Source organism: Frigidibacter sp. MR17.14 (assembly GCF_037095735.1).
Lineage (GTDB): Bacteria > Pseudomonadota > Alphaproteobacteria > Rhodobacterales > Rhodobacteraceae > Frigidibacter.
The window spans coordinates 1-57,436 of the sequence record NZ_JBAWKD010000010.1; the positions used below are offsets into that span (position 1 = coordinate 1).

The 57,436-nt window shown below is 68.1% G+C and carries 48 protein-coding genes (1 of these 48 cut by a window edge); 23 read left to right on the forward strand and 25 right to left on the reverse strand.

Going from position 1 to position 57,436, the window contains the following annotated elements:
* Window positions 1-14 precede the first annotated feature (14 nt).
* The 3 genes from V8J36_RS18570 to V8J36_RS18580 form a co-directional block, all read right to left on the reverse strand.
* Window positions 15-947 carry an IS5 family transposase gene (locus V8J36_RS18570; RefSeq protein WP_336468813.1) on the reverse strand — a complete coding sequence of 311 codons (933 nt, stop codon included), beginning with the start codon at window positions 945-947 and terminating at the stop codon, window positions 15-17.
* A gap of 381 nt (window positions 948-1,328) precedes the next feature.
* A complete protein-coding gene (locus V8J36_RS18575; RefSeq protein WP_336468814.1) occupies window positions 1,329-1,826 on the reverse strand; it encodes a glycosyltransferase in 498 nt (165 codons plus the stop codon).
* On the reverse strand, window positions 1,823-2,272 hold the full coding sequence (locus V8J36_RS18580) for a UDP-N-acetylglucosamine--LPS N-acetylglucosamine transferase (protein WP_336468815.1): 450 nt from the start codon (window positions 2,270-2,272) through the stop codon (window positions 1,823-1,825). Before V8J36_RS18580 ends, V8J36_RS18575 begins: the two co-directional genes overlap by 4 nt.
* A 64-nt stretch (window positions 2,273-2,336) precedes the next feature.
* Here V8J36_RS18580 and V8J36_RS18585 point away from each other — a divergent pair, with 64 nt between their 5' ends.
* The gene (locus V8J36_RS18585; protein ID WP_336468816.1) at window positions 2,337-3,575 is read left to right on the forward strand and encodes a glycosyltransferase family 2 protein; all 1,239 of its coding nucleotides are present in this window, start codon (window positions 2,337-2,339) and stop codon (window positions 3,573-3,575) included.
* A complete protein-coding gene (locus V8J36_RS18590; RefSeq protein WP_336468817.1) occupies window positions 3,572-4,141 on the forward strand; it encodes an acyltransferase in 570 nt (189 codons plus the stop codon). The genes V8J36_RS18585 and V8J36_RS18590 overlap by 4 nt, the downstream gene beginning before the upstream one ends.
* On the opposite strand, the gene V8J36_RS18595 is transcribed toward V8J36_RS18590, so the two are convergent.
* From V8J36_RS18595 to V8J36_RS18605, 3 genes are all read right to left on the reverse strand, one after another.
* Window positions 4,128-5,156: an endonuclease/exonuclease/phosphatase family protein gene (locus tag V8J36_RS18595; RefSeq protein WP_336468818.1), complete on the reverse strand. Its 1,029-nt coding sequence runs from the start codon at window positions 5,154-5,156 to the stop codon at window positions 4,128-4,130. The two genes, V8J36_RS18590 and V8J36_RS18595, sit on opposite strands and share 14 nt — an antisense overlap.
* A 5-nt stretch (window positions 5,157-5,161) precedes the next feature.
* The gene (locus tag V8J36_RS18600; protein ID WP_336468819.1) at window positions 5,162-6,247 is read right to left on the reverse strand and encodes an acyltransferase family protein; all 1,086 of its coding nucleotides are present in this window, start codon (window positions 6,245-6,247) and stop codon (window positions 5,162-5,164) included.
* A 163-nt stretch (window positions 6,248-6,410) separates the two neighbouring features.
* Window positions 6,411-7,607: a glycosyltransferase gene (locus V8J36_RS18605; RefSeq protein ID WP_336468820.1), complete on the reverse strand. Its 1,197-nt coding sequence runs from the start codon at window positions 7,605-7,607 to the stop codon at window positions 6,411-6,413.
* 183 nt (window positions 7,608-7,790) lie between these two features.
* Between V8J36_RS18605 and V8J36_RS18610 the strand changes: the two genes are divergently transcribed.
* Entirely contained in the window at window positions 7,791-8,816 is a 1,026-nt protein-coding gene (locus tag V8J36_RS18610; RefSeq protein ID WP_336468821.1) for a glycosyltransferase family 2 protein, read from the forward strand.
* A gap of 116 nt (window positions 8,817-8,932) precedes the next feature.
* Window positions 8,933-9,922: an acyltransferase family protein gene (locus tag V8J36_RS18615; RefSeq protein ID WP_336468822.1), complete on the forward strand. Its 990-nt coding sequence runs from the start codon at window positions 8,933-8,935 to the stop codon at window positions 9,920-9,922.
* A 35-nt stretch (window positions 9,923-9,957) separates the two neighbouring features.
* On the opposite strand, the gene V8J36_RS18620 is transcribed toward V8J36_RS18615, so the two are convergent.
* Window positions 9,958-10,581, reverse strand: a complete 624-nt coding sequence (locus V8J36_RS18620; RefSeq protein WP_336468823.1) for a c-type cytochrome — start codon at window positions 10,579-10,581, stop codon at window positions 9,958-9,960.
* Between the two features lie 47 nt (window positions 10,582-10,628).
* The gene (locus V8J36_RS18625) at window positions 10,629-12,191 is read right to left on the reverse strand and encodes a GMC family oxidoreductase (RefSeq protein WP_336468824.1); all 1,563 of its coding nucleotides are present in this window, start codon (window positions 12,189-12,191) and stop codon (window positions 10,629-10,631) included.
* Between the two features lie 570 nt (window positions 12,192-12,761).
* Between V8J36_RS18625 and V8J36_RS18630 the strand changes: the two genes are divergently transcribed.
* The 5 genes from V8J36_RS18630 (at window position 12,762) to V8J36_RS18650 (ending at window position 18,732) form a co-directional block, all read left to right on the forward strand.
* Window positions 12,762-14,234: an O-antigen ligase family protein gene (locus V8J36_RS18630; protein ID WP_336468825.1), complete on the forward strand. Its 1,473-nt coding sequence runs from the start codon at window positions 12,762-12,764 to the stop codon at window positions 14,232-14,234.
* A complete protein-coding gene (locus V8J36_RS18635; RefSeq protein ID WP_336468826.1) occupies window positions 14,234-15,154 on the forward strand; it encodes a glycosyltransferase family 2 protein in 921 nt (306 codons plus the stop codon). Before V8J36_RS18630 ends, V8J36_RS18635 begins: the two co-directional genes overlap by 1 nt.
* 24 nt (window positions 15,155-15,178) lie before the next feature.
* Window positions 15,179-16,453, forward strand: coding sequence for a right-handed parallel beta-helix repeat-containing protein (locus V8J36_RS18640; protein ID WP_336468827.1), 1,275 nt, complete (start codon window positions 15,179-15,181; stop codon window positions 16,451-16,453).
* Between the two features lie 139 nt (window positions 16,454-16,592).
* Window positions 16,593-16,853 (forward strand): spike base protein, RCAP_Rcc01079 family, encoded by a 261-nt coding sequence (locus V8J36_RS18645; RefSeq protein WP_336468828.1) that lies wholly within the window; start codon window positions 16,593-16,595, stop codon window positions 16,851-16,853.
* A 4-nt stretch (window positions 16,854-16,857) separates the two neighbouring features.
* Window positions 16,858-18,732: a hypothetical protein gene (locus V8J36_RS18650; RefSeq protein WP_336468829.1), complete on the forward strand. Its 1,875-nt coding sequence runs from the start codon at window positions 16,858-16,860 to the stop codon at window positions 18,730-18,732.
* An 81-nt stretch (window positions 18,733-18,813) separates the two neighbouring features.
* On the opposite strand, the gene V8J36_RS18655 is transcribed toward V8J36_RS18650, so the two are convergent.
* The gene (locus V8J36_RS18655) at window positions 18,814-19,473 is read right to left on the reverse strand and encodes a hypothetical protein (protein WP_336468830.1); all 660 of its coding nucleotides are present in this window, start codon (window positions 19,471-19,473) and stop codon (window positions 18,814-18,816) included.
* Between the two features lie 191 nt (window positions 19,474-19,664).
* On the opposite strand from V8J36_RS18655, the gene V8J36_RS18660 reads away from it, so the two are divergent.
* Window positions 19,665-20,903 carry a polysaccharide pyruvyl transferase family protein gene (locus V8J36_RS18660; protein WP_336468831.1) on the forward strand — a complete coding sequence of 413 codons (1,239 nt, stop codon included), beginning with the start codon at window positions 19,665-19,667 and terminating at the stop codon, window positions 20,901-20,903.
* A 291-nt stretch (window positions 20,904-21,194) separates the two neighbouring features.
* A complete protein-coding gene (locus V8J36_RS18665) occupies window positions 21,195-22,040 on the forward strand; it encodes a nitroreductase family protein (protein ID WP_336468832.1) in 846 nt (281 codons plus the stop codon).
* Window positions 22,041-22,094: 54 nt separating this feature from the next.
* Here V8J36_RS18665 and V8J36_RS18670 read toward each other — a convergent pair whose 3' ends face one another.
* Together V8J36_RS18670 and V8J36_RS18675 are read right to left on the reverse strand one after the other, a co-directional pair.
* Complete coding sequence (locus V8J36_RS18670; RefSeq protein WP_336468833.1) at window positions 22,095-23,573, reverse strand: lipopolysaccharide biosynthesis protein; 1,479 nt, start codon at window positions 23,571-23,573, stop codon at window positions 22,095-22,097.
* 22 nt (window positions 23,574-23,595) lie between these two features.
* Window positions 23,596-24,570, reverse strand: a complete 975-nt coding sequence (locus V8J36_RS18675) for a glycosyltransferase family 2 protein (RefSeq protein WP_336468834.1) — start codon at window positions 24,568-24,570, stop codon at window positions 23,596-23,598.
* Window positions 24,571-24,772: 202 nt separating this feature from the next.
* On the opposite strand from V8J36_RS18675, the gene V8J36_RS18680 reads away from it, so the two are divergent.
* Window positions 24,773-25,738 carry a glycosyltransferase family 2 protein gene (locus tag V8J36_RS18680; RefSeq protein ID WP_336468835.1) on the forward strand — a complete coding sequence of 322 codons (966 nt, stop codon included), beginning with the start codon at window positions 24,773-24,775 and terminating at the stop codon, window positions 25,736-25,738.
* Window positions 25,739-25,882: 144 nt separating this feature from the next.
* Here V8J36_RS18680 and V8J36_RS18685 read toward each other — a convergent pair whose 3' ends face one another.
* Genes V8J36_RS18685 through V8J36_RS18695 form a run of 3 tightly spaced genes read right to left on the reverse strand, consistent with a single transcriptional unit; the run spans window position 25,883 to window position 29,143 of the window.
* Window positions 25,883-26,725: a CpsD/CapB family tyrosine-protein kinase gene (locus V8J36_RS18685; protein WP_336468836.1), complete on the reverse strand. Its 843-nt coding sequence runs from the start codon at window positions 26,723-26,725 to the stop codon at window positions 25,883-25,885.
* A gap of 22 nt (window positions 26,726-26,747) precedes the next feature.
* Window positions 26,748-28,280: a GumC family protein gene (locus V8J36_RS18690; protein ID WP_336468837.1), complete on the reverse strand. Its 1,533-nt coding sequence runs from the start codon at window positions 28,278-28,280 to the stop codon at window positions 26,748-26,750.
* Window positions 28,277-29,143, reverse strand: a complete 867-nt coding sequence (locus tag V8J36_RS18695; protein ID WP_336468838.1) for an ExeA family protein — start codon at window positions 29,141-29,143, stop codon at window positions 28,277-28,279. The genes V8J36_RS18690 and V8J36_RS18695 overlap by 4 nt, the downstream gene beginning before the upstream one ends.
* Before the next feature lie 354 nt (window positions 29,144-29,497).
* On the opposite strand from V8J36_RS18695, the gene V8J36_RS18700 reads away from it, so the two are divergent.
* From V8J36_RS18700 to V8J36_RS18725, 6 genes are all read left to right on the forward strand, one after another.
* Window positions 29,498-32,044 (forward strand): tetratricopeptide repeat protein, encoded by a 2,547-nt coding sequence (locus V8J36_RS18700; protein WP_336468839.1) that lies wholly within the window; start codon window positions 29,498-29,500, stop codon window positions 32,042-32,044.
* A gap of 157 nt (window positions 32,045-32,201) precedes the next feature.
* A complete protein-coding gene (locus V8J36_RS18705) occupies window positions 32,202-32,801 on the forward strand; it encodes a polysaccharide biosynthesis/export family protein (protein WP_336468840.1) in 600 nt (199 codons plus the stop codon).
* An 83-nt stretch (window positions 32,802-32,884) separates the two neighbouring features.
* The gene (locus V8J36_RS18710; RefSeq protein WP_336468841.1) at window positions 32,885-34,252 is read left to right on the forward strand and encodes a hypothetical protein; all 1,368 of its coding nucleotides are present in this window, start codon (window positions 32,885-32,887) and stop codon (window positions 34,250-34,252) included.
* Between the two features lie 228 nt (window positions 34,253-34,480).
* The gene (xrtD, locus tag V8J36_RS18715; protein ID WP_336468842.1) at window positions 34,481-36,070 is read left to right on the forward strand and encodes a VPLPA-CTERM-specific exosortase XrtD; all 1,590 of its coding nucleotides are present in this window, start codon (window positions 34,481-34,483) and stop codon (window positions 36,068-36,070) included.
* 16 nt (window positions 36,071-36,086) lie between these two features.
* Window positions 36,087-36,764, forward strand: a complete 678-nt coding sequence (locus tag V8J36_RS18720) for a rhomboid family intramembrane serine protease (RefSeq protein ID WP_336468843.1) — start codon at window positions 36,087-36,089, stop codon at window positions 36,762-36,764.
* A gap of 313 nt (window positions 36,765-37,077) precedes the next feature.
* Complete coding sequence (locus V8J36_RS18725; RefSeq protein WP_336468844.1) at window positions 37,078-37,662, forward strand: VPLPA-CTERM sorting domain-containing protein; 585 nt, start codon at window positions 37,078-37,080, stop codon at window positions 37,660-37,662.
* 93 nt (window positions 37,663-37,755) lie between these two features.
* Here V8J36_RS18725 and V8J36_RS18730 read toward each other — a convergent pair whose 3' ends face one another.
* The 5 genes from V8J36_RS18730 to V8J36_RS18750 form a co-directional block, all read right to left on the reverse strand.
* Window positions 37,756-39,114, reverse strand: coding sequence for an efflux transporter outer membrane subunit (locus tag V8J36_RS18730; protein WP_336468845.1), 1,359 nt, complete (start codon window positions 39,112-39,114; stop codon window positions 37,756-37,758).
* 245 nt (window positions 39,115-39,359) lie between these two features.
* Window positions 39,360-40,736 carry an HlyD family type I secretion periplasmic adaptor subunit gene (locus tag V8J36_RS18735; protein ID WP_336468846.1) on the reverse strand — a complete coding sequence of 459 codons (1,377 nt, stop codon included), beginning with the start codon at window positions 40,734-40,736 and terminating at the stop codon, window positions 39,360-39,362.
* On the reverse strand, window positions 40,733-42,703 hold the full coding sequence (locus tag V8J36_RS18740) for a type I secretion system permease/ATPase (RefSeq protein WP_336468847.1): 1,971 nt from the start codon (window positions 42,701-42,703) through the stop codon (window positions 40,733-40,735). The genes V8J36_RS18735 and V8J36_RS18740 overlap by 4 nt, the downstream gene beginning before the upstream one ends.
* Window positions 42,704-43,115: 412 nt before the next feature.
* Window positions 43,116-43,796, reverse strand: coding sequence for a sugar transferase (locus V8J36_RS18745; protein WP_336468848.1), 681 nt, complete (start codon window positions 43,794-43,796; stop codon window positions 43,116-43,118).
* Window positions 43,797-44,245: 449 nt separating this feature from the next.
* Complete coding sequence (locus tag V8J36_RS18750) at window positions 44,246-44,836, reverse strand: VPLPA-CTERM sorting domain-containing protein (protein WP_336468849.1); 591 nt, start codon at window positions 44,834-44,836, stop codon at window positions 44,246-44,248.
* 720 nt (window positions 44,837-45,556) lie between these two features.
* Here V8J36_RS18750 and V8J36_RS18755 point away from each other — a divergent pair.
* Both V8J36_RS18755 and V8J36_RS18760 read left to right on the forward strand, forming a co-directional pair.
* Window positions 45,557-46,159, forward strand: coding sequence for a polysaccharide pyruvyl transferase family protein (locus tag V8J36_RS18755; protein WP_336468850.1), 603 nt, complete (start codon window positions 45,557-45,559; stop codon window positions 46,157-46,159).
* 64 nt (window positions 46,160-46,223) lie between these two features.
* The gene (locus tag V8J36_RS18760) at window positions 46,224-47,390 is read left to right on the forward strand and encodes a nucleotide sugar dehydrogenase (protein WP_336468851.1); all 1,167 of its coding nucleotides are present in this window, start codon (window positions 46,224-46,226) and stop codon (window positions 47,388-47,390) included.
* Between the two features lie 57 nt (window positions 47,391-47,447).
* On the opposite strand, the gene V8J36_RS18765 is transcribed toward V8J36_RS18760, so the two are convergent.
* The 6 genes from V8J36_RS18765 to V8J36_RS18790 all read right to left on the reverse strand — a co-directional run bounded on the left by V8J36_RS18765 (window position 47,448) and on the right by V8J36_RS18790 (window position 54,274).
* Entirely contained in the window at window positions 47,448-48,542 is a 1,095-nt protein-coding gene (locus V8J36_RS18765; protein ID WP_336468852.1) for an acyltransferase family protein, read from the reverse strand.
* A 123-nt stretch (window positions 48,543-48,665) separates the two neighbouring features.
* Complete coding sequence (locus V8J36_RS18770; protein ID WP_336468853.1) at window positions 48,666-49,733, reverse strand: NAD-dependent epimerase/dehydratase family protein; 1,068 nt, start codon at window positions 49,731-49,733, stop codon at window positions 48,666-48,668.
* Window positions 49,734-49,804: 71 nt separating this feature from the next.
* On the reverse strand, window positions 49,805-50,560 hold the full coding sequence (locus V8J36_RS18775) for a hypothetical protein (RefSeq protein ID WP_336468854.1): 756 nt from the start codon (window positions 50,558-50,560) through the stop codon (window positions 49,805-49,807).
* 98 nt (window positions 50,561-50,658) lie between these two features.
* Window positions 50,659-51,675, reverse strand: coding sequence for a UDP-glucose 4-epimerase GalE (galE, locus tag V8J36_RS18780; RefSeq protein ID WP_442902510.1), 1,017 nt, complete (start codon window positions 51,673-51,675; stop codon window positions 50,659-50,661).
* 23 nt (window positions 51,676-51,698) lie between these two features.
* Window positions 51,699-53,027 carry a glycosyltransferase family 2 protein gene (locus V8J36_RS18785; RefSeq protein ID WP_336468856.1) on the reverse strand — a complete coding sequence of 443 codons (1,329 nt, stop codon included), beginning with the start codon at window positions 53,025-53,027 and terminating at the stop codon, window positions 51,699-51,701.
* The gene (locus V8J36_RS18790; protein WP_336468857.1) at window positions 53,024-54,274 is read right to left on the reverse strand and encodes a glycosyltransferase family 2 protein; all 1,251 of its coding nucleotides are present in this window, start codon (window positions 54,272-54,274) and stop codon (window positions 53,024-53,026) included. The genes V8J36_RS18785 and V8J36_RS18790 overlap by 4 nt, the downstream gene beginning before the upstream one ends.
* A 320-nt stretch (window positions 54,275-54,594) precedes the next feature.
* On the opposite strand from V8J36_RS18790, the gene V8J36_RS18795 reads away from it, so the two are divergent.
* The 3 genes in view from V8J36_RS18795 to V8J36_RS18805 are tightly spaced (each overlapping or abutting the next) and all read left to right on the forward strand, a layout consistent with a single transcriptional unit that may run on beyond the window.
* Entirely contained in the window at window positions 54,595-55,374 is a 780-nt protein-coding gene (locus tag V8J36_RS18795) for an ABC transporter permease (protein WP_336468858.1), read from the forward strand.
* Window positions 55,371-56,729, forward strand: a complete 1,359-nt coding sequence (locus V8J36_RS18800) for an ABC transporter ATP-binding protein (RefSeq protein WP_336468859.1) — start codon at window positions 55,371-55,373, stop codon at window positions 56,727-56,729. The genes V8J36_RS18795 and V8J36_RS18800 overlap by 4 nt, the downstream gene beginning before the upstream one ends.
* Window positions 56,726-57,436, forward strand: the 5' portion of a protein-coding gene (locus V8J36_RS18805; RefSeq protein WP_336468860.1) for a glycosyltransferase family A protein. 351 nt of this gene lie beyond the right edge of the window; the window shows 711 of its 1,062 coding nt (coding positions 1-711); it begins with the start codon at window positions 56,726-56,728; its stop codon lies off the right edge, out of view. The genes V8J36_RS18800 and V8J36_RS18805 overlap by 4 nt, the downstream gene beginning before the upstream one ends.

Sequence of the window (57,436 nt, forward strand, 5' to 3'; positions counted from 1 at the left end):
TTCCCGCTCTGTCTTCAGCCCACGGCAATGATCTCGGCGGTGCCGAGGGTGTTGTATCTGTTCATGATGGCGATGCGGATCTGGATCTCTGCGGTCTGCCGGTCGGGGTCGCGCGAGGCGATGCGTTCGCCGAAGGCTTTCAGGCAATTCATACGTGCCTCGACCCGACTTCGGACGTGGTAGCCGACCGAACGTTTCCAGTTGGCTCGTCCCAGGCGTCGCGTCTCGTGCAGGATGTTGTTTCGGGCGCGGGCGGCCGGGCAATCCTCTTTCCAGGGACGGCCATTCCTGCGGATCGGTATGAGCGCTTTGGCTCCCCGTGCGACGATCGCCCCATGGCATCGCCTGGTGTCATAGGCGCCGTCAGCCGCGACCGAACAGATCTCTTCATGCTCGGGAAGTTGCGCCAGAAGATCTGGCAGCATCGGGCTGTCGCCCTGCCGACTGGACGTGAATTCGACGGCTCGGACATCGCCGGTCTGCGCGTCCATGCCGATATGGACCTTGCGCCATTGCCTGCGGCGCGACCTACCATGCTTGCGTGCCTGCCACTCGCCATCACCGCGGAACTTGATGCCAGTGCTGTCCACCAGCAAGGTCACGGGGCCGTGCGGGCGGCGATAGGGGATCTGCACCGCAATCCGTGCCTGACGTCGGCACAGCGTGGAATAATCCGGCCCGGGCCAGTCCAGCCCCGCCATCTCGATCAGGCTGGCGACCAGCCCAGCCGTCTGCCGTAGCGGCAGGCCGAGCAATACCTTCAGCGTGAGGCAAGTTTGGATCGCGGCCTCCGAGAAGGTCTCTGGGTGACCGCGCTTGCCCGTCTTGGCCGCGTGCCAAGTCATCGTCGGGTCGAACCAGATCGAGAGAGATCCGCGGCGTCGCAGCGCTGCATTGTAGTCGGACCAGTTCGTCGTGCGGTAGCGCGGGGAAGAAGGCTTCGGCATGGCCCGAGGCTAACACTCAGGACTTACGACCTGAATCCGCCTCACCGATAAGTGCAACAACGCCGGTCCCGGTCGAAACCTTTCGCGTGCGAAAGGTTTTTGGCGCAGTCCCGCGACCGCGGGCCCGTCAGCTTCATGGCCTGATCCGCATTCGGGCCCGATCCGCACCAGGGCAGATCGTCAAAAGACCCTGTTTCGGGCGAAAAGACTCTCTCGGGGCCCTGCCCGGGGCTCGAAAACCTTTCGCGCGCGAAAGGTTTCGGCGGTCCCTCTGCGCGGCAGCCGCCGGCCCAGCCCGCGCGCGCCCGGCTCTGGACACCCTCTTCGGATCCGGTCCCGCGACCTGTGTCGGGTTCGAAAACCTTTCGCGCGCGAAAGGTTTCAGCCGGCGATGAAGCTGCGCAGCCGGGCCACCAGCGCGGCATGCGAGGGGCCCATCTCGGTCGCCGGCGGCGGCGGCGCGAGGTCGGGGCGGGCCAGCAGCGGGCCCAGATCCGCCACCTCCCAAGCGACATGCACGCCTGGCAGCGCCTCGACCTGGCGGGCGGTGGCCAGCTGGTGGTCGTTGCGGTGCTCGCCCATCGCATGGCGGCGCGGCAGCACCACCAAGGGCTTGCCCCAGCGCCGCGCCGACAGGATCGTGCCGATCCCGGCATGGCCCACCACCACGCGGGCGGCGGTGAAATGCGTCTCGAACTCGGCGGGCGTCAGGGTCCGGTGCAGCGAAAGTCCGGGAGAGGGGCCGGCTCCGGTCCAGCCCGGCGCGGGCTCGGTCCCGGTCTGGATCACGATCTCTTCGCCAAGGGTCGGGACGAGGGCGACGAGCGCCTCGATCAGGCGGGGGAAGGGCAGCTGGGTGCCGACGGTGGCGAAGATCACAGCACCGCCCCCGCGTAATCCGCGCCGGCCTCGGCCGCGACATGCTCCCATTGCGACATCCACAGATGCGCGAAGCGCCGGGCGAGCCGGCCCGAGGAGGACATCTCCTCGGCATTGGCGACGCTGTCGACCCAGATGGTGCGCGCCCCCATGGCCCGGCCGATCGCCAGCGCGATCACCCCGGGCAGCGCCCCGGTAGAGAGGATCACCTGCGGGCGCAGCCGCAGGATCAGTCCGGCCAGCCGCAGCGTGCAGGCCAGCGCCGCCGCCTTCTCGTCGCGGTTGCAGTCGGGGATCAGGTGATAGGGCCGGGCGTCGAACTGCTCGGGCAGGCCGGGCAGGGTGGTGGCGAAGGTCACGTCATGGCCCTCGAAGGCCGGGCGCATCAGCATCAGCTGCTGCCAGTGTCCACCGCCCGAGGCGATCGCCAATATCCGTTTCGTCACCCTGTCCGCTCCGTCTCTCGTCTTCATGCTCTGATGGCGCCAGACTGCGGTGCAAAGCGGCCGCTTGCAACGCCGTCCCGGCGGCAAACGCCGCAGCGCGGCAAAAGGGGCCAGCGCCCCTGTTCGGGCAACGGATTGTCCCTGCCTTGTCCACGATGATCGCAAGAACGACATGCCGATGGCGATGCACGGAACCTATTCCGCGCCGCGGCGATTGCGCTCCGGGGCGGGGACATTCAGACTGGTACGACTAGTAGGAACAGGCGGCAAGATGACGACGACGGATCTGGAACCCGGGACTTGGACCGCAGCGAGCGGCGGGATGCCGCTTCCCGCAGCAACGACGGCCGCCGGACGCCCCTCGCCATCGCCCCGCGGCCCCGACCTCACGGTCATTGTCGTCAGCTACAACACCCGCGCGCTGACCCTGAAATGTCTCGAGACGCTTTATTCCAACACCGCAGTGCCCTTCCGCTGCGTGCTCTGGGACAACGATTCAGAGGATGGTTCGGCAACGGCGGTGGCGGCGGCATTCCCTCAGGTGGATGTTGTGGCGTCTCGGGACAATCTCGGTTTTGCGCGGGCCAACAATGTCGTCGCGGAAGGCGCCGATACCGAATGGCTGCTGCTTCTGAACCCGGACACCGAAGTGCATCCGGGGGCGATCGATGCGCTGATGGCCTTTTCGATGGCTCACCCCGAGGCAGGCATCACAGGCGGCCGCACGGTGTTTCCTGACGGCTCGCTGAACATCGCCTCCTGCTGGATGCGCATCACGCCCTGGTCGGCATTCTGCATGGCGACCGGTCTCACGACGGTCTTCCGCGGCTCGGCCCTGTTCAATCCCGAGGGAATGGGCAGCTGGCAGCGCGACACGGTGCGCGAGGTCGACATCGTGGTCGGCTGCTTCCTGATGATCCGCCGCAGCCTCTGGAACGAACTCGGCGGCTTCGATCTGCGCTACTTCATGTATGGCGAAGAGGCAGACCTCTGCCTGCGCGCCCGGGCGAAAGGCTACCGGCCGATGATCACCCCCGAGGCGCAGATCATGCATCTGGTGGGGGCTTCGTCGGGCAAGGTCGCCAACAAGGTGATGATGGTCGCCAAGAGCCGGGTGACGCTGATCCGCGATCACTGGCCCGCGGCTTTGGTGCCGCTCGGGGTCGGGCTGATGTGGCTCTGGGCCGGCACGCGGGTTGCCGCGGCGCTGGCCCTGGCGCTTGCCGGGCGCGGGGCGGCGCTGGAGAAGTGGCGCCTGATCTGGGCCGGACGCCGCGACTGGCTGGCGGGGTACCGTGCATGAGCGCGCAAGACCCTGCTCACAAGGCGCGTCCCTCGAAGGCGGCGCGGTTGCTGCGCTTGCTGAAGTCGACCTGCGACCCCCGGGCCTGGGCCCATGCGGTGAAGATCGTCAATTACTACAACTATTCCCACGTCCAGCCGCTGCGAAAGATCCGGCTCGGCCCCGGAGCGAACATCAGTCCGACGGCTCTCTTCGCGAATCCCGAAAGGATCGAGATCGGGGCGCGGGTGCGCATCGGGTCGGACTGCATGCTCTGGGCGGGGCCGGGCCGCGGCCGGCTGGTGATCGGGGAGGACGTGTTGTTCGGACCGGGAGTGATGATCACGGCTGCCAACTACCGCTTCGACGACGGACATCCGGTCACGGATCAGGCGATGGACGAAGCCGATGTGGTGATCGGCAACGATGTCTGGCTTGGAACCCGTGCGGTGATCCTGCCCGGGGCGCGGATCGGCGATGGTGCGATCATCGGGGCCCATGCGGTGGTGCGGGGCGAGATCCCGGCGATGGCGGTCGCGGTCGGCGCTCCGGCCCGGGTCGTCTCGCAGCGCATCATCGGCGGCTGATCCGCTCGGGCGCGGCATCCCAAACCACCCGGGCCCGCAGCCCGCGGTGGTTCGAGCCGAGATCCTCTCCCCAGGGACGCAGCCCTTCCAGCCGGGCGCCGCCCGCCACGAGCATGTGGTCGATCGGCACACCGAAACGCCCGGCCCAGGCCGGCCATGTTGCCACCGGCCAAGCCGGTGCAGCAAGCTTGGCCTCGGTCATGAGGGCGCGCATCGGGCGGCTCCAGTCGGCGCTGTTGAAATCGCCGGTCACCAGCACCGGGCCCGGCGCCTGCCGGGTGCGGTCGATCACGTACCAGCGATCGTCCTCGAGATAGCCGTAGAACCAGGGCTTGGCGATATGCGCGGCAATCACCGTCAAGGGCGGGCTGTGCTCTGGCGCGCCCTCGGGGCGCAGCGCGAAGCGCAGCAGCCGCCCGGGGCGTGAGCTGGGCAACCGCTGTACCGAGCCTGGCAAGAAGGCGTGCCGCGACAGGGCTACGACCTCGCAGATCCGGTGGTGGTCGCAGCCGATCCTTGCGGGATATCCCCGCGCGAGCCGGGCGAGTTCGGGGCGCAGCGGGCTGGCTTCTGCCAGGATCACGAGGTCGGCCCCGCTTTCCTCGATTGCCGCGGCGAGCTGCGAGGGGGGGGTGGGATTGTCCATGAAGAGGTTGAGCCAGATCACGTCGAGACCGGTGGAGAGACGGGTGGAGGCCGCTTCCGGACGGAGGGGGGGCGCGGCGTTCGCTGCCTGCAGCTGCTGACCGATCATCAGGCCTGCCGCGCCTCCGGACGCCGTGATCAGGGCTGCCAGCCCCAGTGCCAGAGTGCTGCGCCCGGGGCGTATGGCCAGCGCTGCGGCTGCCAGCAGGGCCGCCAGTCCGAGCATGTGCGGCGCAAGCGAGTCTAGCATCCGCCCGAAGGTTCCAAGCACCGCGCCGTCCGGCCAAAGCGGACTGGTCGCACCTGCCAGCGCGAGCGCCGCGGCGAGGCGTGTCAGTCGACGGGCCACGGCGCCGGACGGTCCGAGCATTCCGATCAGCCTCGGGGCCGACTGCCGATCGCTGGTCTGGCGCCGACACGCCCGAGCCGGGCAAGAATCCGGCTCTTGGCGTCGAGCGCAGGCCGTTCGAGGATGTGCCAGGACAGGATGGCGCAGAGCAGTGTCGGCGGCAGGGAGTAGAGGACATTCTCCAGCGGCGTTTGCGCCCCGAAAGCCCAGACGGCCCATCCCTGCAGCGGGAAGGCATAGAGATAGATGCCGTAGGAATAGTCTCCGACGCGGTTGTAGACGCGCAGCACGCCCCGCGGGACATACCCTGCCCAGAAGGTGGCGTAGCTGACCGCAAGGATGAGGGCGGGATAATAGACTGCGCTGTCTCGCGTGGCCCAGGCCAGGCCCGCGGTCAGCGCGACGCCGACGATCGACATCGGCAGCCGGTCCCGCCAGACGTGGAATCCCGCGCCCAGAGCGAAGGGAAGCGACAGTTGCAGGAATTCGGGCAGCGGTTGCGGCAGCCGGACAGCGTAGCTCAGCAGGACCCAAGCCACGCCATAAGCTGCCAGCAGCGCCGTTGCCCGCATCCGGCTGGCCCATAGGCCGAGGAGACCGGCGGCGAAGACGCCCATGTAGCAGGTCACCTCGTGGCGCAGCGTCCAGATCGAACCGACGATGCTATGGAACGGCTGGTGTTCGAAGACCCCTGGCAGCGTGAAGACCGGCTTGTAGAGCACGAGGTTGCGCAGGAAGAACAGATAGGTTTCGGGCAGGGTCAGATAGTCGCTGGCCCAGAGTTCGGTCACGACCGGCCCCAGCAGGAAGGCGACCAGCGCGAGGTTGACGATCAACCCGGGAAACAGGCGCAATGCGCGGGCAAGCAGGAAGCTGGCATGGCTCGACGAGCGCTCGAAGCTCGCGGTGATGAGAAAGCCCGAGACCGCGAAGAACACGACCACCGCGAGGAAGCCCAGCGGATGGCCGACACTTTGCTTCAGCGGTTCGGTCGATCCCGCACCGAGCGCGATGGGCCAGGCATGGGAGACCAGCACCGCAGTGGCTGCGATCGCCCTTATCAGATTGAGGTTGTTGTCGCGCCCGGTGGCGAGGGTGCCAAGAGAGGTCATGCGGCGGGCGGGGTCCTTCTGAAGGCCTTGAGAGCGGCGGGCATGTCGTTAACGGCGGCAAAGGCTTCGTGGGTCCGGTCGCGGACCCTCAAATTTCTCGCGCGTGCAGAACCATAACCCCGAAGGCGGCGGAAAGGCCAGAAGCGGGCAGCCCGATCGGTCGTCACGCTTGCGAGACAGGGCCGGTGCGTGCACTGTCAGCGAGTTCGCGCAGCATCGCTTCCAGCCGCGCGGCCATCGCCGCGCTGTCGAAGCGGGCGGCCAGCGCCCGCGCCCGCGCGCCCATCCGCGCCCGCGCCGCCGGGTCGCGCGCCAGCGCCAGCATCCGCGCCGCCTGCCCCGCCACATCGCCCTCGGCGAAGAGATGACCGTTCTCGCCCTCGACCATCTGGTCGACGAGCCCCCCCGAGGCCGACGCCAGCAGCGGAAGACCCGCCGCGCCCGCCTCGGTCAGGGTGACGCCGAAGCCCTCGACCCAGCCGCGGTGGCGGCGCGAATGCTGCAGGTAGACGTGGGCCTGCGCCAGCTCGGCCGCGATCGCCTTGGGCGCGAGCCGCCCGGTCAGACGCACCCGCCCCTGGAGCCCGCGCGCGCGGATTTCGGCCGAGAGAGGGTCGAAGAGCGGACCGAAACCGATCAGCACCAGCTCGGCTTCCGGGCAGTCGGGCAGGATCCGGGCGAAGGCCTCGAGGCTCTCGCGCATGCCCTTCTCCTCCGACAGTCGCCCGACGGAGACGAAGCGCACCGGGGTCGCGGCGGTCGCCGGCGGCTGGGCGGGCAGCGGCCCGGCGGCGAACAGCGCGAGCGGCGCGCCGCAGGGAATCACCTCGACCCGGGGCGGCAGGCCGAGCGGGGCCAGCCGCTCGAGCTGGTGGGCGCCGACCGCGACCAGACCCTGCGCCCGGGCCAGAGCCTGTTTCAGGGCGGCGCGATAGGCCGGCTCCGCCATCAGCGCCGAGGCGTCGCGACCATGGACATGGATCACCAGCGGCAGGTCCGGCGGCAGCGCCTGAGCCAGCGGGATCGCCGACCAGCCGAACTGCGCCAGCACGATGTCGGGACGCGCCCGGTCCAGGGCGCGGACGATCGCGGCACGCTCGGCGCCCGAGATCCGGTAGGCGCCGGCCCGGCCCGCCTTGCGCAGCCCACGCGCCAGCAGGCCGCGCGGGGCGGGGAAGGGCCCCTCGATCGCCGCCGTGGCAAGGCCCGGCGGCGGCGGCGCGGCCTCGGGGTGACGCTCCCAGCCCAGAAGCGTGGTCGCGAAGCCGTCCAGCGCCAGCGCCTGACGCTCCATCCAGACTTCGGACGGAATGCCGAGGCTACGGGTGACCACGGCGAGGCGGGGCGGCGATGTGGGCATGGGACGTCCTGTCGAGAGGGCCGGGGAGGCGGCAGCAGGGCGATCTTGGGGATTTGGCCGGGAAGGTCCAGCGCCTTGCCGTCCGGTCGGCGTCTGTCACCGTCACGGTTGACGGCGGACCGGCGCGGGCCATCATGCAGGCGGGGCCGGCTTCCGGGTCCCGCTGCGAAAGGATGCCACCGCTTGTCCCCTGCCGAGCCCCTCCTGTTCCCGACCCCGTCGACCGGGGCGTCCGGCCCCGTTCCGCGGATCTCGGTGATCCTGCCCGCCTGGAATGCGGCGGGCTTTCTCGAACGGGCCGTGGCCTCGGTGCGCGCGCAACAGGGGGTCGCACCCGGGGAGGTCGAGATCGTGATCGTCGACGACGGCTCGACCGATGCGACCGCGGCGGTGATCGCGCGTCTGGCGGCCGCCGATCCGGGCATCGTCGCGGTGCTGGGCGGGGCGAACCAGGGCCCGGCGGGGGCGCGCAACACCGCGCTGTCCCGGGCGCGGGGAAGCTGGATCGCGGTGCTCGATGCCGACGATGCCTATGCGCCGGGGCGGCTGGCCCGGCTGGTTGCGCAGGCCGAGGCCTCGGGGCTCGATGCCATCGCCGACCTGCCGTTGCTCTATGACCTCGCCGCCGGCTGTCCCGCGCCCGACAGCCTGCAGCATCCGGCCGCGGGGGGGCTGCGGCGGCTCGGGTTTCGCGACTTCCTCGGGCGGGATGCGGCGACCGGGCTCGACCTCGGGCTGCTGAAGCCGGTGTTCCATGCCCGGCTGAAGGCGCAGGGGCTTCTGGAATACCCCGCCGGGCTGCGCCATGGCGAGGATTGCGCGATGTATGTGGCGATGACCCGCGCGGGGGCCGCCTTCGGCCTGCTCGAAGAGGCGCATTACGTGTTCTCGACCCGGATCGGGGCGGTGTCGGGCGCGCGCTCGCCGGGCTCGGTCACGGATGTCGACTACCGGGCGGTGGCGGCCGAGGCCGAGCGGCTGCGCGCGGCGCTGGCGGCGCAGGGAGAGATGGACGCCGAGCTGTCGGCGCTGCTCGATGCGCGGGTGGCGGGGGCGCTGCAGGCCAACCGCCGCTATGGCTGGACGGTGCTGCGGCGGCGCGAATGGGGGCGGCTGCGTCTTTGGCTGGGCAAGGATCGGCGCAATTGGTCGGAGCTGGCGAGGGTTCTTGGCGCGAAGCTTGCGGGCCAGCGCGGGCTGCCGGGCTAGGGACCGCCGGTCTTAGGACTGTTCAGTTGCAGCATTTATTTTCTGCAGCTGCGAGATTTTCGTGGAGGCCGGGCTATAGTGCAGGCATGGTTCTGATTGTGCTTGGGCGGATGTAGATGCCGAGGGTGATTTTGCAGGAACAGGTGGCGGATGGTCGAGGGGAGAGAACGGCCTGGCTGGATGTCGGACGGGGCGTGTCGATCGTCCTGGTCGTCTTCTACCATGTCATCATGCTCTTCGAGCTCCACGGGCTGCCCTTCGCCTCGGTCTACGACAAGCTGAACGGGCCGATGCAACTCGTGCGGATGCCGCTTTTCTTCACCATGTCGGCATTGCTGATCTCTTCCCGTCTCGCGCTTCCCTGGCGGCAATATGCAAACCGGTACCTGCTGCCGACGGCCTGGCTGTTCCTGGTCTGGAACTCGTTGTACCTCCTGACCAAGGAGAGCGCGCCCTGGTCGCAGATCCTCACCTCGATCTACACGGTTTCGGACCTGATCACCCATCTGTGGTTTCTCTGGGCGCTGGTGTTGTTCCGCTGTCTGGCCAAGCTGCTCGCTCCGGTCCGCCATATGGCGATCGTCGTCGCCATGGGGCTTTCCATAGCCGGGTTCCAGCGGTTGTCCGGCACTGCGGATCTGACCTTCGCCGAACTCAACATCCTCAAATATGCGTTCTTCTTCCTCGCCGCCGTCTGGTACGGCCGCCCGCTCGCGCAGAGCGTGGAGCGCAGGCCTTGGCTGTGGGTCGCGGCCGCAGGCGCGGGTATGGGGCTTTCCTGGATCGTCTACATCAAGGTTCTGGTGGCGGTGACCGGTGTCTTCTCTGCCGCCGCCGTCGCCGTTCTGATCGCCCGCCATCTGCCGCGGCTCAGCAGCGGTCTGACCTGGCTTGGCCGCCGTTCGCTCGAGATCTTCCTGCTTCATTTCGCGTTCATCACGTGGCTACTGCCGCTCACCGAAGGCCTGCCCGGCAGTGTCTGGTGGGCGACGCCCTGCGTGATGCTCGCGGCCATAGCCGGCTCTCTGGCCATCCGGCCGCTCGCCGAGCCCTTTGCGCCCTGGTTGTTCGAACTGCCCAAGTGGCGAACGGCGGTCCGGGCCTGAGGCGTCGACACGGGCCTGGACAGGACCGCGGGAGCTCATTTCTGCGCGAGCGAGAGGAGATAGGCCACAATCGCGGCGGTCTCGTCATCGGGGCGCGGGCTCACCGCCATCTTCGTGCCGGGGATCATCGTCAGCGGATCGGTGGCGAAGCTTGCGATCAGCTCCGGCTCCCAGACGAAATCGGCCGAGGCCAGCCCTTCGGAATAGGCAAAGCCCGGCATCGTGCCGGCCTTGCGGCCGATCACGCCCAGAAGGCTTGGCCCGACGCGGTTCTCGTCACTGCTCAGTGCATGGCAGGGCCGGCAGGCCTCGGCCAGGTGGTTTCCACGGGCAACGAGTGCGAGGTCTGCGGGAGACGAGGCGGACGGTGTCCGGCCCGGTGGCAGCACGCTCAGCGGCAGCACCAGCGCCGCGGTGCCGAAGACGGCCACCACCGAGCGCCAGGGGGCGGCGAGCTGCAGAGCGGGGGGCGCGGCGCGCAGCACCAGCCCCAGGGCCGCCAGCACCGCCAGAGCCCAGAGCAGGATCCCGGGGCCCGCGGCAAGGAAGCGCAGCGTCAGGACGGCCGCCAGAGACAGGGCCCAGAGCGCCCATGCCGTCCGGGTCGCCCCCCTGCGCAACCAGACCGCGACCGGGGGGAGGACAAGGGCGAGCAGCACGGCCGGCAGTCGGGGCAAAGGCCGCGCAGAGGGGAGGGGCAGGGCGGTCATGCCCGCCCCCCGAGCCGTTCGGCGAGCCGCAGCGACATCGCGATGATCATCATCGTCGGACCCGAATAGCCGGCCGAGGGAAAGACCGCGCTGCCGCCAACATGCAGGTTCGCCACGCCGTGCACCTTCTGCCAGCGGTCGACCACGCCCTCTTCGGGCCGGTCGGCCATCCGCAGGGTGCCGATATGGTGGTAATGACCCTCGACCCGCGCCTCGACGAGGGGGCGGGTGATCTCCTCCTCCTCGATCCGGCCGTAGCCGAGCGCGGCCAGCTCGCGCCCGATCGCGCGCTGGCCGCGGGCGATCGTGTCGATGTCTGCATCGCTCACCCGCCAGTCGAGATCGGCGATCCGGCTGCCCAGTGCGTCGCGCCGCTGCGACAGCACGACCCGGCTGTCGCGGTTCGGCGCCTGTTCGATCCGGTGGTCGAGAAGGTAGACCGGCGGCGGCCGGAAGCCGCTGCGGCGGGTCTGGCGCCAGCGCCGGGTCCCGTCGAGCTCGGCCATCACCGCGGCGATGTCGGCGAAGAGCTGGCGGTCCGCGGGGGCGAGCAGATCGGCCTTGAGCCGGCCGCGCGCGGCCTCGGCTTCGGGCGAGACATAGACCGGGGTGAAGCGGCAATAATACTGCAAAAGACCCTGTTCGCGCAGGAAGTCGTCGGTGAAGGAGAGGTTGGCGTTCAACCGGCGCCGGCGCGCGGCATCGAAGTCGTAAAGCGCGGGAAACCGCTCCGAGGGGATGAAGCGCGAGGCCTCGACATGGGCATGGTCCGAAAAATACCGGCCCACGAGGTCATGGGCATTGCCCACGCCCTGCGGGATGACATCGTCCGACGCCAGCATCAGCCGCGCATTCTCGATGGCATGGGCGCAGAGCACGTAGTCCTCCGCCTCGATCCGGTGGGCGACGCCGCTGAGCGTGCGGGCTTCGAGATGATCGACCCGGGTGCCGGTCGGATCGAGGGCGATCTTCGTCACCGAGAGGTTCAGCACCGGGGTGACGCCGGGCGCGGTGGCGATCTCGTCGCGGAAGATCTGGCCGAGACGGATGTCGGGGGCGAGTTCGAAGATCTTGGTCATCAGATGCGTGCCGTGACGCTCGACCAGCTGGTCGGGGTCAAGGCCCCGCCCTCTGACCACTGCCGCGGGGTCGAAGGCTGCGGCGGTAATGCCGAGCGAGGCTCCGGCGGCCTCGATGTAGGGGGCCAGATCCTCGTGCCCGATCGGCCAGCCGGGCAGGCCGAGGGCGGGGCGCGGTTCGTAGTCGATCGGGTCGTTGGCGCGACAGAAGCCCGACCAGTGGTTGGTCGTGCCGCCGAAATAGCGCAGCCGGCAGGATGTGAGTTCGAAATAGCGCTGGCCGAGCTGGTGACCGGCGAAGAGCATCTGGGTCGCGCCGTCGATCTCGAGGCCGCCGGATTCGATCAGCAGCACGCCGGGGCGGGTCTTCGCCAGCGCCCGGGCAAGGGTGATCCCGGCGGCGCCGGCGCCGACGATGCAGACCGAGCCGCGCAGGATCCGCGGTGCCGAGGGATCGCGGGCATCGACGAAAGCGGTCATGCTGCGGGCCCGGACGCAGGCTCTGTTCCGGCCGGATGGCGGGAGCGGGCCCAGGCGGAGAGGCAGAGCGCGGCCTCGGTTTCGGAGAGGGCGATGGAGCCGGCCGGGCCGGGCAGGGCGACGATCCGGCCGGCGCGGTGATCCGCGGCCGCGGCGGCGGCGATCGCGGCCCTCGGGAGCAAGGCCAGGGCTTGCCCATGAGCGGCAAGCCCGTTGCGCCGAGCCTCGGACAGGGTCGCGTCGAGAACTTTTCCGAGACGCGGGAGGGCGGACGGCTGGGTCTCTGGCAGGGCATGTGCGAAGGATGGCAGCAGGCAACTTGCCGCCGAGGCGAAGAGCAGGTGTCTTCTCAGCATATGGACCTCAAAAAGGAGCCATTGGAACAACCCTAGGGGATTGTTCGCGAGACGCAAAGCTTTTCGAAAGCAAGATCCGGGCGACAATCGGAGGCGGAAAGTCGCTTTGATGCATCCGGCAGGGAAAGCGGTGCCGCGCCTTGTGGAGCATGGGGGCGAGCACTAAACTCCTGCCCCGGGTGAGGTCGTTTCCGGCGCGGAGTTCTCTACAGGCATGGCATCGATCGACCAGATGGCGGGCAGCCGTCCCGGGCGCGGCGCGGCCCTGGCGGCTGCGATCGAAAAGGGTTCGGCACCGGCTTTGCTGATCCTGTTCCTGTTCACCGTGCTGATGCCGATCAGGTTCAGTGTCGGCGGGACCGTCCTTTCACCGATCCGGGTCTATCTGCTGATCGCGATCCTTCCATGTGCGATCCAGGTCTTTTCAGGCAGACTTGGACGGGTGATGCTGGTGGACTGGCTGTTTCTGGCTTACGGATTCTGGCTGTTCATGTCCTTGGTGATCACAACAAGCGGCGGTCGCATTCCGTTTGCCGGGATCACCGCGGTGGAACTGGTGGGAGGGTATTTCGTCGGGCGCTTCCTTGTGCGCACCGAAACCGACTATCGCCGGATGATCCGCTTCGTCGTGATCGCCATCGCCTGTCTCATGCCCTTCGCAGTCTATGAAAGCTTCACCGGCAAGCTGGTGATCCCCGACCTGCTGCGCCCGGTCTTCGACACGCCTTATCGCGGCCGCAGTGCCTATGGCCGTTGGGGGCTCGAGCGCGTTTACGGCGTGTTCGAACATCCGATCCTGTGGGGGCTGTTCTGCTCAATGCCGCTCGCCAATGCCGTGATGCTGTCGCGCGGCAAGATCTCTAAGATGATCCCCGGCGCCGGGCTGGCGATTTATGGCACATTCATTTCCCTGTCCTCGGCGCCGCTGTTGTCGATCATGCTGCAGGTGATGATGCTGGCGTGGGGCTTCGTGATGCGGGGGCGCTGGAAGCTGCTTTTGATCCTGACGGGGGCCGCGTATGTCGTGATCGACATGCTGTCGAACCGGACGCCGGTGACGCTGCTGATCGGCACGCTGACCTTCAATCCGGGCACAGGATACACTCGGATCGCGATCTTCGACTATGCTTGGGCAGGGGTGAAGACATCGCCCTGGATCGGGCTCGGCTTCCAGGACTGGGATCGCCCCGGCTGGCTGACGACGTCGGTCGATAACTTCTGGCTGATGATCGCTGTCCGTTGCGGCATCGTCGGGGCCGGCCTGCTGATGGCGGCCTTCCTGATGCACCTCGTGCTGCTTTCCCGTGCAAAGATTGCCGATCCCGGCTTAAAAGCGCTGCGCGTCGGCCATGGGATCGTTGTCGTCGGCGTCGCCTTCACCTTGGCGACGGTCTACATGTGGGGAGCGATCTCGGTTTTCGTGATGTTCTATCTCGGGGCTGGAGCTTGGCTTTATACCCAGGACCACAACCACTCCGATGCACAGACCGCGCCGGTCGAGACCGATTCGGGGCCGCGCTATACCCGCTTCGCTCGCGTATCCCGTGGCGGCCGACCGCTGACCATCCCGCCGACCCCCGAGCCTGCCATAGTCAAGAATGCCCGCGACAGCGGGACGGAACCCGCCACGCCTTACAGCCGTTTCGCCCGAAAGCCTTCCCTCCCGCGCCCCAACCGGACCTCCTGATGAGCCAGGCCCTCCCGCCAGAGACCATGACCGCCCCCCTCGTCTGCGTCGTCATCCCCTGCCACGACCGCGCCGACACCGTCGAGGAGGCGGTGCGCTCGGTTCTGGAGCAGACGGACGCGCCCCCCTTCGAGGTGGTCGCGGTCGACGACCATTCGCGCGACGACACGCTGGCGGTGCTGCGCCGCATCGACGACCCGCGGCTGCGCATCGCCGAAAACCGGGGTAGGCCCGGCGTTTCGGCCACCCGCAACCTCGGCGCGGCGCTGGCCGCCCCTTCGGCGCGCTGGATCGCCTTTCAGGACAGCGACGATGTCTGGATGCCCCAGAAGCTCTCGCGGCAGATCGCGCGGCTCGAGGGGTCGTCTTTCGTCGCGTCCTACTGCGGAATGCTGGTCAAGGCCGATGCCCGCCCCGAGACCCGGGTGCAGGCGCGCTTCCCCGATCCCTCGATCGCGCCGCTTTCGGGCGACATCCTGCCCAGCCTGGCGCGGGGCAGCTATCTGTCGACCCAGATGCTGGTGATCCGGCGCGACGTCTACGAGGCGACCGGCGGCTTCGACGAGGTTTTGCAGGCACTGGTCGACTGGGAGCTGATGCTGCGGGTCGCGCAGGCGGGACCGGTTGACTTCGTGGACGAGGACTTGGTCGTGCAGCGGATGTCCGAGAACTCGATCACCCGGTCGAGCCGCAAGCGCCTGGCCGCGCAGGCGCATATCCTCGAGAAGCACGGGGCGCTGCTGGCGCGCTATCCCGGCGTGCTTGCCCATCACCACCACCGCCTGGCCGGCGCTCACCGCGCCTTTGGCGAATTCGCCGAGGCCGCGGCCCATGCGGGGCTGGCCTTGCGGGCCCGGCCGGGCGATCCGAAGTATCTTGCCAATCTTCTCTACCTGAGAGGGCGCCACCGTTTCGGCTGAGCCCTTCGCGCGAAAGGATCGCCGATGCGACGTCCTACCCTGCATGCCGTCATCCTGCTTGCGGCGCTCGCATATCCGTCCGCTTCGGCACTGGCGCGCGATCTCTATGTCGCCCCCACGGGCACGGAAGCGACGGCCTCGGAAGATGGAAGTCGAGAGGCGCCCTTTTCGAGCCTGGCAGCCGCGCTTGACCACACCGCGAGCGGCAGGGAGGATCGCATCCTGCTGATGGATGGCGAGCATGGCGAGATGCGGGTCGTGCAACGGCATTTCGAGCCTCCGCTCGTGATTGAGGCCGAGCATGAGGGGCGGGCATATGTCTCGACGCTCTCGGTCGGCAAGGCCTCGGGACTGGTGGTGCGTGGCCTCGGCGTCTGGCCGACCGAGCCTGGCGATGGCAAGCGCAGCCTCGTCAACATCTCGGGCCGGGGGGTCCGGCTCGAGAGGCTCGATATCCGCGGCAGACCGGACGCGCCCGAGAGCTATCTCGACTGGACTGCCGCGGACTGGAAGCATGACTGGCGCGCCAAGGGCGTGACCCTGTGGGGGCAGGGAAACGCCATCGTGGACAGTCGCCTGACCGGCGTCTCGTTCGGGATCACCGCAAACGGACCCGACATGCTGGTGCAGGGCAACCATATCCTCGGGTTCAGCGGCGACGCGTTGCGAGGGCTTGGGGATGGCGGACGCTTCGTTGGCAACCGCGTCGAGAATTGCGTTCGCATCGATGCCAACCACATGGACGCCTTCCAGTCTTGGTCCTCGCGCAAGGAGAAGGGCAAGCCGGTCCGGGACCTGCTGATCGAAGCCAATACGGTGTTGGAATGGACCGGCCCTGCCTCACATCCCTATCGCTGCCGGCTGCAGGGGATCTCGCTTTTCGATGGGCCGTTCGAGAACGTCACCATCTCCAACAACCTCGTCACCTCCAGCGCCTATCATGGCATCGCGCTGTTCAAGGCCAGCAACAGCCGCATTCTCAACAACACGGTGGTGCGGCCCGACGGCAAGCCCGGCGGAGCACCTTGGGTGTCTCTCTCAGAGGGGACGGCAGACGGGGTGGAGGTCGCCAACAACGTGGGCATGGCCTTCCGCAACATCCCCAATGCCCTGCGCCGCAATGTCGTGGCGAAGGTCCCGGGCCAGGTGTTCACAGATCCGGCGCGGCAGGACTTCACCCCAAGGCCCGGCGGACCCCTGATCGGAACGGGTGACACCGCGCTGGCTCCGGCGCGCGACATCCTCGGCCAGCCGCGGACACCAGCGCGGGCCGACATCGGCGCCTTCCAAGGGTCGTGAGGCCCGGCCCGGATCGTAAAGGACGCGTTGGACCGGCGCGCGGTGCGGTCACCGCGGCTTGACGGCCCGACCCTAGGCTTCCCTCCCCGTGGACCGCCCCCGCATGCAGCGGGGACCGGGTCCGAGCCCGGAGAGTCCGATGTCCGATCCGTTCCAGTCCCATGCGCCCAGCCTGCAGAGCCCCGCGAGCCATCTGATGGCCATCACCCCCAACGACAGCACCGATCTCGCCCAGGTGCCGCGCGCGCTCAATGTCGCGGCCAGCGGCACGGTTCGGATGATCACCCAGGGCGGCGAGACCGCCGATGTCTATGTCGCGGCTGGCATCGTCTTTCCGCTGCGCCCGCGCCGGGTCATGGCCACCGGCACCACCGCCACCGGCATCCGCGGCCTGTGGTGACGCGATGGAGATCGGCCTTGCCCTCGGGATCGCCGCGCCGCTGACCCGCTTCGATGACGGCGGCCTGCCCGGCGGCGGCGGCGTCGAGCCGCCGCCCCCCGCCAGCCTTGCGGCGCGGCGGATGACTGATGCCGCCTGGTCCTGGCATCAGCAGCGCAGCGTGCTGCACGATCCCGCCCGCGGCCGGGTCTATGCCGGCCTCACCAGCCTGCAGGCCGCGACCGGCACCCCCGGCACCCAGTGGATCGGAGAGTTCGACGCCGCGACCGGCGCGGCGCTGGCGCGCCATGCGGTCGGCAGCGGCTATGTCGCCGACGACCACATCGCCCCCGCGCTCTGGATCCGCGACGGTCGGCTGATCTGCGCGCTGGCCGGGCACAACGACGCCGCGGAGGTGAAGCTGGCCTGGGCCGCGGGGACCGATCCGGCCGGGCTCGGGCCCTTCACCGTCAAGGACGGGCTGTCGGGCCTGACCACCTATGCGCAGTTCTTCGAGACCGGCGGCGCGCTGCATCTCGCGACCCGGGTCGGCGTTTCCGAATGGCGGGTCTGGCGCAACACGGCCGGCGGCGATCCGGCGGCCTGGGGCAGCAGCGCGAGCCTCGTCACCTCTGCCGGCCAGACCTACATGGCCGCGCGCGGCCTGTCGGACCGGCTGGCGATGGTCCTGTGGGATCACCCGACGCTGGCCGGCGCCAGCCGCGGGCTGATCCGCATCGCCGAACGGGCGGACCCGATGGCGGGGTCGGTGGCGCAGGAGACGGCGGCGGTGCTTTACACGCCGCCGGCGGGGGGCAGCTCGCGGGTGCTCTCGGTCGATGCCGGCGCGACGCAGATCCTTTACGCGACCTTCACCGTCGGCGCCGAACCCGCGGCCTATCGCCTGGCGCGGCTGAGCGGGACCGACCGCACCGATCCCGCGCACTGGACCCACGAGGATCTGGGCATCACCACGCAGCGGGCCTTCTGGGCCGACAGCGAATATGTGGCGGGGGGCGATCTCGCCCCGGCGACGGGGCAGGGCAGTGCGCTCTGGCTCGGCTGGTGCACGCCCGACATCTGGCATGACCGGCTGGAATACTGGAGCCGCCCCGACCCTGCCAGCGGCTGGACCAGGCAGGTGGTGGCCGAGGCCGACCGCCAGATGGTGCGCCCGCTGGCGGTGCCGGGTCCGGCAGGCCCGATGGCGCTGGTGCAGACCCTCTACGGCTATACCGACTATCGTGGCTGGGAGATCGACGCGCTCTGCCTGCCGCTGCCTGCGGCACAGGATTTTTATCCGAACCAGCGCTGGACGGGCGCGGCCGAGCGGCGCGACGATTTCGCGGCGCCCGACGGCACGGCGCTGGCGGGCCGGACGGCGGTGACGGGCGGGGCCTGGACGGTGCTGGCGGGAACGCCCGCGCTGACCGCGGCCCGGGCGCGGCGCGGCGGCACCGGGGTCGAGCTTGCACGGCTGGGCGCGGATCTCGGGGTCGACCAGCGGGTGGCGGGGCTCGTGCATTGCGCCTCGAGCTCCGGCAGCGCCTTCCTGCTGGGCCGGGTCGCGGCCTCGGGGCAGGATTTCGTGCAGTTCGGCCTGTCGGACAGCGGCGCCTCGGGGCGCGGGGTGTATCTGCACGAGATGGTGGCGGGCGCGGCCCAGCAGCGGGGCTTCTGGGCGGTCGCCAGCGTCGCCGCAAACGAGAAGCTGCGGCTGGTGCTGGAGATCGAGGGGACGGTGGCGCGGGGCTATGTCAACGACGTGCTGCGCATCACCGCGAGTCTGGGCACCGTCGCGGCGGCCGGCGGGGCCGGGATCCGCTTCACCGGCGGCGGCACGACGACGGGGTTCCACATCGACGAGTTCGGGGCCCGCAGCCTGCCGGCGCCGGGCTGAAGGGCCCGGCCCCGGGCGGGCCGGGTTCGAAGTCGAGGCCGGGCGACCGGGAACCGGGTGCCGAGGCGGTCGGCGCGCGGATCAGGCGGTGCGGCGGCGCATCCAGAGCAGGCCCAGCGCGCCGGCGAGCAGCGCGCCGCCGGCAGGAAGCGGCACCGGGGCGGGGCCGGTTTCCAGCGTGACATTGTCGATCCAGAAATGCCCGCAGGGGTAGTCGGTGCACTCCGCGCCTTCGGGGTAACTCGACGGAGACAATGCCGAGACGGTGAAGCTGTCGATCGCGGCGAAAAGCCCGCCGAAGGTCAGGGTATGCCACGTCAGCCCAAATTCGGCTGCGTCGGTGGACAGTGTGAGACTTGCGATCCTGCTCCCCCCGCGGAAGCCTTCGATGAGCACATTGTCGTAAGACAGCGGTGCCGGATCCGCCCACCATGCCTCGGTGTCGAAGAGATAGAAATTCTGCCTCTGACGGCTGAGATCGATCGAGACGAGGTCGAATACCGCCCCTCCGGCCTCGAACGTGAGCTTGGAGGCATAGCCGGTTCCCGCATCGTCGAGATGGGCGGCGTTCTCGATGCCATAGGATTCCGCCCCACCCGAGACGGTGACACCTGCCTCGATCCAATCCTCGGAGCCCGCGGCAACACCGCCAAGATCGGGCAGTCCGGTGAAGGTGAGCGTGGCCGCCGGGGCCGCGAGCGGTGCAAGCCCCAGCAGGGCCGCAAGAATCTGTGCCTTCATGGAAAGCCCCTATTCAGGAAATATTGACCATTCTGTGTCCTTGGACCCGCTAGGGGAAGTACAATATTCAGCCTTGGCGGGAATTGGCGCGCGTCGTGCCCTGAGGGAGACAGCCGGGCATTTGGCCTTGCCGCCGGGAGTGCCGCACCGCAGAGTGAGCGCAAACAGACCCGCGAACCGAGGCCGTTTCCTTGAAGATCCTGATCACGACCGTGACCCGCATGAGCAATCGCGGTGTCGACGCTCTTGTCGCCTCGAAGGCGGCCGAGTTGCGCAAGACTTTTCCCGGCGCCTCCGTCGAGGTGTTGACCACCGATCCCGAGGTCAACGAGCCTTTCCTGCAGCTGCGCGGCCTGCCCTGCCATTACGATCCCTACAGCGAGCGCCGTTATCGCTCCTTCATCCACCCCGGCTCGCGCCGCTGGACCCTGCGCAAGCTCACCGGCCGGCCGCGGACGCTGGGCGCGGTCTCGGGCCTTGCCCGCGGGTTCGACCTCGCGGTGGCCACCGGCGGCGACAACATGAGCTCGGACTACGGGACCCCCTCGATCTATCTGGCGGCGCTGCACCAGATCGCCGACGAGGGCGTGCCGATCGCGATGCTCGGCCAGTCGATCGGTCCCTTCCGCCACCCCGAGCATCGCGAGAGCTTCATTCGTCTCGCCAACCGCTGCGCGCTGATCACCGTGCGCGAGACGGCGAGCCTGGCCTATGTGCTCGACGATCTGAAACTCCCGAAGGAGAAGGTGCGGCTCACAGCCGACGTGGCCTTCCTGCTCGAGCCCTCGCCCTCCGACTGGGCCGGTCAGGCGATGGCCTCGTTCGGGATCGATCTTGCGCGGCCGGTGATCGCGCTCTCGGTCTCGGGCGGGATCGCGGGCTTCGCGGGCAGCGATGGCGGGCGCCATGTCGAGGCGTTGGAACGGATGACCCGGCGGCTGATGGCAGAGACCGGGGCACAGGTGCTGCTGATCCCGCATGTCGAGGATCACCGCGCCTCGAACAACGACCTGATCGCCTGCGATGCGCTGATGCGGGCGATGGGCTATCCGGTTGATCTGCGGCTGGCGCGCGGCTTCTTCACCTCGAACGACTACAAGGCGATCGTGGCGCGCTGCGACATGGTCATTGCCGAGCGGATGCATGTGGCCATCGCCGGGCTGTCCTCGGGCCTGCCGGTCTTCGTGATCGGCTATTCGGTGAAGGGGCATGGCATCATGTCGGACTGCTTCGGCGTGGACAGCCGGGCGGAGGGGCTGGTGACGCCGCTGCAGGACTTCATGGACGATCCCGCTGAGGACGAGAAGATCCTTTCGGTCTGGGCGCGGCGGGCAGAGCTGGGGGCCAGCTTGCGCGAGCGCCTGCCGGCGTTGAAGGCCCGGGCGGCGGAGAATTTCTCACTGCTCCCTGCGGTTGCAAAAAGGGCTTGATGGCGCCGTGCGCCAGCCTAGGATTTTCTGCAGTTGCAATGCTTGATGCCTCGGGAGGCTGGCGCTGACTCTGTCTGCGACAGTTTCGTTGGTCTGCCTCGTTAAGAATATGTTTACCGAGCGTGTCCAAGCCTAGCGCCATCCCGATCCAATGGGGAACTGCAGATGGGAATATCCCTTTCCCGCCGTTTGCTGCTGCGCGGAAACTTGGCGGTCATCTACGACGGGCTTAAAGATTACCTCTATGACTTCCGGAGATTCAGGACTTTCTCCGGGGCGGTGAACCCGCTGGTGTCGCGAAATGCCATCGCGGCGCGGATTACCAAGGAATATCACCGCATCGAAAAAGGACTTGCCCTGCCGGAGCCGAAACCCGGTTTTGCCCAGCCGGTGATCGACTGGCTCCTCGCCGAGGTGCCGGCCTATGAGCGGGGCGGACGGGACTATATCAGCGATGGCGCCCGGGCGGCGGTCGGGGATTGGGTCGGCTTCCATGACCGGATCGGCGCGGCGGTCCGGCCCGAGATCCGCAGCTTCGCCCAGGGCAGCGACAATTTCGAAGGCGGGGTGAAGACCCTGACCCGCGACGAGATCCTGGCGGCGGCGATGATCGACTTCGACCGGTTCGCGAAGATGCGCCATTCGATCCGCCAGTTCACCGGCGCCCCGGTGCCCGAGGCGGCTATCGCGCGGGCGGTGGAGACGGCGCTGAAGACCCCGCGGGTCTGCAACCGGGAATCGCGCCGGGTGCGGGTCGCCTTCGACCCGGCGGTGCGGGCGAAGATGCTGGGCTATCAGAACGGCAACCGCGGCTTCGGCCATCTGGCGGGGGCGGTGGCGATGATCACCGTCGATCTCGCGGCCTTCACCGATTTCGGCGAGCGCAATCAGGGCTGGATCGACGGCGGCATGTTCGCGATGTCGCTCGTCAATGCGCTGCATGCCCAGGGTCTGGGCACCTGCATGCTCAACAGCGCGACCATCGGCTGGCGCGACGCGAAGATGCGCGCGGCGCTCGGCGTGCCGGACAATGAGATCGTGATCACCTTCCTGGCCGTGGGCCAGATCCCCGACCGGGTGGCGGTCGCGGTCTCGCCCGCGCCGCGGGCGGGCGAGGTGCTGACGGTGATGGCCTGAGCCCCAGCCGGGTCCGCAGCCGGGTCCGGCTGTCGGGAAGGCCGGGATCCGGGCTCAGGCGCTGCTGGCGACACCCGGTGCCGGAGCGCGCCGCTTGCGGCGCAGCAGCGTGTCGCGCAGGTCGCGGGTCCGGGCCGGGGCCAGCAGGAACAGCAGCGGCACATAGAGCGCCGCCCCGAGCGGGATGCCGATCGCCAGTTCCGCCAGATCCGGCAGGGTCAGATGCTCCAGCAGCCCGAAGACCGCCCCGAACATCACCAGCGCGGCAAGCATCGGCCCCTGCAGCGCGCCGGCCAGCGCCCAGCCGCGCAGATCCATCTGCCGCATCGTATAGGTCGAGAGCGCCGGGATCGTCACGATCATCAGCACCGAGCGCGACAGCACCGCCGCCTCGATCCCCCAATGCGCCGCCACCCACATGCCGCCGGTGCTGATCCCGCCCGCGATCAGCCCCCACCAGAATTGGAACCGCGCATGGCCGAGCGAGGCCAGCACCGTCTGGTTGGTCTCCTGGATCGGGCTCAGCAGGATCTGGATCGCGACGAGCTGGATCAGCGGCGCCGTCGGCCCCCAGGTCGGGCCGAGCAGCAGGCCGGTCAGCGGATAGGTCACCGCGGCCACGCCGAGGCTGGCGGGCGCCATCACCGCCATGATCGCGAACTGCACGGTCAGATAGGCGGTGCCGACCCGCTGGCGGTCGCTCTGGACCGAGGACAGGATCGGGAACATCACCTTGCGCGCCATGCTCACGATGATCCGGAACGGCGAGGCCACCACCTGCTGGGCCATGGTGTAATGGCCCAGCACCGGGGCCGAGATCACGCCCGCCACGATCGGGCGCGACAGGTTCACGTTGAGGAAGTTCACGATCCCCGACAGCAGGACATAGCCGCCGTAGCTGGCGAGGCTCCGGTATTCGGTCCAGCTGAAGCGCAGCGAGGGGCGCCAGCGGGCCATCGCGGTCAGGATCAGCGTGCCGGCCAGGGCCTGGACCAGCTGCTGGGCGATCAGCCCGGCCATGCCATGGCCCGCCACGACCAGCGCCATCGCCGTCAGTGCCCCGGCCACGGCCGAACTGAAATCCGAGATCGCGAGCCGCGCGAAGTCGAAGCGCCGTTCGAGCAGGGTGAGCGAGACGCCCTGCAGGGCAGCGAGGGGGAAGATCGGCGCGATCCAGCGGACGAGCGGGGTCACCGCTTCGGCATCGAAGGCCGCGGCGATCTGCGGCGCCAGCACCACGACCAGCCCGGCGAGCACGAGCGCATTGGCGAGGCTGCCCCAGAAGACGGTGTTCTTCTGCAACTCGGTGATGGTCTCGCGCTGCACGAGCGCGATGCGCAGGCCCGCGTCGATGAAGAGCTGGGCGAAACCGGTGATGAACATCACCAGGGCAACGGTGCCGAATTCCGCCGGAGAGAGGTAGCGGGAGACCACCGCCAGGGTGACGATGCCGAGGCCGGACTTCAGCAGCCGCCCGGCCATGCTCCATTTCATGCCGCTGACGGCGCGATGGCGGAGGCCCTTGTCTGTCATGGCGATGATCCCGAGATGCGGATCAACTGACGCGCGGGCGCCAGCTGAAGCTGTAGTTGCGCGGCCGGATCAGGCTCAGCAGCGGCACGGCGATCAGCTTCAGCGCCGCCCGGCGCTGACCGTTGCGCATCATGATGCCGAAGCCGCCCTGGCGCAGCAGCAGGTCATAGCCCTCGCGGCCCCAGCCGCCGCGGAACAGCGCGTGGATCCAGAAGGCCAGAAGATCGGCCAGGGCTGCGTCCATCTCGGGACGGATCGGCCCGTAACGGCCGTCGCGGCGGCCGTCCATCAGGTAGAAGAGACCCTCCGACAGGGCCGACATGTTCAGCGTGAGCGAGTCGTCCCCTCCTGTGCGGCGGGCGACAAGGGCGGGATACTCCAGCGAGACATAACCGCCTGCGGAGGCAATGCGGTAGAACAGGTCCGTGTCTTCTGAGCCGCGCAGGCCCGGGACGAAACCGGTGCTGGCTGCGAAGGTCTCGCGGCGGATCGCGAAATAACCGGATCCGATCCTGATCACCCTGGGCTTAATCCGGGTCACTGCGAAGAAGTCGTCATGGCGCTTCTCGCTCACGGCTTCCTCGATCCAATCGGCGACCTCACCGATGCGGGCGAAGGGCCGGGCGTTTCCGAAGATCACCACAGCCTGCGGGTTGCGTTGGATCGCCTCGCGCAGCGCCCGACCCGACCAGGGCAGCCAGAGGTCGTCGCTGTCCAGAAAGGCTATCCACTCGCCCCGCGCCGCGGCGGCTCCGGTGTTGCGGGCCGCTCCGGGCCCGGCGTTCTTCTGCTGCACGAGCCGTATCTTTGCAGGGGCCCCTGCCGCCAAGATCGCTGCCTCGACGGCCTGCGGTGTCTTGCCATCGGTGGAGCCGTCATCGACGACGATGACCTCGACAAGCTCGTTCAACGACGGGGCGAGGCTTCTCAGGCAGTCGGTGATCAGGGCCGGGCGGTTGTAGACGGGGATGACGAGGCTGACGCTCGGCGCTTCCATGCGGGGTCCTTCGAATTCCGGTCGCGCGGCCGACGGCGCCTGTAGGCTGCCGACTGCGAGGATTGCGGGGGAAGGTAGAGGGGGGGGTGGGGGGCGTCAACTGACCGTGCCGCGGCGCGGCGATGTTTCTCGGGGAACGGAGTGTTGCTGGACCGGGGCGGGGGGGCGCACTACTCTTCACCGGCCAGACGCGGAGCCCCCGATGCCAGATCCCCAAGACCCTGTCGCCCCGTCCCATCGGCGGACCGGGCCGCCGCCGGAGCGGATCTCGGTCGTCATCGCCCATCTCAACCAGCCCGCGATGCTGGCCGCCTGCCTGCAGGCGGTGATGGCCGGCACCCGGCGGCCGGACGAGGTGATCGTGGTCGACAACGGCTCGGTCATGCCGCCCGTCGAGATCTGCGCGCGCCATCCGCAGGTGCGGCTGATCGCCGAGCCCACGCCCGGGCCCGGGCCCGCGCGCTCGACCGGGGCGCGGGCGGCGACGGGCACGATCCTGGCCTTCACCGATGCCGACTGCCTGCCCGATGCCGGATGGCTTGCCGCGGCCGAACGCGCGCTGGCCGAGCCCGGGGTCGAGATCCTGGGCGGGGACGTGCGCATCGCCTGTGCCGATCCCGCCCGCCCGACGATGATCGAAGCCTATGAGAGCATCTTCGGCTTCCGCAACCAGATGTACATCGAGAGGCAGAACTTCAGCGTGACCTGCAACCTGGTCACCCGGCCGGCGACCTGGGCCACGGTCGGCGATTTCGCCGGTCTCGACAAGGCCGAGGACAACGACTGGGGCGCACGCGCCACCGCGATGGGATACCGGATCCGCTTCCGCCCCGAGGCGCTGGTGCGCCATCCGGCACGTCCCGACATGGCGGCGCTGCGCCGCAAGTGGGACCGTCACACCGGCCATTTCTATCACGAGGCGCGGAGCCGGCGCTTCGGCCGGATCGGATGGGCGCTCAGGATGGTGGCGATGGCGCTGTCGCCGCTGGGGGAACTGCCCGGGATCCTGACCAGCGACCGCGTCCGAGGGCCGCGGGCGCGGGCCCTGGCCTTCGCAGGCCTGGTGCGGATCCGCCTCTATCGGGCCTGGCTGATGGCTTGGTTGCTGGCCGGCGGCGATCCTGCGACCCTGGCGGGGCGCTGGAACCGCGCCCCCGCCCGTGGCTGAGGTCTGTGGCTGACGCGGGCCGCAGCCGGGGGCCGGGCCGCAGCCGGCGTGGCTCCCTAAGGCGTGGCCTCGAGCTCTTTCGGCGGCTGTGCCCCGGCCTGCGGGGCGGGGGGCACAAGGTCCGGGGGAGCCCGGACCTCCGCTTCAGTAGTAGCCGTAGGAGTAGCCGTAGACGCTTTCGTCGTAGCGGCACTTGTTCAGCACGATCCCGAGCACGTTGGTGACCTCGGCCACCTGTTTCTCGACGGTATCGATCTGCTTGATCGGGGTTTTCTCGGCTTCGGCCACGATCAGTGCGGCATCGACCTGGCGCAGGAAGCCCAGTGTGTCGTCCGAGCCGAAGACCGGCGGTAGATCGACGAGCAGGAAGTTCGGTGCGAACTCGGCCTCGATGCGCGACAGCGTGTCTGCCGTCTGCTGGCTCTGCAGAAGCTCCGAGGTGCGGTGCGCGGTCTTGGCATTGAGCCCGAAGGCGAGGTTGCCGTTCAGGCAGCGGGCCTGCTGCGCGAAGGGCACCTGACCGCGCAGCACCTCTTCCATGCCGTTTTCGGGAAGCTCGGCGCCGATGGTCTGGGCCAGATGCGGGCGGCGCAGATCGAGATCGAGGGCGATGGTGCGCAGGTCGTCCTGCCGGCTCAGCGCGAAGGCGAGGTTGGCGGTGATCGTGCTCTTGCCGGCGCCGGCCTGGGCCGACACGACGGCGATGCGCTTCCAGCCCTGTGCGGGGGCGGTCTGCGTCAGCCGGGTGCGCAACATGTCGAAGGGCGCCGCCTGAGGCCCGCCTTCGGTCGCCGGCATGAACCTGCGCCGCGAGGGGGTCTTGGTGCGGACCAGCGGTTGCAGCGCGGCCCAGCCGCCGCTGCCGGGCAGGCGCGCCGTGGCGGCCCCCGCCGCGGCCATATTAGGGGCGGCGTCGGGAGCGGCGGCCTCGGCGGTGCTATTCCGTTGCAGACGGGCGCGGTGAATGGCGTCTTGAAGCCGTTCCATGGTGTCTCCTTGGAGGGGCGGCTCAGCCGCGGATGCCGAAACGGTCCATCAGCCTTGCGGCGATGAGGTCCAGCGGCTGGTAGAGGGAATGCACGGCGTAGATCGCGACCGGCACCGCGATGATCACCGCAAGCATCACCGCGATCCGCAGGCCCTGGCGGCGGACCATCTCGTTCGGGGACGGGATATAGGGGATCGTCACCAGCGGCGTGACGCCGAGTTTCCGGACGATGTCGCTGGGGCGGCGGGCGGTGGTGTTCAGAATTTCGAGCAGGACGATCAGCGCGAGGCCGGCGATGATCCCCCCGGCGCTTCCGGCGCCCGCGATCAGCACGCGGTTCGGTTTGCTCGGCGCGTTCGGGACCGAGGGCTGCTCGATCACGCTCACGCGCTGGCCGCGCGACAGCAGCTCGATCCGTTCGCCGGCACTGGCCGAGGCAAGACGCTGCGTCGCCTGGTTGTACTGGTTCTGGACGTTCGAATAGTCGCGCTGCAGCCCCTCGAGCGCGATGGCATTGGCCGAGGTGCGCTGCAGGCTCGAGGTCAGCTCCTCGATCTTCTGCTGCACGTCGGTGCGCTGCGTCTCGAGCGCGCCGAGGCGGCCGTCGATCTCGGCGAGCTGGACGTCCATCAGCGACTTCGGCCCGGTGTCGTTCCCGGTCTCCCCCGTGGAGGCTGTGGCGCGCTCCTGCATCTGCGCGATGCGGCGCTGCAGCAGCTGCACGCGCGGGTTGCTGGGCGAATAGACCAGCAACGCGTCGGAAAGCTGCTTTCGCAAGTTGTCGAGCTCGACCTGTTCCGGGGTGCGGTTCGCGGCCTCGTAGCCCTCGACGCGGCCGGTGCTTTCGAAGACCTCGACCATGCGCTTGCGCTGATCCTGCAGCAGGGTCATCTCGCGCTCGGCCTGGTTCAGGCGTTCCTGCAGCTGGACCTGCTGGTTGCGGCGGAAGTCGACGCTGTCGGGCAGGGCGTCGGCATGGGCCTGCTTGAAGGCCACGATCTTGGCACTCTGGTCATCCATCGCCTGCCCGAGGCGGGTGACCTCCTGCTGGAAGAACTCCTGGGTCTGCGTGGCGCGCCAGGTGCGGTTTTCCTGGTCCGCGGCCAGCAGCCGGTCGAGATAGGCATTGACCACCGCTGCGGCCGGCTGCCCCGAAGCGGCCTCGAAGGACAGGTTCATCATCGTGGCGTCGTTCCTGCCGCCGGCCAGCGCGATCGTGGTCTTGTCGCGCATCGCGGTGAGGATGTCGTCGGGGGACATCTTCTCCTGCTCGGGGAACGGCTTCACCTGATTGGCGATGTCGAGCAGATTGGCGCGGGTGAGAAGGTTGGACTGCAGGATCTGCAGGCGCTGGCGGGCGGGAACGTTCACCGTCGGAGCCGCCAGCTCGCCGGGGATCTGCGAGGATTCCACATAGAGACGCACGCTGCTGACGTAACTGGGCGGCAGGCTCAGCGCGAGGGTCACGCCCGCGGCGATCCCGAGCCCGGCAAGCAGCATGAACCAGTGCAGCCGACGCAGGAAGATCGACAGATAATAGCGGAAATCGATCACGGGCGCTCCTTATGTCCCTCTGCCTCGGGATGGGTCCCGGCGGCAAAGAATACCCCGTCCTCGAGAACGGCGGCAATTGTCTCTTCTGTGACCTGCGCCTGTTCGCTGACCCAGGCATAGGTCAGAGCGAGGTCGCAGAGCTGATTGACCAGACGGGGCACACCGCCGGTCAGCGAATGGATGCGCAGGGCGATCCCGGGGGAGATCTCGTCGCCGCGCCCGCCCGCGGTGCGCAGCCGGTGCGCGATGTACTCTGCGACGGTTTCGGGGTCCATGGCCGGCAGGTGGAAGCTCGCCGCGACCCGCTGCGCGAGCTGGCGCATCTCTGGTGCCCGGATGATATCGCGCAGCTCTGGCTGGCCCACCAGGATCAGCTGGATCAGCTCGTCCTTGTTGGTGTTGATGTTGGTGAGCATCCGCACTTCCTCGAGCCCCTCGACCGAGAGGTTCTGCGCCTCGTCCACGATCAGCAGGCAGCGCCGGCCGTTGGCATATTCGTCAATCAGGAAGTTCTGCAGCAGGCGGAAGTTCTGCACATAGGGGGTGTCGGGCGACGAGGGGATGTCGAAGGCGTGCAGAACCCACTGCAGCAGCTCGCCCCGCCCGCCTTGGGCGTTCGAGATCAGCCCCACGGTGATGTCAGTCTCGACCCGCGCCAGCAGAGCCTGCAGCAGCGTGGTCTTGCCGGCGCCGATCTCGCCGGTGATCAGCGTCACCGGTGCCCCGGTCATCAGACCGTATTCGAGCATGGCGAAGGCACGCTGGTGCGGCTTGGACCAGAACAGGAAGCCCGGGTCCGGCAAAAGGGTGAAGGGGCGTTCGGCAAGGCCGAAGAAGTCGCCATAGAATGGCTGGGCGTTCATGCAGGGCTCGTTTCGCGATGGGCCCGAAGGCCGGCGCAGGAGGTCGGATCGCTGATAGAGATAGAAGGGCCCTCGTTTCGGCAAAAGAAAATAGCGAGAAATTCGCCGCAGGCCCGTTCGGATGAGCCGTCACGGGGAACATACCGCGCAAGTTGACCAGTTTGTTCCATGCGAGGCAACAGGCCTCCTGTTGCAGCGCAGCATTTCGCCGTGACAGGCGACGCGCGCCCGGCGACAATGTGCTAGCATGCCATGGAATTGATACATCCCGCAGCACAATGGGACGATCGGATTTGCCGCGTCGCATCCATCAGATTATCTCTGGCGTCACATTCCTCTCGGCGAAGGTCATTCATGGTGAAGAAGTACGTTCTCGCGCTTACGCTCGTCGGGGCCCTGTCGGCCTGCCAGTCCACCGAGGAGAAGGCGGAAAACTACTACCAGTCGGCCGTGAAGCTGATCGATGGCGGCGATGTCGATCGCGGCCTTGTCGAGCTGCGCAACGTGTTCCGTTACGATGGCCAGCACCATGATGCCCGCGCGCTCTATGCGCGCACGGTGCGGGCGAGAGGGGATCTGAAGGAGGCCTACGGTCAGTATCTGCGCCTGGCCGAGCAATATCCCGATGATCCCGCGGCCGCCCTCGCGCTGACGGAAATCTCGCTGGCCACCGGTCGCGGCGAGGAAGGGCTGCGCTATGCCGGGGTGCTGCGTCGAATTCACCCGGATCTGGCCGCAGCCCCGGCCGAGGTGCAGGCAGCGGTGCGCGCCGTCGATTTCGCGGCGGCGGCGCAGAAAAAGGACAGTGCCGGCATGGCCGAGGCGGCCGCCGCTGCGGTGACCCTGCTGCGAGGCGCCCCGGATCTGGCCCTGGCGCGCCAGGTCGTGATCGCCGAGAACCTCTCGCAGCAGCGCTGGGAGGCTGCACGGGACGAGATCGCGGCGGGACTTGCGGCGATGCCGTCTGATGCCGCGGCCTTGGGCGCCGAGGACCGGCTGATGCTGCGCCGTCTCTACGAGATGCGGCTTGGCGTGCTGCAGCAGCTGGGGGACAAGGTCGGTTTCGAGACCGGCCTGAAGGAGATGATCGCATATTTCCCCGATGAGACCGCCCTGCAGGCGACGCTGCTGCGCTGGTATGTCAGCGAGGGCCGTCTCGATGATGCGGAAGCCTGGCTGCGCGCGCGCATCGCGGCGGCGGGGGCCGATCCCGAGCCGCGCATTACGCTGGTCCAGTTCCTGGCGGAACTGCGGGGCGGCAAGGCGGCGCTGGCCGAACTCGACACCGTTCTGGCGCAGGATCCCCTGCCGGCCGACGTTGTCGCCAATGCCGCGACCTTCCGTGGCCAGCGCGCCAATCTGCGCTATCTGCAAGGAGACCGCGCGGCGGCGGTCACCGAGATGCGTGACGTCATCAAGGCGGCCGAGGGGGACGGCACCACGGCGGCCCAGATCGATCGTCTGCGGATCGGCCTGGCGAAGATGGAGGTCGGGCTGGGCAATCAGGTCGGCGCGCGCCAGCTGGTCGAGACCGTCCTGTCCCATGATGCCACCAACATCGACGCCATGAAGCTCAAGGGCAACTGGCTGATCGACGACGACAAGACCGGCGATGCGCTGGTGGTGCTGCGCGCCGCACTGGGCCAGGCGCCGCGCGATCCCGAGTTGATGACGCTGATGGCCCGCGCCTACGAGCGCGAGGGCAATCGCGACCTGATGGCAGAGATGCTGGCGCGTGCGGTCGAGCTGTCCTCGAGCGCACCCGAGACCTCGTTGCGCTACGCCAACTTCCTGCTTTCGGACAAGAAGCTCCGCTCGGCCGAGGACGTGCTGATCGACGCGCTGCGGCTTGCGCCCGCGGATGTGCAGCTGCTTGCCGCGCTGGGACGCACCCATGTGGCGATGAAGGACTGGGCCCGGGCCGAGCAGGACGTCAGCCGCCTTCGTGAGCTTGCTCCCGAGCAGATGCGCGAGATGGCGGACCAGTTGCAGGCCCAGATCTTCGCCGGACAGAACCGGACCGAAGATCTTAGCCAGTTCCTGACGGAACGCGGAGCCGCACAGGGTGAAGGCAGCCTCGCCGCGGAAGCCGCCGTGATCCAGGCCAACATCGTGGCCGGCAAGCTAGATGCCGCCCTCTCGCGGTCCGAGGCGCTGATGGCGAAGCTTCCCGACGATCCGGGGGCGAAATACGTGCGCGCGACGGTCCTGTCGCTGGCGCGCCGGGACCAAGAGGCCGCCGGCCTGCTTGAGGATGTCGTGGCGGCGCAGCCCCGGCTTCTTTCGGCCTGGCAGGCGCTGGTGGCGGTGCAGACCCGGCGCGGCGATCTCGACGCGGCGGGCGCGGTGCTCGATCGTGCCGAGGCGACGCTCGGGGAGGATCCGACCGTGAAGATGCTGCGCGCCTCCTGGCTCGAGGCGCGCGGCGATCTCGAGGGTGCCATCGCGATCTACCAGGCGCTCTACGATCAGCGCAGCGACAACATCGTGGTGGCCAACAACCTGGCGAGCCTGCTGACGACGGCGCGCAATGACGATGAAAGCCTGAGCCGGGCCTATACGATCGCCCGCCGCCTGCGGGGGCTTGCCATGCCGGCCTTCCAGGACACCTACGGCTGGATCGCGTTCCGTCGCGGCGACATGCAGGAGGCGCTGGCCGCGCTGGAACCCGCTGCGGCGGGCCTGCGCAACGATCCCCAGGTGCAGTTCCACCTTGGCCAGGTCTATGCCGCCCTCGGCCGGGCGGACGAGGCCCGCGGCCAGTACGACCGGGCAGCGCAACTGATTCCCGCCGGTTCGAACCCGGCGATGGAGACGCGCCTGTCGGAAGCCCGCGCCGCGCTCGAGGCCGCGCCGGCGGCGGGCGCCCCGGCCGCGGCCGGAACGAAGGTCGGCCAATAGGGGGGAATGCCGCGCAATGGCCCCCGGCCGGTGCGGCATCCCTGCATCTTTCCTGAAGAAACCGGCCGTTCGCGGCCGATCCAGGCGGCTGGCCCTTGGCGACCTCGCGGTCGCTGGCTAAGTTGCACGCAACCAATACCGGGCAGTGGATAAGAGAATGCGACATTTCATCATTGGCCTGACCGCCCTTGTGCTATCCATCGCGGGGCTCGCGAAGGCCGTTGAGGCGCAGACCTATGGCATCCAACCGGGCGATACGCTGCGCATCGAGGTGCTCGAGGATCCGTCGCTGAACCGCAACGCGCTTGTGCTGCCTGACGGCACCGTCAACTTCCCGCTGGTCGGCACGGTGCGGGTCGCCGGGCGCAGCGTGGCGGCGGTGCGCGGCAGCATCACCTCGGCGCTGGAGACGAACTTCGCGGCCCCCCCGAACGTCTTCGTCACGGTCGCCAACCTCGCGCAGGCCGGCCAAGGCGGCGCCGCCGCGATCGAGACGATGGGCATCTACGCGATGGGCGAAGTCGCGCGCCCCGGTCTGGTGCAGGCAGCGCCCGGCATCACCCTGCTTCAGGCGCTGGCCCAGGTCGGCGGTTTCACCAAGTTCGCCGCCACCAAGCGGGTGCAGCTGCGCCGCGTCGAGAACGGGGCCGAGCGGGTCTTTGTCTTCGACTATGCGCGCGGGCGCGGGATCTCGGGCGCCACGGCCCTGAAGGCGGGCGACGTGATCGTCGTTCCCGAGCGCGGCCTCTTCGAGTGATGGCCGCCATGGGAGGTCGTGACAAACGGTCGCCGATGCGGTGGGCCGCGGTTCTGGCTACCCCGGTCCTGGCAGGGTTGATCGTGCTGCCGCTTCGCGGCCAGGCCCAGGATGCGACGACCGCCGGCGGCAGCGCGCTGCGCTTCACCGTCGGCACCGAGCTTCGGGTCGACGACAATCTCGGGCTCGACGTCGACAGCGCCGGAACCTCGACGATCTGGGACACTGATCTGGGCTTCGGTTACAGCATCGAGACGGCGCTCTCGAAGCTGACCTTCTCGGGCTCCGGGGTCATCCGCCAGGCCGATCTGCCCGGCGACGCCAGCGACAACGGGTTCCAGGACCCGCGGCTGGCCTTCGGCTATGACCGCGCGGGGGCGACCAGCCGGTTTTCGGTGGATGCGAGCTGGCGGCAGACCGATCTGCGCTATCTCGATCCGCTGGCCGATCCGATCGTGATCGAGGACGAGGCGACCGGCGAGCAGGGCCTGCGCCAGATCACCGGCACCCGCGAGCGGCTGACCTTCGGCACGCAGATCGAGTTCGGCGTCGGCACGCCGATGGGGATGACGCTCGGTGCCAGCCGTCGCGAGACCAGCTATCAGGACACGAACCGCACGAGCTATTACGACAACCATACCGATGCGGCCTTCGCGCGGCTGCGGATGGATCTGACCCCGGTAACCTCCGCCACGGTCGATGCGCAGGCAAGCCGCTACGAGGCCGAGAACCTGTCGCGCACGGTGAGGGACTCGACGGCATTGAGCTTCGGTCTGGGCACTGCCCTCGACAAGGCGACGACACTGTCGGGGCGGATCGGTTACCGCATGATCGACAGCACCCGGACCCTGGACGGCGAACGGGAGACCACGACCACCGATGGCGTCACCCTGGGGGCCGGGGTGCGGCGCGAGCTGCGCGCCGGCTCGGTCGGCGCGGATTACAGCCGGTCGGTGGCGACCTCGGGCACGCGCGACACGCTGCGCTTCGACCGGCAGTTCGAGCTTTACAACGGCAGGTTTGGGATCAGCCTCGGCACGACCAAGGGCGAGAACGGCGATCCCGGTCTCGTGGCCAATGTCGACTGGACGCATGAGCTGAAGCGCGGCGCGATCGACCTTGCTCTCGACCGCTCGTCGCGGACCGACGACAACAACCAAGACGTGTTGGTCACCCAGGGCTCGCTCAACTGGCGCCACGACCTGAACGAGGCGAACTCTGTCTCGCTCGGGGCGAGCCTCGCCTCGATCCAGCGTGACGACAACAGCGGCGACGGCAGGGACATCACCCGGGCCAGCCTGCGCATGGCCTGGAACCGCGAGATCGTGCGCGATGTCGACATGTCGCTGGGCTATGTCCACCGGTTCCTCGACGATTCCGACGCTTCGGACACGGCGGATTCGAACTCGGTCTACCTGAGCCTGGGCAAGACCTTCGATCTGCGCCCCTGAGACTGTCTTTGTCCCCGCGCCCTGTCCGGGGCGGGGGGGGCAGGACGGTCGCCCTTCGGCGCGCCGATCGTGAGCGCTGTGGCGACAATGCCGGCAGCCTGACCGTTTCGTGATCCCGTCGCGCGAACTTTCGGGCCAGTGTCGCGTTGCGGCTCGCCCGCGGCGCAGGGCTCGGGTAGCGTCGCGCCCGTGCCGATGCCTGCGGTGAAAAGTGAAAAGGACAGTGCCATGGCCTCCGACAAGACCCTGACCCTGGATGGCTGGCCTCTGGGCCTTCGGGCCGGGTTCTTCTGGTTCCTGGCGCTGATGGCGGTCTCTCTGCCGATCTTCTGGATCGGCCTCGCCTCTCTCGCCCGGGCCTGGTCGACGCCGGAATACAGCCATGGACCGCTGATACCGCTGATCTCGCTGTATCTCTTCATCCGCGAGTTGCGGCAGATGCCGCCCGCGAACCCGCATCCGTCCGACCGCGGCGCGGGCATCGCGGTGACGGTGTTCGCGCTGGCGCTGGCGGTGCTGGGCAACCTGACGCGGATCCCCGACATCGTCACCTACGCGCTGATCCTGTGGTTCGCGGGCGTGGTGCTGACGATCTTCGGTCTCGCCCGCGGCCGCCACCACATGCTGCCGGTCTTCCACCTGATCTTCATGCTGCCGCTGCCGCAGTTCCTGTACTGGAAGCTGACCATCGCCCTGCAGGGCGTCAGCTCCGAGCTCGGGGTCTGGTTCGTGCAGATGGCGGGCGTGCCGGTGTTCCTCGACGGCAACATCATCGACCTCGGTGTCTACAAGCTGCAGGTGGCCGAGGCCTGTTCGGGGCTGCGCTACCTGTTCCCGATCCTGAGCTTCTCCTATCTCTTTGCGATCCTCTACCGCGGGCCGTTCTGGCACAAGGTCGTGCTCTTCGTGATGGCGGCGCCGCTGACGGTGTTCATGAACTCGTTCCGGATCGGGGTGATCGGGGTGCTGGTCAACAGCTACGGCATCGGCCAGGCCGAAGGCTTCCTGCACTTCTTCGAAGGCTGGGTGATCTTCCTCGGATGCATCGGCATCCTGTTCGTGACCGCGCTCGCGCTGCAGCGGCTGGGCCGGGACCGCAAGACCCTGTCCGAGGTGATCGACCTCGATTTCCAGGGCTTCGGAGCGATCTGCGCGCGGATCTTCGCGCTGCCGGCCTCGCGCGGGCTTGCGGCGATCGCGCTGCTGACGCTCGTGGTCTCGGGCGCCTGGGCGATCGGCCCCGGCCGCGAGGCCGAACCGGTCCAGCGCGAGTCCTTCGCGCTCTTCCCGATGCGGTTCGGCGACTGGCAGGGCTACACCAGCAGCTTCGACCCCGAGATCGAGCGGGTGCTGGCCGCGGACGACTACCTGAACGCCAATTACAGCGCCCCGGGCGGGCGCAGCGTCAACATGCTGGTCTCGTTCTACAACCGCCAGACCGAGGGGCAGGGCATCCATTCGCCCGAGGTCTGCCTGCCCTCTGGCGGCTGGGAGATCTTCAGCTTGGCCAAGCAGCGGGTCGATCTGCCGCAGACCCCCTACGGCAGCTTCGAGGTGAACCGCGCGGTGATCCAGAAGGGGTTGTCTCGTCAGCTGGTGTATTACTGGTTCGAACAGCGCGGCCAGCGGATGACGAACGACTTCAGCGCCAAGCTCGCGGTCGTGAAGGACAGTCTGACCAAGGGGCGCACCGACGGGGCGCTGGTGCGCTTCATCACCCCGATCGGGGATGGCGAGACCGAGGCTGCGGCCGAGGCCCGGCTGGTGGGGATGATGGCCGACGCCTTGAAGCCGCTGCCGAATTTCGTGCCGTTCTGAGACGAGAGGGCCGAGGATGCCGTCCGGACAGCGCCGGCAGCGCCTGACCCGCCGTGTCATGCCGTGGGGCGCGAGCCGTCTGCGGTGGATGATCCTTGTCGGGCTGGTTATGGCATCTGTCATACCGGAACTTCTGCTCGAGGGGGCGGATCTCGGCCTCTGGGGCAGCCCGGAATGGCGACGCGTCGCCTACGAGAACATGGCGTTCTGGCCGGGCCTTCTGGGCAACTGGCGCGAGAACTGGACCGGGCAGCGATGGGCCATGTTTCTCAGCTACGGCTTCCTGCATGCGGGCCTGATGCATCTTGTGACGAACATGATCACTCTGGTGTCGCTGGGCGGACCGCTGGTGGACCGGCTTGGTGCCCTGCGGTTCAGTCTGGCCTATGCCATGTCGATTTTCGGGGGGGCATTGGGGTTCGCGCTGCTCTCTCATGGGCTTGACCCGATGGTCGGTGCCTCGGGGGCGCTGTTTGGATTGGCAGGAGGCGTGATCGAGTGCGCTCAGGCCGATCTGCGGGAAGACGGTGTCTCGCGCGCGGAGCGATTGCGGGCCCTGACGGGTCCCGTGGGGATCCTCGTTGCCCTGAACCTGGTGATGTATTGGGCCATGCACGGGCAATTGGCCTGGCAGACACATCTTGGAGGATTTCTGGCAGGTGCGCTGGCCACGCGGCTTCTCGCGGCGCGGTGACCCGGGAACCGTGGGAATCACGCCGCGGGTGTTTCAGGACCGCTCAAGCTTGCGATTTTCGTGTCAACCATAACCATTGTCGGCAAGATCTCGCCTAAGCTTGATGTCGACAAAGGGTGCGAGTGATCGGCATTGGGCTGGATATGTGTTCAATTGCCGTGCTGACGACGCCCAACAGGCCACAGGAGCGGAATTCGGAGGCGGGGTGCATGCTGCAATTGCGAAATGCGGCGTGAATGCGGCTTTTCCAGTTTGCCGGCGCAGCAATCTGACCTATCCTCAAGACAGCGTGCTCCCCAAGGAATTCATCACGATGAAAACTGTTGTTTCTACTCTTGCCCTCACGCTGGGCCTGGGCATCGCCTCGGCAGCCTCTGCCGTGACGGTTTCCCCCAGCGTGACCACTTGGATCCCTGGCGCCGGTGTCGGTGCCGATCCCTCCCGCTATTCCGCGGCGAACGTGAACGACGGCGATGCCGATTTCCTGGCCCTCGGCCTGGGCGGTGCCGCCTTCTTCAACGTCGCGGGCGGCTTCACCGGCCCGATCACCATCACCGAGATCACCTACAATCTCGTCGACAAGTGGCTGGGCGCCTATACCGAGACCGCCAAGGTCTATGCCGGCACTTCCTACGATGCCGATCTGAGCAGCTACACGCTGCTGGGCTCGATCTCGAACACCGAGGCGGTCACGGGCGCGACGCTCTTCACGTCGGGCGTCTTCACCTGGCTCGCAATCCTCGACACCACCCCCGGTTCGAGTCCGAGCACCGATGGCTTCGACATCGCCAGCGTCACTGTGGCCCCGGTTCCGCTGCCGGCTGCTGCGCCGCTGCTGGTCGCCGCCCTCGGCGGTCTGGGCATCGCCGCCCGCCGCAAGGCCAAGAAAGCTGCCTGATCCGTCCGGATCGGTGCGCAGGATCGGAAAGGCGCCGGGAGACCGGCGCCTTTTTCGTGTGTGGCGGGTCGTCTGTGGCGGGGAAGGGGGCGCTCAGCCGCCGGCGCCGGCGCCGATCGCCACGTTCAGTTCGACGAAGGCCCGGCCCTGGTCGCGCAGGCTCGAGACCAGCGCGGTCTCGGCCGAGGACAGGTCCTCCATCGCATCCAGCCGGTCGCTGATCGTCGCCGTGCTCAGCCGCAGCATCTCGTCGGTCAGGCCCAGCGTCTCGCGGTAGAGCCGCGCGCTGCGCTCCTGCGCGGACACCGCATCGCGGGCCGCGGCATAGAGCGACAGCTGGTCCTCGACCTCGCCCACCGCCGAAATCACCGTCGCCTTCCAGGCCAGATGCGCCTCGCGCGCGCTCGAGGCGGCGGCGGCGGCGCGGGCCTTCGGCTGGGTGCTGAACAGCTCGGGGATCTCGAGGCTGGGCCCGAGCAGCACCGAGGCGCCCGAGGCCGCCCCGCCGACGCGGGTCAACGTGCCGCCCAGCGACAGCTGCGGCCAGCGCGCGGCCTCGGCCTCGTCGACATCGGCCAGCGCGGCATAGTATTCGCGCTCGGCGATGCGGATGTCGGGGCGGTTGCGCAGCAGGTCCGCCGGCACGCCGAGCGTCGCGGGCAGCGGCGGGCGCGGCTGCCTGCTGCCGGTCTTCAGCCCGTCGAGGTCCAGCGTGCCCGGCGCCACCCCGGCCAGCACCGCCAGCTGGATCTGCAGGCTGTTGACCTGGGCACGCAGCACCGGCAGCTGTGCCTCAGTCGAGGCGATGCGGGCGCGGGTGCGCAGCAGGTCGCGCCGGGTGCTCTCGCCCGCGTCCTGCAGCTGCTGCGCCACCCCCAGCGCCTCGCGCCGCAGCGCGAGATCGGCGCTGCGCCGTGCCAGCAGCGCCTGAGTGTAGCGCAGGTCGACATAGGCCAGCGAGACCTGGCGCAGGATCGACAGCCGCGCCGCCGAAACCTCGGCCGCCGCCGCCTCGATCCGCGCGTCGGCCGCCTTCAGCCGCGCCTTGCGCCCACCCCAGGGGTCCAGCAGCCAGGTCAGTTCGAGCTGGCCCTCCTGCCCCCAGTCGAGCCGGCCGCTGCGCTCGGTCCCCGATCCGAGATCCTCGAGCGTGAGGTCGGCAGTGAGCCCGCCGAGGTTGCCGCCCCCCGAGGTCGAGGCGCGCACCGCCCGGGCCCGCACCAGCCGCTCGCGCGCGACGGCGAGGTCGATGTTGCCCGACAGCGCCTGCGCCACCACCCGGTCGAGCGCCGGATCGCCGAGTCGGTCCCACCAGCGGTCGTTCTGCAACAGCACCGGCGCCCCGGCGCGGGCGCCGTCGTATTTCGAGGCGAAGGGGAAGAAAGGCGCGCGATAGACCCGGTCGGGCGCGCAGGCGCTCAGCACCGCCGCCGACAGGACAACCGCCGACACCCCGGCGGACAACCGGGGAGATGTCGTGAAACGGCGAAGGCCCGCGCGGCGCGGGCCGGTCACTCGTGACTGCATCGGGTCTGCTCTCCGAAGCCTCAGGCGCGGCCCGTTTTCGGGCTCTGATGGGCCGAGACTAGCAGATCGCGCCCGGGACCCGAGGCTTTTGCGCCCCGGTCCCGGGATTCCCGCAGGCTGCGGCAGCGCGGCCACAGCCCGTGGTGCGCGCAGCCCGGCGTGGCGGGTGCTCAGCGCTCGCGGAAGGCGCGGTCGAGATGGTCGGAGACCGGCTTCAGCAGCCAGCTCAGCGCGGTGCGCTCGCCGGTTTCGAGGAAGGCCTCGACCGGCATGCCGGGCATCGGCGGCTCGGGCAGCTTGGCCAGCTCTTCGGCCGGGACCTCGAGGCGAACGCGGTAGTAGCTGGTGCCGGTGCGCTCGTCGGTGACGGTGGCCGGCGAGACCTGGGCGACATGGCCGAAGACCTCGGGCAGGGTCTTGTCGTCATAGACCGGCATCTTCACCCGCGCGGTCTGGCCGGGATGGACCTGGTCGACCGAGCGCGGGTCGAGCTTGAGGTCGAACTCGACCCCGTCCCCCAGCGGCACGATCTGCGCGACCGTCTCGCCGGGGGTGACGACGCCGCCGACGGTGGCCACCGCCATCTCGTGGATCACGCCCGAGACCGGGGCGCGCAACTCGACCCGGTCGAGCTGCGCGCGGTAGGTGACGATCTGCTGGACCAGCTCCTCGATATCGCCGGTGGTCTTGCGCAGGTCGGTGGCGACCTGTTCGCGGAACTCGCCCTCGGTGCGGGCCCGCTCGAGCTGGGCGTCGCGGATCGAATTGGCGATGCCGTCGCGCTCGGTCCGGGCTTGCGCGATCTGGCCCAGCATGTCGGCGCGGCTGCGCTGGGTGTCGAGCAGGCGGGTCTTCGCGGCCAGACCCTGCTTGACCAGCGTCTCGACGCTGACCAGATCCTCTTCGATGAAGCGCAGCTGGTCCTGCTTGGTGGCGATCAGCCGGTCGAGCCCGTCGCGCTGGCCTTCGAACTGGGCGATGCGTTCGGCCAGCTGCGCGTCCTGCCCGGCGCGGGTGGTGGCGCGGGCGTCGCGGATCAGCTCTTGGCCCTCGACGGCGCGATCAAGGTCGCTGGCGGGGGCAATGCCCTCGGCGCCGAGATAGCCCGCGGCGCGATGCCCGGCCATCGCCCCGAGGGTCAGCGCAGGTCCCGGACGGCCCGAGGTCAGTCCTTCCTGCTCGGCTTCGAGCCGGGCCTGCAGGGCCAGCGCCTCGGCCAGGCGGGTACGGGCGATGCCGAGATTGGTCTGCAGCAGCGTCGGATCGAGCTCGACCAGCACTTGCCCGGCCTCGACCCGGTCGCCGTTGTGAGCGTGGATCGCGGCGACGATGCCGCCATCGAGATGCTGCAGCTTGCGGTTCTGGCCCAGCACCACGGCCTCGCCCGAGGCGATGACAGCACCGCTGAGCGGAGTGACGGCAGCCCAGCCGGCCAGCGCCAGGATCAGGGCCGGCGCGGCCAGCGCGGCAAGGCGCAGCGAGGGCCCGAGTTCGGTGCGCAGGACCGGATCGGCGGAGAGGGCGGGCGTGAGGGTATCGGCGGTCATGCGGAGATCCCCTGCGAACGGGTGGCGGCGGTGTCCTGGCTCTGCATGGCGCGCAGCAGCGCCGAGACGCGGTCAGAGGTCTGGGCGGTCGGGGTCTGGCCGGCCGACGGGACGGATGCGGTGCCCGATGCGGGACCGGTCGTCACGGGTCCGGTCACAACGGGGCGGGCCGGTACGGCCGAGGGGCCGGCGACGGGGCGCAGCGGGGTGGCGGCAGCGGTGCCCACCCCAGTGCCCACCGGGCCCGCGGCGCGTCCACCGGGACCGGTTCCCGGCTGCGGTGCGGCGGCGGGGGCCAGCACGGTCTCGCGCGGGCCGAACTGCGCGACGCGGCCGCCCTGCAGGACAAGGACCTTGTTCACCGCGGCGATGGCGCTGGGGCGGTGGGCCATGACGATCACCGTCGAGCCCTTCTCGCGCATCGCCAGGATCGCCCGGCGCAGCGCCTCGTCGCCTTCCTGGTCGAGGTTCGAGTTCGGCTCGTCCAGCACGATGATCCGCGGGGTGCCGAAGATCGCGCGGGCCAGGCCCAGGCGCTGGATCTGGCCGCCCGACAGCGGGCAGTCGGCACCGGCGCGGGTCTCGTAGCCCTGCGGCAGGGTCAGGATCAGGTCATGCACGCCGGCGATCTTCGCGGCGGCGATCACGTGCTCGTCTTCGGCCCAGGGGTCGAAGCGGGCGATGTTGTCGCGGATCGTGCCGGGCAGCAGCTCGACCGTCTGCGGCAGATAGCCCAGATGGCGGCCCAGCGTCTCGGGGTCCCACTGGTCGGGGGTGGCGCCGTCGAGGCGGATCTCGCCGGTCTCGGGCGTCCAGGCGCCGATCAGCACCCGCGCCAGCGTCGACTTTCCCGAGGCCGAGGGGCCGATCACGCCGAGGCCGTCGCCGGGCTCGAGCTCGAAGCTGACGCGGTCGAGGATCCGGGCGCGCGAGGACAACGGGCCCTGGCCGGGGGCGAGCTTGGTCACGCCGTCGACGCGGATCATCCCGGTGGGGGCGGGCAGATCGGTGCGGGTGTGGCTGGGCTGGCCGGCGAAGGTGGCGGCAAGGCGGGCATGGGCGCCGCGGGCGCGGCCGATGGCACGCCACTGGGCGATGATCTGGTCGACCGGGGCCAGCGCCTTGCCCGAGATCGTCGAGGAGGCGATGATCATCCCCGCCGACAGTTCCTGACGCAGCACCAGCCAGGCGGCCAGCGTCAGCATCGCCGACTGCAGGAACATCCGGAAGGTCTTCGAGAAGGCCGAGACGCCTTCCGAGCGCTCGCCCGAGGACTGGGCGGTGGCCAGGCGGCGGTCGTGGATCTCGCGCCACTGGCGGGCGACGCGGCCGCCCATGCCGAAGGCGGCGATCAGCTCGGCGTTCTGGCGGCCGCGGTCGGCGAAGCCGCGCTCCTGCCCCTCAAGGCCGGCGGCGGCGGCCAGGCCCGGCTCGGCCAGGCGGCGGTTCAGCAGGGCGGCGATCCCGACGACGACGGCGCCGCCCAGGGTCAGCAGCCCGAGATAGGGATGCAGCACGAACATCAGGCCCAGGTAGAAGGGCACCCAGGGCAGGTCGCAGAGCGCGAGGATCGCGGGACTGGCGAGGAAGCCGCGCATCGTCTCGACGTCGCGCAGCGCCTGGCCGGGGTTGGCGCCCTCGCCGGTCAGGGCGGGCTGGCGCAGCCAGATGCGGAAGGCGCCCTCGCCCAGATCGGCATCGATCCGGTGGCCGGCGCGGCCGAGGATCCGGGTGCGCAGGAAGTCGAAGGCGCCGAGGAAGCCAAAGAGCACCACGACGATCACGAACAGCCCCTGCAGCGTCGCGGTCGAGCCCGAGCCCAGCACCCGGTCGTAGACCTGCAGCATGTAGAGCGGCGCGATGAGCATCAGCAGGTTCGCCAGCGCGCTGAGGCAAGCGACGGCGATCAGCGCCGGGCGCAGGCGTCGCAGGCTGGCCTGATACGAGGGGAGGGCTGTCTCGGACATTCCGGGAGGTCCTTTCCGGGCCGGAACCCCCGGGACGGCGCCCCCACGGCGGCCCTTCGAGAATTCCGTGCACTTGCACACAACCTTGCCGGCGGATTCTGACCTAAGTTGGACCCGGCCCGCGCCGGAACGTGGCAGCACGGTGGCCGCCGCTGAAATCGCGCCGAAAACCTGTCGAAAACCCGTTTAAAAGGCCGGAAAGAGTGCGGGATCCGCGCCGGTGGCACCGGGAGCACCGCGGCCCGCGGCGGGGCCGGCTGCGCGGGTCCTTGCCGGGCGCGGCCTGGATGCGCGGAGCTTCGCCGCAGATCAGGCGCCGCGCGGGGGCGGGGGCCAGGGCGGATCGTCTCAGCCCGGCCGGAGCGGGGCGCAATTAAGGCAGGGGTCGGTAAGGCAGGGTGGGGGGGTGGGGTCAGCAGCCCGAGCAGCGCAGCACCACGGCAATGGTGCGCCACAGGATGCCCAGATCGGTGCCCAGCGACAGGCGCTGCTCGTAATCGCCGTCATAGGCGGCGCGGTCGGCGAAGGCGGAGGTATGGCGCTCCGAAACCTGCCAGCTGCCGGTGATGCCCGGGCGCAGGCGGTAATAGGCCTTGCCGGGATAGAGGCGGATCTGGCTGACCATCATCGGCCGCGGCCCGACCAGGGACATCTCGCCGGTCAGCACGTTCCACAGCTGCGGCAGCTCGTCGAGGCTGGTGCGGCGCAGGATCCAGCCGACGCGGGTGATGCGCGGGTCGCAGGTCAGCTTCTGGCTGCGCGCCCATTCGGCCCGGGCCTCGGGATCGGTCTCGAGATGCTGGGCGAGCCGGGCCTCGGCGTCGGGGACCATCGAGCGTAGCTTGATCATGCGGAAGATCCGCCCGTTCCGCCCGACACGCTCCTGAGTGTAGAAGGCCTTCCCGCCGTCGATCTTCACCAGAGCGGCGAAGACCAGGATCAGCGGCAGCGCAATCGGCGCCATCATCAGCACGAGCGCGAGATCGAAAAGACGCTTGCCGCCCCGCCGCCAGATCCCGCGAGTGAGGCCGCGAGGGCGAACTTCCGTAAGCGAGGGGGAACGCGTGGCCGCGGGGGCGGTGAAATCAAACATCGGCAATGATCTCTTTTCTTCCAATCGCTCGGGCGTTTCCGCCACGACGATGACAATGCCACGAACCACGCCAGAGTTTCGCCGCAATCTCGAACGCAACGGCGCAGTCGCTTGGCGGAAAGTGGTTAATACACTGTGAAAAATGCGAAAAAACCGATGCGCACGAGTGTAGCAAATTTTGGCCCGCCGGGGAAGTGTGTTGCTGCGGTTGCGACAATGTCCGATTTGTCTGGGTAGTTGTGCCAATTGCGGAATTCCTTGGCGCAGGGACAGATTCGTCTCGGCCCGGTGCCGGCATCTTTCGTGCCTTCTGCACGCCATGCGGCGCAGCAAGGGACTGGCTCTTCCCGGTCGGTGAAACCGCCTGCCCCGCGAAAGCGAAAGGGCGCATCCTGCGATGCGCCCTCGTGCAGATCCGGAACCGGAGGCCCCCGCGGGGGGCGTGCCGGTCAGGCGGCCTTCTTGCGGCGGCGCAGCGCGGCGAGACCGGCCAGGCCCGAGGCCATCAGCACGGCACCCGCCGGGAGCGGGACCGGAGCCACGGTGATCGAGGCGAGGTCGAAGCCGTCGTTGCTCGGGCTCTTCGGGAACACCGACTTGGTCACGTCAAGGATCGCCAGCCACGAGTAGGTGCCGGTGAAGTTGACGATCGCGCCGCCCACGGCCTCGGCATTGGTGATGACATCGCCGAGCTTGGTGAAGCCTGCCAGCGTCGAGCCGTCGAACGAGTAGCCGCCGTAGAGTTGAGCAGCTTCGGTATACGGCCCAAGCTTCGGATCGATCAGGTTGAAGGTGACTTCGACCACGGCCGACGGACCGGTGAACATTCCCGGCACGTGGAACACCGCGAAGCCGCCGAGGCCCAGCGAGAGGAAGTCGGTGGTGTCGCCGTCGTTCACGTTGTCGGTGTCGGAGCGAACGGAACCGTCAACTTCGGTGCCCGACCAGTAGGTGACGGAAGGGGCGATGGTCGCCGCTTCGGCGGCACCGCCAGCGATCACGGCCGCGAGGCCGGCAGCAGCAAGCGTGGTAAATTTCATGGAGTGAGAACCCTTCACCGGAGGAAAACCGCCAAATTCTTGCCCTGAGATTGCCATCTTTCGAAAGGACTTTCGTGCGGATGCAGAAATCCGTTTCTGCATGTTGTGGAAATCCAGAAATTTCGCGCGATTGTGTCTGCCGAAGTCGAAGTAATCCTCGTGAATCGTTGAAGGCATTGCGCCGAGAACCAGATCAGGCGGTGTCTGGAACGAATCAAAAAGTTAACGGCGCAGAGCAGAGGACATCTTGGAGCTTCACTACTATCATGCCGCTCGCGGCAATTTCGGAGATGATCTGAACGCCTGGTTCTGGGCCGAGATTCTGCCGGACTGGGAAACCCTCTGGCCTCAGGCGCGGCTTGTCGGCATTGGCACGCTGCTGAACGACTCTCTGCCGCGCGGCGTGGCGAAGGTCGTCATGGGCTCGGGAGCGGGCTACGGGCCGCTGCCCGACGCGACGTTGCTCGCAGAATGTCACATTGTCGCGGTGCGCGGGCCGCGCACCGCCCGCGCTCTCGGCCTGTCCGAGACCATGGCCGTGACCGATCCCGCAGTCCTCGTTTCGGATCTTCCGCGCTTTGCCGAACGCAGCGGGCGCCGGGAGGGCCCTCCGGTGGTCGTGCCACATGTCTCGTCGCTGCACCGCTACGACTGGAAGCGGNCCTCGTTTCGGATCTTCCGCGCTTTGCCGAACGCAGCGGGCGCCGGGAGGGCCCTCCGGTGGTCGTGCCACATGTCTCGTCGCTGCACCGCTACGACTGGAAGCGGATCTGTGCCTCGGCGGGCTGCGCATTCCTCTCTCCCGAGCGCCCGGCCGAGGAGGTGATCGCTGCTCTGGCCAGCGCCCCGCTGGTGATCGCGGAATCCATGCATGCCGCAATCATCGCCGATGCGCTGCGCACGCCTTGGCACGGGCTGAGCCTCAGCCCCTCGTTCAACGACTTCAAATGGCTGGACTGGGCTGACAGCCTGGATATCCCGCTTGTCATGCACCGCTTCGACTGGGACCGTATGCGCGGCACCAGCCGGCCGCCTGCCGATCCGACGCGACGCGAGCTTTCTGCCACGCATCTGCGCCCTCGGCATCGCCCCGCATTGGCCGGCTTGCGCTACCGGGTCGGCGGAGCCCTGCGCAGCATGGTGTTGCGCCGCCAGCTGTCACAGCTTGCACAGCGCGACGGCCAACTCAGTTCCGAGATCCGCCTCGAAAGCCGGAAGGACGAACTTCGGTCCCGCCTTGCGGCGCTTGCTGCAGTGACCCGTGAAGGCATGGGCCCGTCGGATCCGACGGGGAACGTTTGCCTTCGCAGCGAAGTCCTGTAGACCTTTTCCGAACGACCGGGTGCGCGGACTGCGCCGACCCGTCCCCTGACCACACGGAGAGAGCATGAAGATTGCGGTTGCCGGTCTCGGCTATGTCGGCCTGTCGAACGCCCTGCTGCTGGCGCAGCATAACGAGGTGGTGGCGCTTGACGTCGTGCCCGAGAAGGTGGCGATGGTGAATGCCGGGCAGTCGCCGATCGTCGACGCCGAATGCGAGGCCTTCCTGAAGCGCGGCGACCTGAACTTCCGCGCCACGACCGACGCGACCGAGGCCTTCACCGGCGCGGACTACGTCATCATCTCGACGCCGACCAACTACGATCCGGTGACCAACCGCTTCGACACCCGCACCGTCGAGGCGGTGGTGAAGAGGGTGACCGAGATCGAGCCGAAGGCGACGATGGTGGTGAAGTCGACGATCCCGGTGGGCTTCGTCGAGGCGACCTCGGCCACCTACAACACCAAGAACCTGATCTTCAGCCCCGAATTCCTGCGCGAGGGCCGGGCGCTCTACGACAACCTGCATCCCTCGCGCATCGTCGTGGGCGAGCAGTCCGAGCGCGCCCGCGTCTTCGCCGACCTGCTGCTGCAGGGCGCGATCAAGAAGGATGTCGACATCCTGTTCACCGACGCCTCCGAGGCCGAGGCGATCAAGCTGTTCGCGAACACCTTCCTCGCGATGCGCGTGGCCTATTTCAACGAGCTCGACAGCTATGCCCTGTCGCGCGGGCTGAACGCCAAGCAGATCATCGACGGCGTCTCGCTCGATCCGCGGATCGGGGCGCATTACAACAACCCCTCCTTCGGCTACGGCGGCTACTGCCTGCCCAAGGACACCAAGCAGCTGCTGGCGAACTACCACGAGGTGCCGCAGGTGATGATCGGCGCGATCGTCGATGCCAACCGCACTCGCAAGGACTTCATCGCCGACCAGATCCTGGCGAAGAAGCCGAAGGTCGTGGGCTTCTACCGGCTGGTGATGAAGGCGGGCTCGGACAACTTCCGGCAAAGCTCGATCCAGGGGATCATGAAACGGATCAAGGCCAAGGGCATCGAGACCGTGCTCTACGAACCCGCCTATCCCGAGGACGAGTTCTACAACACCCCGCTCGAGCGCGATCTCGGGACCTTCAAGGCGAAGGCCGACGTGATCGTGTCGAACCGGATGGCCGACGAACTGGCCGACGTCGAGGCCAAGGTCTTCACCCGCGACCTCTTCGGTTCGGACTGACAGGGACGGCCGCACCGTCCCGTCCGGGCGGTGCGGCTTCGCCGGTCGCCGCACCGTTCAGGCGACGCTCTTCGGCCCGAGCGTGACCGCAGGGGCGGTCGGGAAGCGCAGGCGCAGCCTTTCGAGAGGCAGTTCCACCAAGACCCTGGTCAGGGTTGCGGCCGTCAGGCAGAGCGGCGTCAGCAGCAGGAACGGAACCGGTCCCGGCGGATAGAGCTGCGGCCAGACTGCCCCCGCGAGCCACCAGATCGGCATGTGGTAGACATAGGTTGCATAGCTGATCGAACTGATCCAAGTGGCGGCCCGGCTCGAGAGCAGCCGTCCGGCCGCTCCGGGATAGCCTTTGCAGGCCCCCAGGACCAGCAGGCAAAGCGCGAGGTTGCTTGCCAGCCGGTAGGCCTCGTTCACGCCGATCCGCTGTTCAACGAACCAGGGCAGCACCAGCGTCGCGAGCGCCAGCAGAAGCGGCATTGGCCCGGTCAGGGTCCGGGTTGCGGTCTGCGGGGCCCGGCGCACCAGCAGGGCCAGCAGGGCGCCCCAAGCGATAGGGCCCCAGCTGAATGTGACATAGAACATCTCGCGCAGGCCCAGCGCGTCGAGGTTCATCCGCACCAGCGGCGGCAGGATCGCCGCGATCACCGTGACCGTGACGACCGCTGGCATCGGCAGCAGGAGCACGACCACAGGCCAGAGCAGGTAGAACCGCTCGAGCACGTTGAGGCTCCAGAGATGAGTCACGATCCAGGGCTTCCACTGTCCCGGTTCGGCTGTGAGCGAGATGTAGATGTCGGTCATCTGCAGAAGGTGGAACGGAAGACTTGCTCGGATGTCGGCCATGTTGAAGCATGCGGCAACGCCCAGCGCGATCATCAGCGCCGGCAGAAGGCGCAGGGCCCGGCGAATATAGAAATTGCGGGCCACAACCAGCGAGCGCAGCCCCCTGTCTCTGGCGCGCAGCAGGATGGCGGTGATCAGGAAACCGCTGACCACGAAGAACAGCGCGACCCGTACGTTCTCGATGACCGGGGTCTTGTTCCAGTAATGAACGTAAAGCACGCCCACCATCGCGATGCATCGAAGCCCGTCGAGTTGCTTCCAGCGTGGAGACTGACTTTCTGCGCCCGGTCCGCGGACCGTAAAACCTGCATCCATTTGCACAACACCCTGCCAGCGGCGCAGCAGGCCACGGGGCCTGCGCTGCCCTCCCCCAAGTTGAATTGTTTTGGGAAACAGGAGCCTGTCAATATGGATCGGTCGAGGCGACCGGTTGATGCCTCAGGCCTGGTAGTAGTCGCGGTACCAGTCGACGAAGCGCTGCACGCCCTCGGGCACCTGCGTCTTCGGTCGATAGCCGGTGAGGCGTTCCAGCAGCGTCGTGTCGGCCCAGGTCGCGGGCACGTCGCCGGCCTGCATCGGCATCAGGTTCAGCTGGGCTTTCCGCCCCGTCGCGGCCTCGATCGCGCGGATGAAGTCCAGAAGCTGCACCGGCTCGGAGTTGCCGATGTTCACCACGCGCCAAGGCGCCACCGGCGAGAGGCTGTCGCCCTCGGGCACGGTGCCGTCCGCGGGGCGCAGGGGGGCTGCGTCGATCAGCAGGCGGATCCCCTCGACGAGGTCGTCGATATAGGTGAAGTCGCGCTTCATGTCGCCGTGGTTGTAGACGTCGATGGCCGCGCCGTTCAGCACGTTCTTCGTGAACTTGAACAGCGCCATGTCCGGCCGCCCCCAGGGACCGTAGACGGTGAAGAAGCGGAACATCGTCACCGGCAGCCCGTAGAGATGGGCATAGGAATGCGCCATCGCCTCGCCCGCCTTCTTGGTCGCGGCGTAGAAGGACATCTGGCTGTCGGCCTTCATCGTCTCGACATAGGGCATCTCGGTGTTCGCCCCGTAGGCGGAACTGGTCGAGGCCATCAGCAGATGCTCGGGTGGATGGGCGCGCGCGGCTTCCAGAAGTTCCGCCACGCCCACGAGGTTCGCCTCGACATAGGCGCGCGGGTTCTCGATCGAGTAGCGCACCCCGGCCTGGGCGGCGAGGTTGACCACGATCTGCGGCTTTTCCTCTGCCATCAGGCCCATCAGCAGGCCCGGCTCCTCGAGCTTGCCCTCGACGAAGCGGAAGCCCTCGGACTGCAGCAGCATCGCGCGGCGGCGCTCCTTCAGGCTGACCTCGTAATAGTCGTTCATGCTGTCGAGGCCCACCACCCGGAACCCGTCGGCCAGCAGGCGGCGTGTCAGGAAGAAGCCGATGAAGCCCGCGGCCCCGGTGACCAGCGCCGTGCGGGGAGCGGAGACGGCGGCAGAGACAGGGGTGGGGACAGCGGCGGGGGCGGGGGCGGACATGGCGACTCCGGGTCTTGCGTGTGGCGACCTTCTGCCCGCTGTCCGCCCGCGCTGCAACCTGTCAGCCGCCGCTAGGGAGTTTCCCGAAGCCCGCTCAGCGGGGCGGTGCCCTGCCCGGCCGCCAGACCCCCGGCGAGCCCACGGGAGGTGGTGACCGGAAGCAGGGCGACCGTCGCGGCGGCGATGACCGAGGCGGACGCGGCCTCGCCGGCGCATTCGGCGACCGTCAGCGCATAGCGCACCCAGTAGCGCAGCGAGGGGTTCGCGATCCAGTCGAACATCTCCTGCGAGGCGTCGATCACCACGGCCGAGAACACCAGCCCGATGAAGCCGATCCCGACATATCGCAGCGTCTTCCAGCCGCCGCGGTCCGTGCGCAGCAGCGCCCACAGCAGCGCCGGACCCACCACGCTTCCCATCGCCGCCCAGACATACAGCTCACTGGCGGTATGCGGATTCAGGCCGAAGCTCGGGACCGAGGGCCAGATCCGCAGCAGCGCACTGCTGCCCCGCTCGTGAAGCATCAGGGCGTCATCTGCGAAGACCAGCAGGAACATCAGGCCCAGCACCAGATGCACCGGGGTCCGGTCCCGGCGGAACATCAGCAGCAGCATCCCCGCGACCGCCAGCCATTTGACGTGGTTGAACCGCTCGGAGGGGCCATAGTCCCCGAACAGGCTCAGCGAGGGGGGGACGCCCTCGACCAGATCGAAAACCTGAAGCGCCCGCAGCACGAGATGAAGGGCGACGAACAGCGCATCGACCGACAGAAGAATCAGCAGGACCCGAAGGACTCTGCCCTGAAAGGGAGAGGGTGAGCTTTGCATGATGAATCCGTTACACAAATGTAACGAAATCTTCACACATGGTGCGGATCACCCACAAGTTTGGCGCCGAATCCCCTTCCGACCGGGATCAATCCGGCTCAGACGGCCCGATTGTGCCAGCGCCAAGCGTCGCCGATCATCTGCTCCATGCTCGAGCGCCGCGGCTCCCAGCCCAGCTCGTCACGGGCCCGGCCCGAGCCCGAGACCAGCTTCACTGCATCCCCGGCGCGGCGGTCGGCATAGACCACCGGCACTTCGCGGTTGGTGACCGCGCGCGAGGCCTCGATCACCTCGCGCACCGAAAAGCCGCGCCCGGTGCCCAGGCAGAAAACCCGCGCCGTGCCCGGCGCGACGCGGCCCGCCTGCAGGTGGCGCAGGCCCAGCACATGCGCCTCGACCAGGTCCATGACATGGACATAGTCGCGGATGCAGGTGCCGTCCGGCGTCGGATAGTCGGTGCCGAAGACCGACAGCGCCGGCCGCTTGCCCGCCACCGCGTCGAGCATCAAGGGGATCAGATGGGTCTCGGGCTCGTGGCGCTCGCCGACCTCGGCCTCGGGATCGGCGCCGGCGACGTTGAAATAGCGGAAGATCACCGAACTCAGACCATAAGCCGCGCCGAAGTCGCGCAGCATGTCCTCGATCGCACGCTTGCTGGCGCCATAGCTGTTGATCGGGTGCTGAGGCGTGTCCTCGTCGAGTGTGACGCCGTCATGGTCGCCGTAGGTGGCGCAGGTCGAGGAGAAGACGAAGTGTTCCACCCCCGCCGCCGCTGTCGCCTCGATCAGCGAAAGCGAGGCCGCGACATTGCCGCGCCAGTATTTCCCGGGCTCGCGCATCGCCTCGCCGACCTGGCTCAGCGCCGCGAAATGCATCACCGCCACCGGCTTCCATTTGGCGAAGACCGCGTCGAGCCGGACGCGGTCCATCAGGTCCCCCTGCTCGAAGGGGCCGAACTTCACCGCCTCTTCCCAGCCGGTCACCAGGCTGTCGTAGGTCACCGGCAGGAAGCCCGCCGCCTTCAGCACCTTGCAGGCATGGGCCCCTATATAGCCCGCGCCGCCGGTGACGAGGACCACTGCGCGGGTGCTTGCTTGGGAAGCTGTGGAGGACATTGTCGAGCACTTCATACTGTTAGTCAGAGGTCACTCTGCCTTGTGGGAGGGCGCGGGCATTGGCGGAAACGGCGTCGGGCGGAGGGAGGTCGGGTGAAACCGATGTAGCGTACCCCTTGCAGGTAGCCGCGGATCTCGTCGTGCAGATGTAGGTCCGGTATTCTAAGCATGCGCCGGCGCCAAGACAGCAACAGGCGCTTGGTGTAGTGACCGGGCAGGATGTAAAAAGCGCGCCACAGGTCGCCTCTTCGCCGGTGATTGCCGTATTGCGCGAAGATTGCCGCGAGATGGCCCATCGCGTAGCCGCGGACCTGCCTGCGCAACGCGTTCCAGTCTGCGCGGTGCTCATGGCGCACTACCGAGGCAGGCTCGTAGAAGCAGCAGACCCCGGCCTCGAGCGCCCGGCGCCAGAACTCGGAATCCTCCCCCGCACCGCTGGCTTGGCCGCCATGGCCAAGGCGCGGGTCGAACAGGCCGATCCGGTCGACGAGGTCGCGTCGGATCGCCATATTGGCGCCGGCGCCAATGTTCCAGGACGGGACCCCCCAAGGGCCGGTCGCCTCGAGAAACGCCGGGTCGAAGCGCAGTGGCTGCAGGCCCATGCCCCCGAAGCCGAGATCCATCTCGAAGGAGATCTGCGCCTCCGAACGCAGCTCGAGCGGCAGCACCAAGCCTGTGGCCACCCCGACCTGCGGATCGTCGAAGGCGTTCAGCAGCGGCTCGATCCAACCCGGTTCGGGCAGTACATCATCGTCGATGAAGGCTACGATCTCGGATTCGATCTCGCGCAGTGCTGCGTTGCGGGCATTGCTCAGCCCTCGGCGCGGCTCGGCGACATAGGTTGCGCCGGCGGCCTCGACGACGGCGCGGGTCGCGGCATCGGGTCCGTTGTCAACGACCAGGATCTCGCGCCCGGGGCCTGGATCGAAGGCCGCGCGCACCGTCTCTAGGCAGGCGGCCAGCTGTTGCGGGCGGTTCAGCGTGCAGATTACCAGCGTGACGCTACGCGACGACCGGTGGCGGCGGGCCGCAATTGCCTGGCCGAAGCCCGTGACATCGAAGGCGCCGGCTTGGCTGGCGCGGGCCGGGGGAAGGACATGGCCCTGCAAGGCAGCATCATAGCCCCCGCCGGCAACCTGCGACAGCATGATCCAAGACCCGGCTCCGGCCCCCAGCGCGCGCACCTGCTCGGCGCTCATCGGGAAGGCCGCCCGGGTCAGGGCGCTGCGGCCAACGACCATGCCATCCTGGCGGAAGAACAGGATCGCGGCTTGGGCCTCTGGCTGTAACTCCAGCGCGACCGGGGCCGAGAGGTCTACGTGGAAGATGTCCCAAGGGGCGGCTGGCCTCATTGTCCGAACTCCTCGCGGATACGGGCGATGCGGGCCTGCGACCGGCGGTACTCGCCGCGGCCTCCCACGATGGCACCCCAGATCTCGGCCAAGATGTGGCTGGGCAGCTTGGCCCGCCGGCCTCGCAGCGAATGGTAAAGATCGATGAGATAATACTTCGCCAGCCAGAGTACGAGGTGGCGGTTCCGGGACCGAGCCTCGGGGTCTGTCAGCAGGTTCTTCTCGACCAGCGCCATGATTCCCAAACCCCAAGTGTAATACTGGCGGCGCAGACCGGGCATGTCGCGGCGGTGTTCGTGGAAGATCAGCATTCCGCCATCGTAGACCATCGGGAAGCCATGGCGCACGATCCGGTAGTAAAGGTCGATGTCGCCGCCCCCGGGCAACGGCGGCCCGGTGTCGAGCGCGTCGTCGCAGCCGCCGATGGCCTGCAGAGCGTCCAGTCGGAAGACCATGTTCGCGCCAGTGCCGAAGACTCCTGCTCCCGCTGGGTAGATCGGATCACCCCAGGCATCTGACCCGTAGCGGCGCTGCCCGAATCCCTTGGCGAAGCCGCCAGCCAGCTCGAAGCGGATCTGCGCCTCGGTTTCCAACTGCAGCGGTAGGACCAGCCCGGTAAAGCCGCCGGCATCGGGATGGATGCGCACTGCCTCGGCGAAGGCCGCCAGCCATCCGGAGTCGACCGTAGCGTCGTCATCAATATAGGCCAGATAGTCGGTGCGGCATTCCGCAATCGCCCGGTTGCGGGCGAAATCGAGGCCGGGCATCGGCTCGCGGGCATAGCGCACGCGAGGGAACCCAGCTACGCAGTCCTGAGTCGAGGCATCTGGCGGGGCATTGTCCACAACTAGAAGCTCCGGTACGACCCCGCCGAGCTCCAGTGCCACGAGCGATTGAAGGCAGCGTTCCAAAAGCTTCGCGCGGTTGCGCGTGCAGACCACCATGGTGAGTGAGGGTAGTGTTGCCGGTTCCATCGGGCCTGTCTCAATGGTCAGTCGACGGGTGGCTATCTGGTAGCCAGTATCGGAGCCGAGGATCTCGTCAATTTCCTCGCCGGAGACCTTTGATCCCGCGTGCTCGCGATGCACCCAGCAGCGTCCGACTGGATACCCCTTCCAACGCGCAAGGACATGGACACCATTCCAGTCACCATTGGGGCCAGAGGTATCGATATCGGGAAGAGGCTCGCTCATCTCGATCTCGATCCGGCCATAGGGCGCACGGATCGCCTTGGGCAAATGGCTCACGACAATACTCTTTCCAAGCGGAGCGTCGATGTGTCAGGTCGGCACAAGGCCGCTGCGGGGAACCTGCGGTATTGTATCCGATTCAGGATCTCGAAAAGACCTACACCAGTTTCATGACTTTGACAGAGAACTCGTCAAACTCCACGGATTTGTGCCGCATCGCAGCACAGTGCTGCTCGTTGCATTGTAAAGTTTCCCTGATCGCGGTCGCAAGTTGACTACCTGAACATAAGCATTGTCGGCAGGGTTGCACGCAGACAATGTGGCGCGAAGGGGGCAGCGCTGAGTTGCCCGACTGTGTCGGCATAGGAAAGGACCTCGTGGCCAGCGTCGCATACCATTCGATCCACCATCTCTGGGACGTGGTACAAGTCCTAGTTGCTCGCGACCAGCGGTCCCGCTATCGCTCGACACTCTTCGGGATGCTCTGGGCGGTGGCGAGCCCGGCGCTGTTCCTGATGACCTTCTACTTCCTCTTCGCGGTCGCGCTCCCGTTGAACGTTCCCAACTACGTGCCCCACCTGTTCATCGGCCTGATCGCATGGACATGGTTCCAAACCTCGATCCTCGATTCCGTCCGCGCGATTCTTGGCAACGCCTCGCTGATTGCTCAACCGGGCTTCCCCAGTCCAGCGCTGCCAATGTCAATTGTAGTGTCGAACTTACTTACTCTGCTGCTGAGTCTGCCTTTGCTAGTAGTGATTTTGATCGTGAATGACACTGCCCCCGGCTGGTCGCTGTTGGCGCTGCCGGTCGTTTTGGCCATCCAGTTCGCGCTCACGCTTGCGGGCAGCTATGTTGCTGCGGCCCTCAACGTCAGTTTCCGTGACCTTCAGTATATCGCCCCTCTAATCCTGCAGGTGGGGTATTTCATGACCCCGATTTTCTACGATCTTGCAGCTATCTCAGAGCGCGCCCGAGCAGTGTTGGCCTTCAATCCAATGGTGCAAGTCATCGAGGCTTACCGTGCAATTTTGATCCAAGGGGACTGGCCTGGTGTCGCGGGATTGGGACTGACCGCACTTGGTTCAGGTCTGGCACTCTGGCTCGCCGTCCGCTTCTTCCGTCATGCCAGCTTCGATTTTCTGGAGGAGCTGTGAATCGGTCTTCCTCAGTTCCAGGCCTCAAAGCTATCGCTGAGCCCGCATCTGATCCGGCTCCTGCGATCAGAGTCTCGGGACTAGTTAAAGAGTTTCGTCACCATGCAACCGACGGGCCAAGGACCTTTCGGCACTGGGTCGAAAGCGGCTTTCGAAGTGCCCACAGCGCGGGCCGGTTCCGTGCCCTTGATGACGTCAGCTTTGAGGTGTTCTCTGGCGAGATGCTCGGAGTAATCGGTCGCAACGGCTCAGGGAAATCGACGCTTTTGCGGCTTTTGGGCGGCGTTATGTCTCCTAATAGAGGGCGGGTAGAGTTGTCGGCGGCGGTCACCGGCATTCTTGAATTGAACGCAGGAATGCATCCTGATCTTTCGGGGCGCGAGAACATAGTGATCAATGCCGTGCTCTCGGGGCTTCTGCGTCGCGAGGCCGAGGCGATCGTCGAGGCGGTGATCGACTTCGCCGAGATCCGCGAGCATATCGACGAGCCGGTGCGCACCTACTCCGCCGGCATGCGGCTGCGGCTGGGCTTCGCGGTGGCGGTCCACGTCGAGCCGCGCATCGTGCTGATCGACGAGGTGCTGGCCGTGGGGGATCTGGCCTTCCAAAGGAAATGCCTCGACCGGATCCGTGCCTTCAAGGCGGCGGGGGCGGCGATTGTGCTGATCAGCCATGACATTGATCAGGTCGCTGAATTTTGCGACAGGGTGCTCTGGCTGCAGCGGGGCCGGGTGCGGGCGCTCGGCCCCGCGGCCGAGGTCACGCGGCGTTACCGCGACGACATGATGAGTCGCACCGCGGCGCTGACCGCGACCGACCGCGCCCACCGGGCGCTGCCGGGCGGAGGCGAGCTGGTCCCCGGCGAGAACTGGCTGGGCTCACAGGAGGCCTCGATCGCCGCGGTCACCCTGCGCGGTCTCGAAGATCGGTCAGGGTCCGGAGAAGGAGGCGGCATCGTTGAGGCGATCCACCCGGGCGATCCGCTCGGCATCGAGCTACTGATCGGGCCCGGCACCCAAGGCCTGTTCCATGCCGCGGTCAGCCTTGCCGATCCCGCGGGCCGCACGATCTTCGACAGCAACACCGAGCGCGATGACGTAGAGCTGGGCGAGGTCCGGCCGGGCGACCGGCTGCGGCTCGAGCTCGGGCGGATCGATCTGGCGCCAGGCGAGTACCGGCTAACCGTCGGGCTCTGGGCCCGCGACTGGTCACATGCCTATGACATGCACCGAGGCGCCTATGTGTTGCGGATCGCCGGGCAGGCGCTGGAGGGGCCGCGCTTTGCCCCGCCTCGGCGCTGGCGGTCCGAACCCGCCGCGCAGCCCGCGGCGCATTCGCCCGGAGCCCGGGCGTGACCAGGACAGTGAATCCGCTAGTCTCGGTGGTGGTGCCCTGCTGGAACGCGGCCAGCTCGGTCGGGGACACGCTGGCCTCGATACGGGCGCAGCGCCTTTCCAACATCGAGATCCTGCTGGTCGACGATGGCTCGATCGACGACCTGACCGCCGCGCTGGCACCGCATCGTGCCGATCCGCGGTTGCGGGTGATCCGGCAGGAGAACCGCGGCTTGGCCGGCGCGCGCAATCGCGGCTTGGCTGAGGCCCGAGCGCCGCTGGTGGCCTTTCTCGATGCCGACGACTTATGGCATCCCGAGTTCCTGTGGCAGGCCCACGCCGCGCTCGAGGCCGACCCGGGCGCCCCCTTCGCCTTCGCGCTCTGCTTCCATCTCGACGAAAACAACCGCTACCTCAGCCCCTCTACCTGGGAGGGCCTGAGCCCGCGCCACGATCTCGAAGGGCTGGTCGAGGTCAACCTAGTCGGTAACGGGAGTGCCTCGCTGTTTTACACCGCCGCCGCCCGCAGCGTCGGCGGCTTCGACGAAAGCCTGCGCGGGCGCGGGGCCACAGGGGCCGAGGACTGGAAGCTCTGCCTGCAGATGGCCGCTCGCGGACGGCCCGCGATGCTGACTGAGCAGCTGGTAGGCTACCGGCGGGTGCTGGCCGGGATGTCACAGGGCGATCCGCGCCGGCAGATGCGCTCGGCCGAGCTGGTGATCGCGGAT

Bases quoted from the DNA above. Each gene is read 5' to 3' on its own strand.
- V8J36_RS18680 (WP_336468835.1), top strand. From the start codon at position 24,773: ATGCCAGATCCCCAAGACCCTGTCGCCCCGTCCCATCGGCGGACCGGG.
- V8J36_RS18770 (WP_336468853.1), bottom strand. From the start codon at position 49,733: ATGTCCGCCCCCGCCCCCGCCGCTGTCCCCACCCCTGTCTCTGCCGCC.
- V8J36_RS18645 (WP_336468828.1), top strand. From the start codon at position 16,593: ATGTCCGATCCGTTCCAGTCCCATGCGCCCAGCCTGCAGAGCCCCGCG.
- V8J36_RS18650 (WP_336468829.1), top strand. From the start codon at position 16,858: ATGGAGATCGGCCTTGCCCTCGGGATCGCCGCGCCGCTGACCCGCTTC.
- V8J36_RS18615 (WP_336468822.1), top strand. From the start codon at position 8,933: ATGCCGAGGGTGATTTTGCAGGAACAGGTGGCGGATGGTCGAGGGGAG.
- V8J36_RS18670 (WP_336468833.1), bottom strand. From the start codon at position 23,573: ATGACAGACAAGGGCCTCCGCCATCGCGCCGTCAGCGGCATGAAATGG.
- V8J36_RS18635 (WP_336468826.1), top strand. From the start codon at position 14,234: ATGAGCCAGGCCCTCCCGCCAGAGACCATGACCGCCCCCCTCGTCTGC.
- V8J36_RS18765 (WP_336468852.1), bottom strand. From the start codon at position 48,542: ATGGATGCAGGTTTTACGGTCCGCGGACCGGGCGCAGAAAGTCAGTCT.
- V8J36_RS18735 (WP_336468846.1), bottom strand. From the start codon at position 40,736: ATGACCGCCGATACCCTCACGCCCGCCCTCTCCGCCGATCCGGTCCTG.
- V8J36_RS18590 (WP_336468817.1), top strand. From the start codon at position 3,572: ATGAGCGCGCAAGACCCTGCTCACAAGGCGCGTCCCTCGAAGGCGGCG.
- V8J36_RS18605 (WP_336468820.1), bottom strand. From the start codon at position 7,607: ATGCCCACATCGCCGCCCCGCCTCGCCGTGGTCACCCGTAGCCTCGGC.
- V8J36_RS18785 (WP_336468856.1), bottom strand. From the start codon at position 53,027: ATGAGGCCAGCCGCCCCTTGGGACATCTTCCACGTAGACCTCTCGGCC.
- xrtD (WP_336468842.1), top strand. From the start codon at position 34,481: ATGGCCTCCGACAAGACCCTGACCCTGGATGGCTGGCCTCTGGGCCTT.
- V8J36_RS18705 (WP_336468840.1), top strand. From the start codon at position 32,202: ATGCGACATTTCATCATTGGCCTGACCGCCCTTGTGCTATCCATCGCG.
- V8J36_RS18600 (WP_336468819.1), bottom strand. From the start codon at position 6,247: ATGACCTCTCTTGGCACCCTCGCCACCGGGCGCGACAACAACCTCAAT.
- galE (WP_442902510.1), bottom strand. From the start codon at position 51,675: ATGTCCTCCACAGCTTCCCAAGCAAGCACCCGCGCAGTGGTCCTCGTC.
- V8J36_RS18700 (WP_336468839.1), top strand. From the start codon at position 29,498: ATGGTGAAGAAGTACGTTCTCGCGCTTACGCTCGTCGGGGCCCTGTCG.
- V8J36_RS18760 (WP_336468851.1), top strand. From the start codon at position 46,224: ATGAAGATTGCGGTTGCCGGTCTCGGCTATGTCGGCCTGTCGAACGCC.
- V8J36_RS18595 (WP_336468818.1), bottom strand. From the start codon at position 5,156: ATGCTCGGACCGTCCGGCGCCGTGGCCCGTCGACTGACACGCCTCGCC.
- V8J36_RS18740 (WP_336468847.1), bottom strand. From the start codon at position 42,703: ATGTCCGAGACAGCCCTCCCCTCGTATCAGGCCAGCCTGCGACGCCTG.
- V8J36_RS18775 (WP_336468854.1), bottom strand. From the start codon at position 50,560: ATGCAAAGCTCACCCTCTCCCTTTCAGGGCAGAGTCCTTCGGGTCCTG.
- V8J36_RS18695 (WP_336468838.1), bottom strand. From the start codon at position 29,143: ATGAACGCCCAGCCATTCTATGGCGACTTCTTCGGCCTTGCCGAACGC.
- V8J36_RS18640 (WP_336468827.1), top strand. From the start codon at position 15,179: ATGCGACGTCCTACCCTGCATGCCGTCATCCTGCTTGCGGCGCTCGCA.
- V8J36_RS18655 (WP_336468830.1), bottom strand. From the start codon at position 19,473: ATGAAGGCACAGATTCTTGCGGCCCTGCTGGGGCTTGCACCGCTCGCG.
- V8J36_RS18570 (WP_336468813.1), bottom strand. From the start codon at position 947: ATGCCGAAGCCTTCTTCCCCGCGCTACCGCACGACGAACTGGTCCGAC.
- V8J36_RS18745 (WP_336468848.1), bottom strand. From the start codon at position 43,796: ATGTTTGATTTCACCGCCCCCGCGGCCACGCGTTCCCCCTCGCTTACG.
- V8J36_RS18725 (WP_336468844.1), top strand. From the start codon at position 37,078: ATGAAAACTGTTGTTTCTACTCTTGCCCTCACGCTGGGCCTGGGCATC.
- V8J36_RS18685 (WP_336468836.1), bottom strand. From the start codon at position 26,725: ATGGAACGGCTTCAAGACGCCATTCACCGCGCCCGTCTGCAACGGAAT.
- V8J36_RS18750 (WP_336468849.1), bottom strand. From the start codon at position 44,836: ATGAAATTTACCACGCTTGCTGCTGCCGGCCTCGCGGCCGTGATCGCT.
- V8J36_RS18625 (WP_336468824.1), bottom strand. From the start codon at position 12,191: ATGACCGCTTTCGTCGATGCCCGCGATCCCTCGGCACCGCGGATCCTG.
- V8J36_RS18720 (WP_336468843.1), top strand. From the start codon at position 36,087: ATGCCGTCCGGACAGCGCCGGCAGCGCCTGACCCGCCGTGTCATGCCG.
- V8J36_RS18675 (WP_336468834.1), bottom strand. From the start codon at position 24,570: ATGGAAGCGCCGAGCGTCAGCCTCGTCATCCCCGTCTACAACCGCCCG.
- V8J36_RS18630 (WP_336468825.1), top strand. From the start codon at position 12,762: ATGGCATCGATCGACCAGATGGCGGGCAGCCGTCCCGGGCGCGGCGCG.